The organism is Streptomyces sp. NPDC017993, assembly GCF_044328065.1.
Lineage (GTDB): Bacteria > Actinomycetota > Actinomycetes > Streptomycetales > Streptomycetaceae > Streptomyces.
On sequence record NZ_JBIRGO010000002.1, the window covers coordinates 343,544 to 400,328 of the forward strand.

Annotated in this window: 44 protein-coding genes and 1 riboswitch (1 of these 45 only partly in view); of the genes, 20 read left to right on the forward strand and 24 right to left on the reverse strand. The window is 72.3% G+C overall.

Annotated features, from left to right (window positions below; genetic code table 11):
* Window positions 1-307 carry the end of an NHL domain-containing thioredoxin family protein gene (locus tag ACH4FH_RS04580; RefSeq protein WP_398554247.1) on the forward strand. The gene continues 1,502 nt to the left of window position 1, outside the view, so the window shows 307 of its 1,809 coding nt (coding positions 1,503-1,809); its start codon lies beyond the left edge, outside the window; its stop codon occupies window positions 305-307.
* Window positions 308-341: 34 nt separating this feature from the next.
* On the opposite strand, the gene ACH4FH_RS04585 is transcribed toward ACH4FH_RS04580, so the two are convergent.
* The 5 genes from ACH4FH_RS04585 to ACH4FH_RS04605 all read right to left on the reverse strand — a co-directional run bounded on the left by ACH4FH_RS04585 (window position 342) and on the right by ACH4FH_RS04605 (window position 7,522).
* Window positions 342-980, reverse strand: a complete 639-nt coding sequence (locus tag ACH4FH_RS04585; RefSeq protein ID WP_398554248.1) for a DUF4232 domain-containing protein — start codon at window positions 978-980, stop codon at window positions 342-344.
* Window positions 981-1,113: 133 nt separating this feature from the next.
* Window positions 1,114-1,902, reverse strand: a complete 789-nt coding sequence (locus ACH4FH_RS04590; RefSeq protein WP_398554249.1) for a DUF4232 domain-containing protein — start codon at window positions 1,900-1,902, stop codon at window positions 1,114-1,116.
* Window positions 1,903-2,101: 199 nt separating this feature from the next.
* Window positions 2,102-4,051, reverse strand: a complete 1,950-nt coding sequence (locus tag ACH4FH_RS04595) for a BTAD domain-containing putative transcriptional regulator (protein ID WP_398554250.1) — start codon at window positions 4,049-4,051, stop codon at window positions 2,102-2,104.
* 1 nt (window position 4,052) lies between these two features.
* Window positions 4,053-5,345: a M18 family aminopeptidase gene (locus ACH4FH_RS04600; RefSeq protein ID WP_398554251.1), complete on the reverse strand. Its 1,293-nt coding sequence runs from the start codon at window positions 5,343-5,345 to the stop codon at window positions 4,053-4,055.
* Between the two features lie 350 nt (window positions 5,346-5,695).
* Window positions 5,696-7,522 carry an acyl-CoA dehydrogenase gene (locus ACH4FH_RS04605; protein ID WP_398554252.1) on the reverse strand — a complete coding sequence of 609 codons (1,827 nt, stop codon included), beginning with the start codon at window positions 7,520-7,522 and terminating at the stop codon, window positions 5,696-5,698.
* A gap of 234 nt (window positions 7,523-7,756) precedes the next feature.
* On the opposite strand from ACH4FH_RS04605, the gene ACH4FH_RS04610 reads away from it, so the two are divergent.
* The 3 genes from ACH4FH_RS04610 to ACH4FH_RS04620 all read left to right on the forward strand — a co-directional run bounded on the left by ACH4FH_RS04610 (window position 7,757) and on the right by ACH4FH_RS04620 (window position 10,662).
* Window positions 7,757-8,230 carry an SseB family protein gene (locus ACH4FH_RS04610; RefSeq protein ID WP_398554253.1) on the forward strand — a complete coding sequence of 158 codons (474 nt, stop codon included), beginning with the start codon at window positions 7,757-7,759 and terminating at the stop codon, window positions 8,228-8,230.
* Between the two features lie 164 nt (window positions 8,231-8,394).
* A complete protein-coding gene (locus tag ACH4FH_RS04615) occupies window positions 8,395-9,366 on the forward strand; it encodes a pirin family protein (protein WP_398554254.1) in 972 nt (323 codons plus the stop codon).
* 165 nt (window positions 9,367-9,531) lie between these two features.
* Window positions 9,532-10,662, forward strand: coding sequence for an AI-2E family transporter (locus ACH4FH_RS04620; protein ID WP_398554255.1), 1,131 nt, complete (start codon window positions 9,532-9,534; stop codon window positions 10,660-10,662).
* On the opposite strand, the gene ACH4FH_RS04625 is transcribed toward ACH4FH_RS04620, so the two are convergent.
* Window positions 10,608-12,875, reverse strand: a complete 2,268-nt coding sequence (locus ACH4FH_RS04625; protein WP_398554256.1) for a SpoIIE family protein phosphatase — start codon at window positions 12,873-12,875, stop codon at window positions 10,608-10,610. The two genes, ACH4FH_RS04620 and ACH4FH_RS04625, sit on opposite strands and share 55 nt — an antisense overlap.
* 269 nt (window positions 12,876-13,144) lie before the next feature.
* On the opposite strand from ACH4FH_RS04625, the gene aspS reads away from it, so the two are divergent.
* A complete protein-coding gene (aspS, locus tag ACH4FH_RS04630) occupies window positions 13,145-14,908 on the forward strand; it encodes an aspartate--tRNA ligase (RefSeq protein WP_398554257.1) in 1,764 nt (587 codons plus the stop codon).
* Window positions 14,909-15,100: 192 nt separating this feature from the next.
* On the opposite strand, the gene metG is transcribed toward aspS, so the two are convergent.
* From metG to ACH4FH_RS04650, 4 genes are all read right to left on the reverse strand, one after another.
* On the reverse strand, window positions 15,101-16,819 hold the full coding sequence (gene metG / locus ACH4FH_RS04635; RefSeq protein ID WP_398554258.1) for a methionine--tRNA ligase: 1,719 nt from the start codon (window positions 16,817-16,819) through the stop codon (window positions 15,101-15,103).
* Window positions 16,820-17,012: 193 nt separating this feature from the next.
* On the reverse strand, window positions 17,013-18,581 hold the full coding sequence (locus tag ACH4FH_RS04640) for an MFS transporter (RefSeq protein ID WP_398554259.1): 1,569 nt from the start codon (window positions 18,579-18,581) through the stop codon (window positions 17,013-17,015).
* Window positions 18,582-18,736: 155 nt separating this feature from the next.
* Window positions 18,737-19,612, reverse strand: a complete 876-nt coding sequence (locus ACH4FH_RS04645) for a hypothetical protein (protein ID WP_398554260.1) — start codon at window positions 19,610-19,612, stop codon at window positions 18,737-18,739.
* 374 nt (window positions 19,613-19,986) lie between these two features.
* Window positions 19,987-21,594: a VWA domain-containing protein gene (locus ACH4FH_RS04650; RefSeq protein WP_398554261.1), complete on the reverse strand. Its 1,608-nt coding sequence runs from the start codon at window positions 21,592-21,594 to the stop codon at window positions 19,987-19,989.
* A 759-nt stretch (window positions 21,595-22,353) separates the two neighbouring features.
* Between ACH4FH_RS04650 and ACH4FH_RS04655 the strand changes: the two genes are divergently transcribed.
* From ACH4FH_RS04655 to ACH4FH_RS04665, 3 genes are all read left to right on the forward strand, one after another.
* Entirely contained in the window at window positions 22,354-24,447 is a 2,094-nt protein-coding gene (locus ACH4FH_RS04655) for a PhoX family protein (RefSeq protein ID WP_398554262.1), read from the forward strand.
* A gap of 273 nt (window positions 24,448-24,720) precedes the next feature.
* Window positions 24,721-26,013, forward strand: a complete 1,293-nt coding sequence (locus ACH4FH_RS04660) for an alpha/beta hydrolase (protein WP_398554263.1) — start codon at window positions 24,721-24,723, stop codon at window positions 26,011-26,013.
* A gap of 240 nt (window positions 26,014-26,253) precedes the next feature.
* On the forward strand, window positions 26,254-26,820 hold the full coding sequence (locus ACH4FH_RS04665; RefSeq protein ID WP_398554264.1) for a VanZ family protein: 567 nt from the start codon (window positions 26,254-26,256) through the stop codon (window positions 26,818-26,820).
* A 49-nt stretch (window positions 26,821-26,869) separates the two neighbouring features.
* On the opposite strand, the gene ACH4FH_RS04670 is transcribed toward ACH4FH_RS04665, so the two are convergent.
* From ACH4FH_RS04670 to ACH4FH_RS04680, 3 genes are all read right to left on the reverse strand, one after another.
* Window positions 26,870-27,757: a polysaccharide deacetylase family protein gene (locus ACH4FH_RS04670; RefSeq protein WP_398554265.1), complete on the reverse strand. Its 888-nt coding sequence runs from the start codon at window positions 27,755-27,757 to the stop codon at window positions 26,870-26,872.
* A 267-nt stretch (window positions 27,758-28,024) separates the two neighbouring features.
* Window positions 28,025-29,299: a sensor histidine kinase gene (locus ACH4FH_RS04675; RefSeq protein WP_398554266.1), complete on the reverse strand. Its 1,275-nt coding sequence runs from the start codon at window positions 29,297-29,299 to the stop codon at window positions 28,025-28,027.
* On the reverse strand, window positions 29,296-30,036 hold the full coding sequence (locus tag ACH4FH_RS04680) for a response regulator transcription factor (protein WP_398554267.1): 741 nt from the start codon (window positions 30,034-30,036) through the stop codon (window positions 29,296-29,298). Before ACH4FH_RS04680 ends, ACH4FH_RS04675 begins: the two co-directional genes overlap by 4 nt.
* Before the next feature lie 192 nt (window positions 30,037-30,228).
* On the opposite strand from ACH4FH_RS04680, the gene ACH4FH_RS04685 reads away from it, so the two are divergent.
* The 5 genes from ACH4FH_RS04685 (at window position 30,229) to ACH4FH_RS04705 (ending at window position 35,054) form a co-directional block, all read left to right on the forward strand.
* Window positions 30,229-30,729, forward strand: a complete 501-nt coding sequence (locus ACH4FH_RS04685) for a hypothetical protein (protein WP_398554268.1) — start codon at window positions 30,229-30,231, stop codon at window positions 30,727-30,729.
* Window positions 30,719-31,822 (forward strand): peptidoglycan-binding protein, encoded by a 1,104-nt coding sequence (locus ACH4FH_RS04690; RefSeq protein WP_398554269.1) that lies wholly within the window; start codon window positions 30,719-30,721, stop codon window positions 31,820-31,822. Before ACH4FH_RS04685 ends, ACH4FH_RS04690 begins: the two co-directional genes overlap by 11 nt.
* Window positions 31,819-32,682: an ABC transporter ATP-binding protein gene (locus ACH4FH_RS04695; protein ID WP_398554270.1), complete on the forward strand. Its 864-nt coding sequence runs from the start codon at window positions 31,819-31,821 to the stop codon at window positions 32,680-32,682. The genes ACH4FH_RS04690 and ACH4FH_RS04695 overlap by 4 nt, the downstream gene beginning before the upstream one ends.
* A gap of 8 nt (window positions 32,683-32,690) precedes the next feature.
* Window positions 32,691-33,875 carry an ABC transporter permease gene (locus tag ACH4FH_RS04700; protein ID WP_398554271.1) on the forward strand — a complete coding sequence of 395 codons (1,185 nt, stop codon included), beginning with the start codon at window positions 32,691-32,693 and terminating at the stop codon, window positions 33,873-33,875.
* A 237-nt stretch (window positions 33,876-34,112) separates the two neighbouring features.
* Window positions 34,113-35,054 carry an NADP-dependent oxidoreductase gene (locus tag ACH4FH_RS04705; RefSeq protein ID WP_398554272.1) on the forward strand — a complete coding sequence of 314 codons (942 nt, stop codon included), beginning with the start codon at window positions 34,113-34,115 and terminating at the stop codon, window positions 35,052-35,054.
* Between the two features lie 25 nt (window positions 35,055-35,079).
* Here the strand turns inward: ACH4FH_RS04705 and ACH4FH_RS04710 are convergent, their stop codons facing one another.
* The 4 genes from ACH4FH_RS04710 to ACH4FH_RS04725 all read right to left on the reverse strand — a co-directional run bounded on the left by ACH4FH_RS04710 (window position 35,080) and on the right by ACH4FH_RS04725 (window position 39,524).
* Complete coding sequence (locus ACH4FH_RS04710) at window positions 35,080-36,102, reverse strand: hypothetical protein (RefSeq protein ID WP_398554273.1); 1,023 nt, start codon at window positions 36,100-36,102, stop codon at window positions 35,080-35,082.
* A gap of 130 nt (window positions 36,103-36,232) precedes the next feature.
* Window positions 36,233-36,946: a hypothetical protein gene (locus tag ACH4FH_RS04715; protein ID WP_398554274.1), complete on the reverse strand. Its 714-nt coding sequence runs from the start codon at window positions 36,944-36,946 to the stop codon at window positions 36,233-36,235.
* Between the two features lie 176 nt (window positions 36,947-37,122).
* Window positions 37,123-38,139, reverse strand: a complete 1,017-nt coding sequence (locus ACH4FH_RS04720; protein WP_398554275.1) for a cation diffusion facilitator family transporter — start codon at window positions 38,137-38,139, stop codon at window positions 37,123-37,125.
* Between the two features lie 275 nt (window positions 38,140-38,414).
* Window positions 38,415-39,524 (reverse strand): MFS transporter, encoded by a 1,110-nt coding sequence (locus ACH4FH_RS04725; RefSeq protein ID WP_398554408.1) that lies wholly within the window; start codon window positions 39,522-39,524, stop codon window positions 38,415-38,417.
* Between the two features lie 238 nt (window positions 39,525-39,762).
* Here ACH4FH_RS04725 and ACH4FH_RS04730 point away from each other — a divergent pair, with 238 nt between their 5' ends.
* From ACH4FH_RS04730 to cobM, 3 genes are all read left to right on the forward strand, one after another.
* The gene (locus ACH4FH_RS04730) at window positions 39,763-40,521 is read left to right on the forward strand and encodes a DeoR/GlpR family DNA-binding transcription regulator (RefSeq protein ID WP_398554276.1); all 759 of its coding nucleotides are present in this window, start codon (window positions 39,763-39,765) and stop codon (window positions 40,519-40,521) included.
* A 198-nt stretch (window positions 40,522-40,719) separates the two neighbouring features.
* Window positions 40,720-42,000, forward strand: coding sequence for a precorrin-6y C5,15-methyltransferase (decarboxylating) subunit CbiE (gene cbiE, locus ACH4FH_RS04735; RefSeq protein ID WP_398554277.1), 1,281 nt, complete (start codon window positions 40,720-40,722; stop codon window positions 41,998-42,000).
* Entirely contained in the window at window positions 41,997-42,776 is a 780-nt protein-coding gene (cobM, locus tag ACH4FH_RS04740; protein ID WP_398554278.1) for a precorrin-4 C(11)-methyltransferase, read from the forward strand. Before cbiE ends, cobM begins: the two co-directional genes overlap by 4 nt.
* Here cobM and ACH4FH_RS04745 read toward each other — a convergent pair.
* Entirely contained in the window at window positions 42,773-43,918 is a 1,146-nt protein-coding gene (locus ACH4FH_RS04745; RefSeq protein WP_398554279.1) for a cobalt-precorrin-5B (C(1))-methyltransferase, read from the reverse strand. The two genes, cobM and ACH4FH_RS04745, sit on opposite strands and share 4 nt — an antisense overlap.
* Window positions 43,919-43,935: 17 nt before the next feature.
* On the opposite strand from ACH4FH_RS04745, the gene ACH4FH_RS04750 reads away from it, so the two are divergent.
* The 3 genes from ACH4FH_RS04750 to ACH4FH_RS04760 all read left to right on the forward strand — a co-directional run bounded on the left by ACH4FH_RS04750 (window position 43,936) and on the right by ACH4FH_RS04760 (window position 46,220).
* Window positions 43,936-44,727: a cobalt-precorrin-6A reductase gene (locus ACH4FH_RS04750; protein WP_398554280.1), complete on the forward strand. Its 792-nt coding sequence runs from the start codon at window positions 43,936-43,938 to the stop codon at window positions 44,725-44,727.
* A 468-nt stretch (window positions 44,728-45,195) separates the two neighbouring features.
* On the forward strand, window positions 45,196-46,014 hold the full coding sequence (locus ACH4FH_RS04755; protein ID WP_398554281.1) for a helix-turn-helix domain-containing protein: 819 nt from the start codon (window positions 45,196-45,198) through the stop codon (window positions 46,012-46,014).
* Window positions 46,011-46,220, forward strand: coding sequence for a DUF397 domain-containing protein (locus tag ACH4FH_RS04760; protein ID WP_398554282.1), 210 nt, complete (start codon window positions 46,011-46,013; stop codon window positions 46,218-46,220). The genes ACH4FH_RS04755 and ACH4FH_RS04760 overlap by 4 nt, the downstream gene beginning before the upstream one ends.
* A gap of 4 nt (window positions 46,221-46,224) precedes the next feature.
* Here the strand turns inward: ACH4FH_RS04760 and ACH4FH_RS04765 are convergent, their stop codons facing one another.
* The 3 genes from ACH4FH_RS04765 to cobG form a co-directional block, all read right to left on the reverse strand.
* Entirely contained in the window at window positions 46,225-47,781 is a 1,557-nt protein-coding gene (locus tag ACH4FH_RS04765; protein ID WP_398554283.1) for a precorrin-2 C(20)-methyltransferase, read from the reverse strand.
* A complete protein-coding gene (locus tag ACH4FH_RS04770) occupies window positions 47,778-48,428 on the reverse strand; it encodes a precorrin-8X methylmutase (RefSeq protein ID WP_398554409.1) in 651 nt (216 codons plus the stop codon). The genes ACH4FH_RS04765 and ACH4FH_RS04770 overlap by 4 nt, the downstream gene beginning before the upstream one ends.
* 77 nt (window positions 48,429-48,505) lie before the next feature.
* Window positions 48,506-49,936: a precorrin-3B synthase gene (gene cobG / locus ACH4FH_RS04775; protein WP_398554284.1), complete on the reverse strand. Its 1,431-nt coding sequence runs from the start codon at window positions 49,934-49,936 to the stop codon at window positions 48,506-48,508.
* A 124-nt stretch (window positions 49,937-50,060) separates the two neighbouring features.
* Window positions 50,061-50,193: riboswitch (cobalamin riboswitch) on the forward strand.
* 124 nt (window positions 50,194-50,317) lie between these two features.
* Here cobG and cobN point away from each other — a divergent pair.
* Entirely contained in the window at window positions 50,318-53,932 is a 3,615-nt protein-coding gene (gene cobN / locus ACH4FH_RS04780; protein WP_398554285.1) for a cobaltochelatase subunit CobN, read from the forward strand.
* Window positions 53,933-54,018: 86 nt separating this feature from the next.
* Here cobN and ACH4FH_RS04785 read toward each other — a convergent pair whose 3' ends face one another.
* The 3 genes from ACH4FH_RS04785 to ACH4FH_RS04795 all read right to left on the reverse strand — a co-directional run bounded on the left by ACH4FH_RS04785 (window position 54,019) and on the right by ACH4FH_RS04795 (window position 56,614).
* Entirely contained in the window at window positions 54,019-55,347 is a 1,329-nt protein-coding gene (locus tag ACH4FH_RS04785; RefSeq protein WP_398554410.1) for an LCP family protein, read from the reverse strand.
* Window positions 55,348-55,621: 274 nt separating this feature from the next.
* Window positions 55,622-55,870 carry a hypothetical protein gene (locus ACH4FH_RS04790; RefSeq protein ID WP_398554286.1) on the reverse strand — a complete coding sequence of 83 codons (249 nt, stop codon included), beginning with the start codon at window positions 55,868-55,870 and terminating at the stop codon, window positions 55,622-55,624.
* A 297-nt stretch (window positions 55,871-56,167) separates the two neighbouring features.
* Window positions 56,168-56,614 carry a BlaI/MecI/CopY family transcriptional regulator gene (locus ACH4FH_RS04795; RefSeq protein WP_398554411.1) on the reverse strand — a complete coding sequence of 149 codons (447 nt, stop codon included), beginning with the start codon at window positions 56,612-56,614 and terminating at the stop codon, window positions 56,168-56,170.
* Window positions 56,615-56,785: the final 171 nt, after the last annotated feature.

Below are 56,785 nucleotides of genomic sequence, written 5' to 3' on the forward strand. Positions count from 1 at the left end.
GGCGGGCCAGAAGCTCGACACCCGCTACGGTCCCTCGACGCGGCTGCTGGTCAGCGCCACGCCGCCGGAGCTGCTCGCCGAGGGTTCGGGCGCAGGCAGCGACCTCGCGCGCGACCTGGTGCTCGCGGACGGTGTGACCGAGGGCGTGCTGCACGTCTCGGCGATGGCCGCGTCCTGTGACGACGATCCGGAGATCGAGTACCCGGCCTGCCATGTGCACCAACAGGACTGGGGCGTGCCGGTCCAGGTCGCCGACGGCGGGGTGGCCCGGCTGGGGCTCGTCCTCGCGGGGCTGGACGCCGAGTAGGACGGTGGACCGGCCGGACCCTGCGGCCGGCCGGTCAGTCCGAGTCGGACGCGATCTCGGCCCGGCTGATGCTGCTGTACCAGTTGGTGACCTTGGACTTGCCCACGGAGACCGGGTCGTTCTTCGGGAAGTCGATGCGGACCGGCCCGCGGCGGTGTGAGTCCAGGCTGATGCCCATGAACTCGACGTTCACCACGGTCTGCGCGGTGCCCTTGGTGGCGGCGGTGGCCGTCGGGATGCTCGCGTAGGCCTCACCGTGGGAGGGGACGGTGACCTTGTGGCCGAGCGCCGACGGGTTGCCCTCCAGGAACGGCAGCGGGGTCTTGGAGCTGCCGAAACGCAGCACCGGCGCGTTGTAGAGCTTGCACGGGCGGCTGGAATTGTTGCGGAAGCGCACCACGACGTGGGAAGGCGTGGCCTGCTCCTGGAACTCCACGCTGTAGGTGCCGGGGGTGCAGGTGAAAGCCCGCCGCGACGCCGCACCCGCGCCCGCGGCGGCGCCGCCGCCGCTACCGATGATCTTGCGCTTCTTGCTCTTGGACGTCGACGAGGAAGAGCTCTTCTTCGACTTCTTCGAGTGGCTGTTGCAGCCCGTCAGAGCGAGGGAGCCGGCCAGCCCGAGGGCCAGCGCGGCATACGCGGCGGAGCGGCGGCGGGAGCGGCGTGCGGTCATGGAGGTTCCCCCAGTGAGTCACTGCGATCAGCGAAGCGTGTCCGGCATGGCATGGCCACGATAGCGAGTGCTCTCCGATGCGCCAGGGCCGGTGCGTTCCCCCGCCGTGCGGGTGCCGGGCCGGGCCGGCGGATCACCAGGTGAGGGCGTCGGACATGTCCGTCTGCCAGTACGTCACCCACGCGCTGTCGTCGATGTACGCCGAGGCGCCGGGCAGCGCCACCCGCGCCGAGCCGCCGACGCTGCCCTTGCCGTCGCGGCCGGGGAGGCTGACGGTCAGTGAGGTCCTCTTGTGCCCGTTGGTGCCGGCGCCGTCGGCCGAGGAGGTCATGACGGCCGCGTAGCCGGTGGCGCCCGGGGTCAGGGTGACCACGGCCTGCGGCTTGCTGTCGGGGAGCTCGGCGAGCGGGGACTGCGCGTCGTCGAAGCGCAGGTACGGGGCGGCGTAGAGGTCACAGGTCGCGCCGGAGGTGTTGGTGGCCTCCAGCAGCAGATGGTTGACCGGCCGGTTCACCGGCTTCGCCACGATGCGGATCTTGGCAGCGTCGCAGGCCGCGTGCCGCGTGGTGCTCTTGCTGCCGCCGGTCGTGCCGGTGGCGGCGGTGTCCTTGCCGCCGGCGGAGGTCCCCTTCGCGCCGTCGGCCCCGGTCCGCCGCCCGCCCTTGCCGCCCGCCTCGGCGGGTGAGCCCGCGTCCTTGGCGGACGTGTCCGCCGCCTCCTGCGGCGCCGGGTCGAACGGTTTGGCGGTGCTCGTGTCGAGGCCCTCGCCCTGGCTGCCGCAGGCGGTGAGGGTGAGGGCCGCGACGGCGGTCAGTGCGGCCGCGGCGATCCGCAGCGTGCGGCTCCTGGCGGTGCGCCGGTCACGGGCGGTGTGGTCGGTGCCGTCCGTGGTGGTCGTGTGCGTGGCGTCGGTGCGCGGCATGTCCGGTCTCCCCGGTCGTTGGTGGCGTCCTGCGGATGCGTCCTGCGGCCCGTTCGGGACCCTGCCCGCCGTGCGACCGGCCCGTCCTGTGACCGGCCTGTCCTGCGGTCCGTCCACAAGATTGCCGCTCGCCGCTGCCGTGCGGCTGCCGTGCCGCTAACGCCCGCCTAACGCCTCCTCGCCCACGCCCTGTCGCAGGTCAGCCGCTCCGGTCGTCGCCGCTGCCCGGCTCCGCCTCGCCACGCTCGTCACGCGCGAACAGCTGGGTGAGCGTGCTGATCGTGTAGACGTCGGTGGCTTCTTCGTCGACCAGGTGCATTTCGGCGAGCCGGTCCAGGCCGTCCTGGGTGCGCTCGGGGTCGTAGCCGGCCAGGGCTGCCGCGACGGACGCGTTCAGATGCCCGTCGGCGCTCGTCGCCAGTGCGCTGAGCAGCCGTGCGTCGTCCGCCGACAGACGGGCGACGGACATCCGCAGCGCCGCCGCGATACCGGTGTCCTCCGCCGACAGCAGGGACAGCCGGCGCCGTTCGTCGCGCAGCGCCGCGGCCAGCCGGGCCAGCCGCCAGCGGGGCCGCGCGGTCAGCTGGGCTGCGGCGGCCCGCAGGGCGAGCGGCAGGCCGTCGCAGAGCGCGACCAGTTCCCGGGCGGCGGCGGGGTCCTCGGCGACCCGCTCCGGGCCGAGCATGGCGCCGAGCAGCGCCGCGCCTTCCTCGTGGCCGAGGACCTGAAGGCCGACCGGCCTGGCGCAGTCGGTGGCGACCAGGCCGTCCAGCCGGCTGCGGCTGGTGACGACGGTGGCGCAGTGCGGGCCGCCGGGCAGCAGCGGCCTGACCTGTGCCGAACTACGGGCGTTGTCGAGTACGACCAGCAGCCTGCGGTCGGCGACCAGGGACCTGAAGAGGGCCGAGGCGGCCTGCGCGGAGCCCGGCACCCGCTCCGGCGGCGTGCCCAGCGCGAGCAGGAAGTCCCGCAGGATCTCGGCGGGCGGCGCCTCGTCGCCCTCGCCGAACCCCCGCAGATCGGCGAAGAGCTGCCCGTCGGGGAAGTCCGCGGCGCGCAGATGCCCCCACTGCACGGCGCAGGCGGTCTTGCCGACACCGGCCGGTCCCGCGACCACCGCGAGCGGGCTCTCGCCCGTCGTGCGGTCCGTCAGGGCGTCGGTGAGCGCGGCGAGTTGGTCGTCCCGGCCCAGGAAGCGGGCGGGCGGCCTGGGCAGCAGCCGTGGCGCCGCGGCTCGCCCGGACGTCTCCCGTGCGCCGCCCTCGCCCGTCGTGGCTTTTGCGCCGTGCTTCCCGGCCGGACCGGTGCCTCCCTGTGCGGGCACCCGGCCCGCGGTGGCATCCGGGTCCGCCCCGGCGCGCCCGTGGCCGCGCGCGCCGGAACCGGCGGCGGCCCTGTGCCCGTCCGCCGCCTCCGCCCGCAGAATCTCCTCGTACGCGCCGCTCAGTCGCTCGCCGGGGTCGACGCCCAGTTCCTCGTTGAGCAGCCGGCGGGTGCGGTGGAACCACTCCAGCGCGTCGGACTGCCGCCCGGTGCGGTACAGCGCCCGCATCAGCGCGGCGATCAGACCTTCGCGCAGCGGGTGGCTGACCGCGGCGGAGTAGAGAATGGCGGCGGCCTGCTCGTGTTCGCCGAGCGCGCCGTGGGCCCGTGCCAGCGCTTCGACGGCCGTCAGCCTGCGCTCCTCCAGCGCGTGGGCGGCGGCCGCGAAGGGGGGACTGGTGACCGTCCCGGTCAGCGCGGGGCCGCGCCACAGCCCGAGCGCCTCGCGCAGCAGCGGTACGGCGTCGGCCGGCGCCGCCTCGGGCCGTGCCAGTGCGACCAGTTCACCGAACCGGTGGGCGTCGATCAGCTCCTCGGGCAGCCGCAGCAGGTAGGCCGAGCCGTGGGTGGTCAGCTCGATGCCGTAGGCGTCCGCGCCGCCCTCGGCGAGCGTGGCGCGCAGCCGCGAGACATGCCCCTGGACGACCGTCCTGGAATGCTCGGGCGGCTCGTCCTCCCACAGGGAGTCGATCAACTGCTCCAGTGGGACGGTGGTGTTGGGCTGCAACAGCAGCAGCGCCAGCACACTGCGCCGTTTGGCGGGCCCGAGCGCCAGCTCCTCGGAGCCGGTCGCGACGGCGATCGGGCCCAGCAGTGAGAATTCCAACTCAGCCCTCCAAGAAGGCCGTCAGGGCGTTCGCCAGCAGGTAGGGGTCCTCGGAGCCGCACAGCTCGCGTGCCGAGTGCATGGACAGGATCGCCACCCCGATGTCGACCGTGGCGATGCCGTGCCGGGCGGCGGTGATCGGGCCGATCGTCGTGCCGCACGGCATGGAGTTGTTGGACACGAAGGACTGCCACGGCACCCCTGCCCGCTCGCAGGCGTCGGCGAACACGGCCCGCCCGCTGCCGTCGGTGGCGTACCGCTGGTTGACGTTGACCTTCAGGATGGGGCCGCCATTGGGCATCGGGTGGTGCCCCGGCTCGTGCCGCTCGCCGTAGTTGGGGTGGACGGCGTGGCCGGTGTCGGACGACAGGCAGATGGTCCCGGCGAAGGCGCGGGCGCGGTCCTCGTAGGAGCCGCCGCGGGCGAAGACCGAGCGCTCCAGCACGGTGCCGAGCAGCGGGCCGTCGGCGCCGGTGTCGGACTGGCTGCCGTTCTCCTCGTGGTCGAAGGCGGCCAGCACCGGGATGGTGGTCAGCTCGCCCCCGGCGGCCGCGGCGGTCAGCGCGGCCGTGCCGGCGTGCACGGACAGCAGGTTGTCCATGCGCGGACCGGCGAGCAGCTCGCGGTCGCGTCCCAGATAGGCGGGCGCCTCGATGCTGTGCACCATCAGGTCCCAGCCGCGGACGTCTCCGGCCGGGACGCCGATCTCCTCCTCGACGAACGCGATCAGATCGCCCTCCGCGACCTCGCCCAGGCCCCAGATCGGCGTCATATGGCGCTGCTTGTCGAGCTTCAGCCCGTCGGCGTTGACCGACCGGTCGAGGTGGACGGCGAGTTGGGGCACGCGCATCAGCGCCCGGTCGACGTTCACCAGCCGGTTGCTGCCGTCGCGCAGCGTCACCCGGCCGCTGAGCCCGAGGTCGCGGTCGAGCCAGGTGTTGAGCAGGGTGCCGCCGTAGATCTCGACGGCGATCTGCCGCCAGCCGCGGTTACCGGTGTCCGGGATCGGCTTGACGCGCAGATTGGGCGAGTCGGTGTGCGCCCCCACGATGCGGTACGGGGTCGCGGCGGTCACGCCCTCGGGGACGTACCAGGCGATGAGGGCGCCGCCGCGCAGCACGTACTTGCCACCGCTCTCGCCGTCCCACGCGTCCGTCTCCGCCACCTGCCGGAAGCCGGCCTTCTCCAGCCGCGCCGCTGCGTTCGCCACCGCGTGGTAGGGCGATGGGCTGGCGGCGAGGAAGGACATCAGGTCGTCGGTGTGGCCGCGATCGAAGCGGGCGGAATGGCTCATGGATTCAGCATAAGGAGCCGGAGGGTGCTTTCCCCGCGCCCGAGGGGGGTGACTCCGCTCCCTTCCGGCCAGGATGGATGCATACCGCACCGGATGTGCCGACGGAGTGTGAAATTCCATTTCGCCTGGCGCGGGCGGATCCGCCGGGACGCGAGACCGGCCCCGGGGCATGACGGTGCCCGCCTCCCCGGGGGAAGGGAGGCGGGCACCGTCAGTCTTGCCACTGATTCTGAGAGACCTCTAAGAGCGTCCCGCGATCAGGAGCGTTCCGAGAGGCGCGGACCCGCTTCTCGGAACGCTCCGAACGATCGGAACTGGAACGACTGGAACGACTGGAACGACTGGAACGGCTAGAAGGCGGACTCGTCGAGGTCCATCAGGGACTGGTCGATGGACTCGGCCAGGCCGCGCTGGACGGAGACGCCCGGCAGGACGTTGTGGGCGAAGAACTTCGCCGCGGCGATCTTGCCGGTGTAGAAGGACTTGTCCTTCGTGGAGGCGCCGGCCAGCTTCTCGTGGGCCACCGCCGCGCCCTTGAGGAGGAGGTAGCCGATGACGACGTCGCCGGAGGCGAGCAGCAGGCGGGTGGTGTTCAGGCCCACCTTGTAGATGGACTTGACGTCCTTCTCGGTCGCCGCGAGGTCGGTCAGCATGGCGCCGACGATGGCCTCCAGGTCGGCGGCGGCCTTGGCCAGCTCGCCGCGGGCCTGCTCCAGCTCCGTACCGCCGACACCGTCCGCGAGGAACGTCTTGATCTCGTCGGACAGCACGGTCAGGGCCTGGCCCTGGTCCCGGACGATCTTCCGGAAGAAGAAGTCCTGGCCCTGGATCGCGGTGGTGCCCTCGTAGAGGGTGTCGATCTTGGAGTCCCGGATGTACTGCTCGATCGGGTACTCCTGGAGGTAGCCGGAGCCACCGAAGATCTGCAGCGACTGCGCCAGCTGCTCGTAGGACTTCTCCGAGCCGTAGCCCTTGACGATCGGCAGCAGCAGGTCGTTGAGGCGGTTCTCGGCCGAGGCGTCCTCGCCCGCGGACTCCTTGATGAGGATCTCGTCCTGCACCGTCGCGGTGTAGAGCACCAGGGCGCGCATGCCCTCGGTGTACGCCTTCTGCGTCATCAGCGAGCGGCGCACGTCGGGGTGGTGGGTGATGGTGACGCGCGGCGCGCTCTTGTCGGTGAAGGCAGCCAGGTCCGGGCCCTGCACGCGCTCCTTGGCGTACTCCAGGGCGTTGAGGTAGCCGGTCGACAGGGTCGCGATGGCCTTCGTGCCGACCATCATCCGGGCGAACTCGATGATCCGGAACATCTGCCGGATGCCGTCGTGCTTCTCGCCGATGAGCCAGCCCTTGGCGGGGTGGCGGTCGCCGAAGGTCATCTCGCAGGTGTTGGAGGCCTTCAGGCCCATCTTGTGCTCGACGTTGGTCGCGTAGGCGCCGTTACGGGCGCCCAGCTCGCCGGTCTCGAAGTCGAACTCGTACTTCGGGACGAGGAAGAGCGACAGGCCCTTGGTGCCGGGGCCGTGGCCCTCGGGGCGGGCGAGGACGTAGTGAAGGATGTTCTCCGACATGTCGTGCTCGCCGGAGGTGATGAAGCGCTTCACGCCCTCGATGTGCCAGGAGCCGTCCTCCTGCTTGACGGCCTTGGTGCGGCCGGCGCCGACGTCCGAGCCGGCGTCGGGCTCGGTCAGCACCATCGTGGAGCCCCAGGCCTTGTCCACGGCGACCTTGGCGATGTGCTTCTGCTGCTCGGTGCCCTCCTCGAAGAGCACGCCGGCGAAGGCCGGGCCGGAGGAGTACATCCACACGGCCGGGTTGGCGCCCAGGATCGTCTCGGCGAAGCCCCACAGTAGCGAGCGCGGCGCGGTGGTGCCGCCGATCTCCTCCGGGATGCCCAGCCGCCACCACTCGGCGTCCATGAACGCCTGGTAGCTCTTCTTGAACGTGTCCGGGACCGGTGCGGTGTTGGTCTCCGGGTCGAAGACCGGCGGGTTGCGGTCGGCGTCCGCGAAGGAGTCGGCCAGCTCGTTCTCGGACAGCCGGGCGATCTCGGAGAGCACGCTCTTGGCGGTGTCGACATCCATCTCCGCGAACGGCCCGGTGCCATAGACACTGTCGCGGCCGAGCACCTCGAAGAGGTTGAACTCGATGTCGCGGAGATTCGACTTGTAGTGGCCCATGGGTACGGCTCCGTAAAGGCTCGGGAGGGAGGGACCTCAAAACGCAATACCAGCAAGTAGCTACTCATGATGCTACCCACCAGTAATAAAGAAGCAACCCCTAACCGCCCATCTGTGACGAGCGTCCCTTGTGGGACGCGTGTGACGTCGGCCGTACGGGCCGGTCCCCGGGAGGAGTTGCCGGCTTCGGCGGGGGGTCGGTGCGGGCCGCGCCAACTCAGTACGCTGTGCGGCATGTACGGCTACGACCAGAACGCGGGTGCCGGGCAGCAGCAGTACGGTGCGCCGCCCCCGCCGCAGCAACCGCCCCCCGGGGGCTACGGCGAGCAGCCGCTGTATCCCGAGCCGTCCCCGCCCTCGCTCGCCGACGCGGTGCGCGCCTTCACCACCGGCTCGATGTCGGCCGAGGACTTCCAGGGCATCTTCTCGACGTCCAAGATCTACTGCCCGCGCGGGGAGAACCCCGGCTTCCTGGCGCTGCACAACACCCAGCAGCCGGTGATCCCGATGTTCACCTCGCTCAAGGAGCTGCGGCGGTACGCGGGCAAGGAGTCCAAGTACTTCGTGATCACCGGTGCCGAGGTGCTCGATCTGCTGCCGACCGGCTACGGCTTCGTCCTCGACATGGAGGGCGATCACCGGATGGTCTTCGACGCCAAGGCAGTGGAGCAGATGGTCGACTTCGCGATGCGGCGGATGTACGGCTGATCGCCCGTGCCCGGCGGTCGGAGGGCGGTCGGGTGCTCCTCGCTCTCCCCTGAGCGGGTTTCCTACGCCGGTTGACCTGCGTGAACGCTCGCGGGAATGCCGCACGCCTTGCTAGTTGTTCACTCTTCAACTAAATTGAATGACGAACGACCGAGGAGGCCGTCATGCCCGCTGTGACCGTTGAGAACCCGCTGACCCTGCCGCGTGTGGCGGCGCCCGCCGAGGCCCGCACCCGACCGGTGCTCGCCGTCGCCACCGCGCCGAGCGGCTTCGAGGGCGAGGGCTTCCCCGTCCGCCGGGCCTTCGCCGGCATCGACTACAAGCACCTCGACCCGTTCATCATGATGGATCAGATGGGCGAGGTGGACTATCAGCCGGGGGAGCCGAAGGGCACCCCGTGGCACCCCCACCGTGGCTTCGAGACCGTCACCTACATCATCGACGGGATCTTCGACCACCAGGACTCCAACGGTGGCGGCGGCACCATCACCAACGGCGACACCCAGTGGATGACGGCCGGCTCCGGCCTCCTCCACATCGAGGCACCGCCGGAGCACCTCGTCATGTCCGGTGGCCTCTTCCACGGCCTGCAGCTGTGGGTGAACCTGCCGGCCAAGGACAAGATGATGCCCCCGCGCTACCAGGACATCCGCGGCGGCACCGTCCAGTTGCTGACGTCCGCGGACGGCGGTGCGCTGCTGCGTGTCATCGCCGGTGAGCTGGACGGCCACAGTGGGCCGGGCATCACGCACACGCCGATCACGATGCTGCACGCGACGCTTCGGCCGGGTGCGGAGATCACGCTTCCCTGGCGTGAGGACTTCAACGCCCTCGCGTACGTCCTCGCCGGGCGCGGCTCCGTCGGCGCCGAGCACCGGCCGGTGCACCTGGGCCAGGCGGCCGTGTTCGGCCCCGGTTCGTCGCTGACGGTTCGTGCGGACGAGAAGCAGGACGCGAACGCCCCGGATCTTGAGATCGTCCTTCTCGGCGGTCAGCCGATCCGGGAGCCGATGGCGCACTACGGGCCGTTCGTCATGAACACCAGGGAAGAGCTGCAGCAGGCGTTCGAGGACTTCCAGAAGGGCCGACTCGGCACGATCCCGGCCGTGCACGGGATGACCGAGGGCGGGCTGTAGGGCTCGCAAGGACCACATGCGGACGAGTCCGGCCCCGACAGGGACCGGGCTCGTCCGCGTTGTGCCGCGTTGTGCGATGCCGCCGGGATCGTCCTCGGCGCCGTAGGTGCTGTCGCCTGCCGGTTATTTCTGCCGCCCCCGGCCCGCCCGTGGTGGACTGTCCCGGTGCGAAACGATTCGGAACACGGGCGACGCGACGACGAGCGCGGCCGGGCGCCGCAGGAAGAGCCGCTGCTCCCCCTGGCGGCCCGCCGCGCCGCGGCATGGTGCGGGGTGGGGCTGCTGGTCACCGCCGTGGTGGCGGTGGGCGTGTGGGTGTTCGTCGAGCTGAGCGCGGCGCTCACGCCGGTACTGCTGGCACTCCTGGGCAGCGCGCTGCTCGGGCCGCTGTACCGGCGGCTGGTGGCGATGAAGCTCAACCGCTCCCTCGCTGCCGGGCTGACCTGCGCCGTCCTGCTGATCGTGGTCGGCGGCGCCGGCTACATCGTCGTCAGCGCGCTGGTCGACACCGGTGACCAGATCATCGCCTCGCTCAAGGAAGCCGCCAAGGACCTCTCCCAGCACGTCGGCTCGGCCGGCACCTCACTGGAGGACCTCGCCTCCAACGCCAAGGAACTGCTGGGCAAGTTCGGCGGCACCGCGGCGTCCGGGCTGCTGACGGGGGTCAGCGTCGTCGGTCAGGCCCTCGCCGCGGCGGTGCTCGCCCTGCTGCTGACGTTCTTCTTCCTGCGCGACTCGGACAAGGCCGTGCGCTCCCTGCACGACTGGGCGCCCGGCACCTCGGCGCCCCAGCTGGAGCGGATGGCCCGCCGCGGCTTCCAGGCCATCGAGGGCTTCATGCGCGGCACCACCTTCATCGCGCTGATCGACGCCCTCTGCATCACCGTGGGCCTGCTGATCCTCCAGGTGCCGGGGGCGCTGGGCCTGGGCGCACTGGTCTTCGTCGGCGCCTACATCCCCTACCTCGGCGCGTTCATCTCCGGCGCGGTGGCGATCCTGGTGGCGCTCGCGGACCGCGGCTTCGTGATCGCGCTGTGGGTGCTCGGCGTCGTCCTGGCCGTACAGGTGCTGGAGGGGCACGTCCTGCAGCCGATGATCCAGAGCCGTACCGTCCAGATGCACCCGGCGACGGTGATGCTGGCGATCACGGCCGGCGCGAGCGTCGCCGGAATCCTCGGCATGCTGCTGTCCGTACCGCTGACCGCTGCCGTCTCCGGCGTGCTCCACGAGCTGCGACGGCACTACGCCGCGGACTCGGGAGCCGACTCGGCGGGATCGTCCGCGAACTCCTCCTGACGGGACGGCCCCGGGCCGGCGTCCGAGGAGGGGGCGGGAGGCACCGGCAGGCCCGGCGCGCGCGCAGGTGCGAGGGGGTGCTGCGGCACCGCGTCGGCCTGCACGCCCTGGTCCTCGTCACTCTCGAACCAGATCGACTTGCCGTCCCCGCGCGGGTCCACGCCCCACGAGCCGGCCAGCAGGTCCATCAGGACCAGGCCGCGCCCCGAGGACGCCAGCTCGCCGGGGCTGCGGCGGTGCGGCAGTTCGTCGCTGCCGTCGGAGACCTCGACCCGCAGGCGCCGGCCGCCCCGCTCCCCGGAGATCTCGGCGACCAGCAGCGCGTCCCCGTCGGTGTGCGTGAGGACGTTGGTGACCATTTCGGAGACCAGCAGCACCGCTGAATCGACCTGGTCCGGGTCGGCCCAGTCGTGCAGCACGTCCCGGATCTGCCGGCGGGCCGCGGCTATCCGCTCCGGCTCGGCCTGCGCGACGGAGAGCACCGTGCGCCGTACGGGCTGCTGCGCCAGCCGACCACCGGTGCCCACCCCGCAGCTGCCGCCCTCGCGGGACAGCAGCAGGACCGCTATGTCGTCCTCGCGGCGGTCCACCAGCGGCCCGGTGGTGTGGTGCGAGGGCGGCCCGTGCACGGCCTGCACCAGGGTGTCGGCGAGCTTTTCCAGCGCCACGCCGTCCTCCCCGCCCTCGTACGCCTCGATGAGGTCGCGCAGCCGGGCCCAGCCGGTCTCCAGGTCGTGGCCGCCGGTCTCGATCAGCCCGTCGGTGCACACCAGCATGGTCTCGCCGGGCTCCAGGACGAGCCGGGTGGTCGGGTAGTCGGTGTCCGGGTCGATGCCCAGCGGCAGGCCGCCCGCGGTGGGGCGCACCAGGAGGGTGCCGTCGCTCATCCGGATCGCCGGGTCGGGGTGGCCGGCCCGGGCGATGTCGAGCAGGCCGGTCGCCGGGTCCACCTCGATGTACAGGCACGTCGCGAAGCGCTGGTCCTCGCCGTCGCCGCGGGACGCGGTCTCGTTGATCCCGGCCAGAAAGCGGGAGGCCCGGGAGAGCACCGCGTCGGGGTGGTGGCCCTCGGAGGCGTAGGCGCGCAGGGCGATCCGCAGCTGTCCCATCAGGCCGGCGGCCCGTACGTCGTGCCCTTGGACGTCCCCGATGACCAGGGCGATCCGGCCGGACGGCAGCGGAATCATGTCGTACCAGTCGCCGCCGACCTCCAGGCCGCCGCCGGTGGGGATGTAGCGGGCCGCGACCTTCATCCCGGGAATGTCCGGCTGGACCGTCGGCATCATGCTGCGTTGCAGCCCCACCGACAGCTCCTGCTGCGACTCCTGCACCCCGGCCCTGGCCAGTGCCTGGGCCAGCATCCGGGCGACGGTGGTGAGGACCGAGCGCTCATCGGGCGTGAAGGACACCGGCCGGTCGAATCCCGCCATCCAGGCGCCGACCGTCCGGCCGGCGTTGACCAGTGGCAGGAACGCCCACGACGTCCGGTCGAAGCGGGACGCCAGCGGCCAGGCGGCCGGAAAGCGGCTGCGGTAGTCGTCGGGCGTGGCGAGGTAGATCGCCCGGCCGGTCCTGATCACCTCGGCGGCCGGATAGTCGGTGTCCAGCGGCATGTCGAGGAACGGCTGCTCATCGCCTGCGTGGTGGCCGTGGTGGCCGATGACCGAGATCCGGTCGGCCTCGATCCCGAAGACGGCGAGGCCGTCCGGCATGAATCCCGGCATGGAAAGGCCGGCCGCCACCCGCAGCACCTCGGCGGTGGAGCGGGCCTCGGCCAGGGCCCGTCCCGCGTCGAGCAGGAACGCCTCACGGGAGCGGCGCCAGTCGCCGGTGATGGGGGTGTGCGCGGCGGCGGTGCCCGGCTGCGGCTCGGGGACCTCCTGGAGGGTGCCGACCAGCTCGAAGTCACCGTCGACCATGCGGGGGCGGGAGCGGGAGCGGACGATCCGCAGCACCCTGCCGCGCTCGTCGACGATCCGTAGCCGGGCCTCGGCCAGCGTCTCCTCGGCGATGGCGAGATTGACCACCCCGTTGATCTCGGCGAAGTCGACGGGATGAAAACGGGAGCGCACCGCGGCCTCGGTCAGTTCGACGGGCTCCGCGGGTAGCCCGAGCAGCCGGGCGGCTTCGGCGTCGAGGGTCACCCGGCCCGTCGCGTTGTCCCAGCGCCACAGGCCGGTCGCGATGGCGGCCAGGAGATCCTTGGTGCGCATTGCATCACTTTAGGTGGGTTTGGCGGAGCCCGGCCAGTGAGCTGGATGTGACCATCGTCCCAACCGCGCTCCCCCGCTCGCCCTCGGGCGAATCCTGATGGGTATATGTCAACGAAACGGCGGGGGCCGGGGCGGTAACCTGGAGCGGTTATGCCAACACTGGGGTGGTCTTTCGGGTGATCCGCCGGGTGATCGATCGGGCGTTCGAGTCCCGTGTCTCCCCTTCTCCCACAACTCCCCACCTCGACTCGCGACGACTTGGATGAGCGATGCATCGGTACCGGTCCCATAACTGCGGCGAGCTCCGAGCCGCGGACGTCGACACCGACGTCCGCCTCAGCGGCTGGCTGCACAATCGTCGTGACCTGGGCGGCATCCTCTTCATCGATCTGCGCGACCACTACGGTCTGGTGCAGCTCGTCGCCCGTCCCGGCACCCCCGCCAACGAGGCGCTCGGCTCGCTGACCAAGGAGTCCGTCGTCCGCATCGACGGCAAGGTCAGCGCGCGCGGCGCGGACAACGTCAACCCCGACCTGCCGACCGGCGAGATCGAGATCGAGGTCGGCGCGGTCGAGGTGCTCGGCGCCGCCGAGCAGATCCCCTTCACGATCAACGCGGACGACGGTGTCAACGAGGAGAAGCGCCTCGAATACCGCTTCCTGGACCTGCGCCGCGAGCGCATGCACCGCAACATCCTGCTGCGCACCGCCGTCATCTCCGCCATGCGGCACAAGATGACCGCGATGGGCTTCAACGAGATGGCGACGCCCATCCTGTCCGCGACGTCCCCCGAGGGCGCCCGCGACTTCCTGGTCCCCTCCCGGCTGCACGCCGGCAGGTTCTACGCGCTGCCGCAGGCTCCGCAGCAGTTCAAGCAGCTGCTGATGATCGCCGGCTTCGACCGCTACTTCCAGATCGCGCCCTGCTTCCGCGACGAGGACGCCCGCGCGGACCGTTCGCCGGGCGAGTTCTACCAGCTCGACGTCGAGATGAGCTTCGTCGAGCAGGAGGACGTCTTCGGTCCGATCGAGCAGCTGATGACCGAGCTCTTCACCGAGTTCGGCAACGGCCGCAAGGTGACCTCCCCCTTCCCGCGCATCCCGTTCCGCGAGTCGATGCTCAAGTACGGCTCCGACAAGCCGGACCTGCGTGCCGAGCTGGAGCTGGTGGATGTCTCCGACGTCTTCGCGGGCTCCGGCTTCAAGGCCTTCGCCGGCAAGCACGTACGCGCGCTGGCCGTGCCGGACACCGCCGACCAGTCGCGGAAGTTCTTCGACCAGATGGGTGACTTCGCCGTCCAGCAGGGCGCGAAGGGCCTGGCCTGGGTCCGGGTCGGCGACGACAACACGCTGAGCGGCCCGATCGCCAAGTTCCTTACCGAGGACGACGTGAAGTCGCTGGTCGCGGCGCTGGACCTCAAGCCGGGTCACGCGATCTTCTTCGGCGCCGGTGAGTTCGACGAGGTCTCCAAGATCATGGGCGCGGTCCGCGTCGAGGCGGCCAAGCGCACCGGGCACTTCGTCGAGGACGAGTTCCGCTTCTGCTGGATCGTCGACTTCCCGATGTTCGAGAAGGACGAGGACACCGGAAAGATCGAGTTCTCGCACAACCCCTTCTCCATGCCGCAGGGCGGCCTGGAGGCGCTGGAGACCAAGGACCCGCTGGACATCCTGGCCTGGCAGTACGACATCGTCTGCAACGGCACCGAGCTGTCCTCCGGCGCGATCCGTAACCACGAGCCCGAGGTCATGTACAAGGCCTTCGCGATCGCCGGTTACGACAAGGACGCCGTCGAGGCGGAGTTCGGCGGCATGCTCCGCGCCTTCAAGTTCGGCGCCCCGCCGCACGGCGGCATCGCCCCCGGCGTCGACCGCATCGTCATGCTGCTGGCCGACGAGCCCAACATCCGCGAGACCATCGCCTTCCCGCTCAACGGCAACGCCCAGGACCTGCTGATGGGCGCCCCGAGCGAGGTCGAAGAGGCCCGGCTGAAGGAGCTCCACCTGTCGATCCGCAAGCCGCAGGTGAAGTAGCGGCGGCGGCACGTTCACCGGCCGAGGGCCCGGGACCCGCGAGGGTGCCGGGCCCTCGGCCGTGCCGCGTGCGGTGCGCTGCCGGGTGCGCGCTGCCTGCCAGGTGCGGTGTTCCGGGCCCGGAACACCGCATGCCCCCGGACCGGTCGGTCCGAGGGCATGCAGGAAAGGGGTGCTGGGGCGCCCGCTCGCTCAGGCGTCGTCCTCGCCGCCGAAGCGCTCGCGGTAGGACTCCAGGTCGTCCTCGGTGACCTTCGCGAAGAGCACCGGCGGCACGGTGAAGGGCGTGCCCGCGGGAACCGAGGCCAGCGCCTTCGCCTCCTCCGGGGAGACCCACACGGCCGTGTCGTTCTCCAGAGTGAAGGCGTCCCGCATGGCCTTCGCCGATGCCGGGATGAACGGCTCGGAGACGATGGCGTACAGGTGGATGAGGTTCATGGCCGTCCGCAGCGTCAGCGCCGCCGCGTCCTTGTCAGTCTTGATCTCCAGCCACGGGGCCTTCTCCTCCAGGTAGACGTTGCCCGCGCTCCACAGGGCGCGCAGCGAGGCAGCCGCCTTGCGGAACTGGAGGGCCTCCATGTGGCCCTCGTACTCGGCCAGCAGCCCGGCGATCTCCTCGCCCAGCTTCTGCTCCGCGGCGCCCGCCTCCGCGCCCGCCGGCACGTCGTCGCCGAACCGCTTGCGCGAGAAGGACAGCACCCGGTTGACGAAGTTGCCGAGGGTGTCCGCGAGGTCCTTGTTGACCGACGCGGAGAACAGCTCCCAGGTGAAGGACGTGTCGTCCGACTCGGGGGCGTTGGCGATGAGGAAGTAGCGCCAGTAGTCGGCGGGCAGCAGCTCCAGGGCGGCGTCCGTGAAGATGCCGCGCTGCTGCGACGTCGAGAACTTCCCGCCGTAGTAGTTCAGCCAGTTGAAGGCCTTGAGGAAGTCGACCTTCTTCCACGGCTCGCGGGTGCCGAGCTGGGTGGCGGGGAACATCACCGAGTGGAACGGGACGTTGTCCTTGGCCATGAACTCGGTGTAGCGGACGTCGTCGGCCTCGTACCACCAGGACTTCCAGTCGCGCTCCTCCGGCGCCTGGTCCGCCCACTCCTTCGTCGACCCGATGTACTCGATCGGGGCGTCGAACCAGACGTAGAAGACCTTGCCCTCGGCCGCCAGCTCGGGCCACACATCGGCCGGCACCGGGACGCCCCAGTCCAGGTCGCGGGTGATCGCGCGGTCCTGGAGACCTTCCGTCAGCCACTTGTGCGCGATGGAGGAGGCGAGGGTCGGCCAGTCCTTGCTGCCGTTGCCCTCCAGCCAGCCCTCGACCTCGTGCTGGAGCTTCGACTGGAGCAGGAAGAGGTGCTTGGTCTCCCGCACCTCCAGCTCACCGCTGCCGCTGATCGCCGAGCGCGCGTCGATCAGGTCGGTCGGGTCCAGGACGCGGGTGCAGTTCTCGCACTGGTCGCCGCGCGCCTTGTCGTAGCCGCAGTGCGGGCAGGTGCCGACGATGTAGCGGTCGGGCAGGAAGCGGTCGTCGGCGATCGAGAAGACCTGGCGGATCGCCCGCTCCTCGATGAATCCGTTCTCCTGCAGCTTGCGCGCGAAGTGCTGCGTCAGCTCGACGTTCTCCGGCGAGGAGCTGCGGCCGAAGTAGTCGAACTGCAGGCTGAAGCCTTCGTAGATCGCCTTCTGCTTGTCGTGCTGCTCGGCGCAGAACGCGTCGACCGACTGCCCGGCGGCCTTGGCGGCCAGCTCCGCGGGCGTGCCGTGCTCGTCCGTCGCGCAGATGTAGAGCACGTCGTGCCCGCGCTGACGCATATACCGGGCATAGACATCGGCCGGGAGCATGGACCCCACCATGTTGCCCAGGTGCTTGATCCCGTTGATATACGGAAGGGCGCTGGTGATGAGGTGTCGAGCCATTGCCGGCTGCTCCCAAGTCGCTACGGTGAGTGAGGATTTGCTTTACGGAACGTCAATATCGTACTGGACGGGGTGGGGGCGTCCGCGCGGGCTTTTACGGGTCCGCCGGCGCCCTCACGCACCAGGGTGCACGGGGGCAGGGGAACGCGGACGGCGTGCCGGAGTCGCCGCCGTCAGGTGCTCGGAGGCGGGCTCACACGGGTGCGTCGGCGGATGCCGCGCGGTCCGCCGGGGCCTCGCCGTGCTGCGGCGCGCGTGCGGTGACCATCAGCCCGGCGATGAGCGCGGCCAGCAGCATGACCCCGGCCGCCACTCCGATCGCCACGTTGAACCCGTGCACCACGCCCTCCTTGATCACGGAGTCCCGCAGGGCCGGGGTGAGACGGCCGCCGTTGTCCTGTGTGGCCTGGATGAGATGGCTCCCGATGTACGTCGCGCTGGTCGACGTCGCGATCGTGTTCAGCAGGGCCGTCCCGATCGAACCGCCCACCTGCTGCGCGGTGTTGACGGTCGCCGAGGTGACGCCGGAATCCCGCGGCGCCACTCCGGCCGTCGCGGTCGCCATCACCGGCATGAAGATCAGGCCCATGCCGAGGCCGACGAGGAGTTCGGCGGGCAGGACGTGCGAGACGAACGCGGGCTCCGCCGTCAGGTACGTCAGCAGATACAGCCCCACGGCGACGAGCACCGCACCCGGCACCAGCAGGATGCGCGGGGCGAGGCGGTGCAGCAGGCGGGCCGAGATCTGGGTCGAGCCGATGATGATCATCGCCGTCATCGGCAGGAACGCCAGGCCCGTGCGGAGCGGCGAGTATCCGAGCACGACCTGGAGGTAGTAGGTCATGAACAGGAACATGCCGAACAGCGCGATGAGGGCAAGACCCATGGTCAGGAACGCGCCGGCGCGGTTGCGGTCCCGCACGATGTGCAGCGGCAGCAGCGGGTGGCGGGCCCGGCCCTGCCACCAGGTGAAGGCCACCAGCAGGAGCGCGCCACCCAGCAGCGCCGTGAGCACCAGGGCGTCGCCCCAGCCCCGCGGCTGGGCCTCACTGCACCCGTAGACGATGGCGACCAGTCCGCCGCAGCCCAGCACCGCACCCGGTACGTCCAGGTGGGCGCGGCCGCGAACGGGCTTCGCGTGCAGGAAGACCATCGCGCCGACCAGGGCGAGGGCCGCGACGGGGATGTTGACGTACAGGCACCAGCGCCAGTTCAGGTACTCCGTCAGCAGGCCGCCTGCGATCAGTCCTATCGCCGCGCCGCCGCCCGCGATGGCACCGTAGATCCCGAAGGCCTTGCTGCGTTCCTTGCCGATGGTGAACGTCGTGGTCAGCAAGGACAGGGCGGCCGGCGCCAGCAGTGCCCCGAAGGCGCCCTGGAGGGCGCGGGCCCCGAACAGCAGCCCGGAACTGGATGCCGCGCCGCCCAGCCCGGAGGCGATCGCGAAGCCGACGAGGCCGAGCATGAAGGTCTTCTTCCGCCCCACCAGGTCGGCGATCCGGCCACCGAGCAGCAGCAGCCCGCCGAAGGCGAGCGTGTAGGCGGTGATCACCCACTGCCGGTTGGCGTCCGACATCCCGAGGTCGCGCTGTGCCGAGGGCAGGGCGATGTTCACGATCGTCGCGTCCAGCACCACCATCAGCTGGGCGAGCGCGATCACCACGAGCCCCCACCAGCGGTGCGGATCCGGTTTCTGCTCCACTGCCCAACTGGGAGTGGTGCCGGGAGTCGGAGCGCTTCCCGTTCGGCCCGCTTCGCTCATCAAGACCCGCCTCCGCCGGTCGTCGGCCCGGCGGAGGCGTACGGCCGCTCGCCGGTACGGCCACTCCCCGCTGCCCGTACATAAACGAGCAACAGGGATATTTCACCCACTCAGCCTAGGCAGCTCGGCGCTACCTCGCACGGGGGCGGGGCCGGTCAGCCCAGCGGGGCCGTGACCTCGGTGCGGATCTTGCCCGCCTTGTCGGCGAGTGCCTGCAGATCGACCGACGCCGGATCCTTCGACAATTCCGTGGCATCGGTTTCGGCGACATTGCCGCTGGTGCTGGAATCGGCCCATACGCAGAATCCCAGAGTGATCTTCTGGCCCATCTGCTGACGCACATCCACACCGCAGGTCAGCGGCTTTCCGCCGCCGCTCGGCGTGAACTCCTTGTCATCAACGGCGACTTCGGTCTTTCCGTCCTTGGTCATGCCCTGGATGGTGTGGTCGATCGCCAGCTCGGGGTCGTCGATGGTGCCGTAGATGCCGAGCATCACCATCGATTTCGTGCCGCTGGTGTACTGCCCTCCGACGGTCTTCATGCCGTGCGAATTGCTCCCGTCGGTCGGCACCGAACTCTGGGCCTCCTGGGAGATGTCCTTGGACAGCTTGTACTCCCCGCCGACGAGCGTCCGCGGCACCGTGATCTTGTATTTCGGCCCGGTGTCTGCGGAGCTCCCGCCGCTCGCGCCGCCCCGGAAGATGCCGGTGGACACCAGGGTGCCGATCACGAGGACGCCGGCTATCGCGCCGAGGATGCCCCAGACCTTGGCGGTGCCGCTCTTCGGCGGAATCGGTGGCATGCCGGGGCCGCCGTAGCCGTACGGCGTTTGCTGGGGCGCGCCGAACTGAGGGGGCGGCGGCCCGCCGTAGGCCGGTTGTCCGTACGCCCCGGGGGCCTGGGGGCCCGGCTGAGGCGGCTGCTGCGGATAGCCGCCCGGCGGGCCGGGCTGTGGCACGCCGGGCTGGGCGCCGTATCCCGGATTGGCCCCGTATCCGTATCCGGATTGCGGCTGCTGCGGCGTGCTCATTCTTTCTCCCCCAGGTGATGTGCGCCCCGGTAAATGCGGCCGGAGTCGGACGCCCACCATAGCTGCGGGGGTCTCTTCGGGCCGCGCGAGAGGGAGGTGTTCGGCAATGGAGGGTCCGGTTCTGCGGGTATTTATCCGCGCAATTCCGGGCCGGCACACACCGCTTGAATGCGGGGATGTATCCGTTGTGCGTATCCGGGTGCGCTTTCTCCGGGCCGGCGTGGTGGGCGGAAAGCAATGAAGCGAAAGGGAGTTGGCGGATCCGGATCCGGATGCGGATGCGGCGGGCGGTGCCGGGCGGAAACGCGTCGGCCGCGGCGGGCCCGGTGGGGCCCGGCCGCGGCCGGTGGTGGTGAATGCGTGGGCGGGTGGGGTCAGTTGTCCTTGAGGACCCCGGCGGCGCGGGCCTCGGTGAGCCACTCGGGGAACTCGACCATCAGCTGCTGGTACAGCTCGTCGGGCGAGAGGCCGCGGGGGTCACGGCCGGCGTGGAAGAAGCCGGCGTTGTCGACGACACGCTTGTCCGGTACGGCCAGGTCGTCGAGCTTGCGAAGGAAGTCGAAGCCCTTCGCGTCCGGGTCACCGAAGCCGATGAACTGCCAGAAGATCGGGAGCCCGGCCGCCTCGCACAGCGCCTTCTCGGCCGCCGGCTTGGAGGTCGGCGCGCCGTCGGTCTGGAAGATGACGAAGGCGGGGGCGGTGCTGCCGGACTTCTTGTAGTGCTCGACCACGGCGTTGATCGCCCAGTGGTAGTTGGTACGGCCCATGTGGCCGAGGCCCGCGTGCAACTCCTCGATCCGGCCCTCGTAGTGGGCGAGGTCCAGCTCCGCGGAGCCGTCGATGTCGGTGGAGAAGAAGACGACCGGGACGGTGCCGTCGTCATCGAGATTGGCGGAGAGGCCGAGGGCCTGCTCGGCGAGGTTCTGGACCGTGCCGTCCTTGTAGTAGTTCCGCATCGAGCCGGAACGGTCGAGGACCAGGTAGACGGCGGCGCGCTGGGTGGCGAGGCCGTGCTTCTCCAGGGTGGTGGACGCGGCCTTGTAGAGGCTGACCAGGCCGGGTGCGGTGGCTTCGACCTTGCTGAGGGAGAGCGCCGGGGAGGCAACTGCATCCTTCGGAGCGTCCAGGTCGTCCGCTGCCGGGGTGGTGGCAGGGGTGGCAGCGGTGGCCTTGGAGGTCGCGGCGGCGGGCTCGGGCTTGGCCTCGGGCTTCGGCTCCACCTTTGCGGCGGGCGCCGGCTCGGCCTTCGGCTCGGCCTTCGGCTTCGGCTCGGCCTTCGCGGGCTTGTCCGCTGCCGGCTTCACGGCCTTCGCGGGCTTTACGGCCTTCGCCGGCTTCACGGCCTCCGTCGGCTCGGCGGCCGGGGCCGGGCTCGCGGCCGGCTTGTCGAACGCCTGGCTCACCAGGTCGGAGATGGTGTCGGAGGTGTCGGGGGTACCGGTCGCGGGGGTGGCCGCGGACGTTGACGACTCCTCAGCGACCTCAGCGACCTCAGCGGTCTCGGTGGCCTTGGGGGCCTTCCCCTCCTTCGACTTCGCCTCCTTCGACTTCGACGCCGCCGCCTTCGCGTCGCTCTCCGTCTCCGGCTCGTCAGCGACGCTGGAGGCGGTGGCCGCGGCCGGCTTGTCGGCCTCCTTGGCCTCCTTGGCCGAGGGCCGGGCCGACTCGGGCTCGGACTCGGTCCGTACGGCCGACTCCTCGCGTGCCGGAGCCTCCGTACGGTCGTCAAGCGGGCTGCCCTGGGCCGGCAGCGATGCCGTCGTCGGGGTGGGCTCCGGTGCGGCGGCCTCGGTGGGGGCCGTGCGGGCGGCCGGGACCTCCGCTTCGGGGGCGGCGGTGGCGGATACCGGGGTGGACTCCTCGCGGGCCTCCGGAATCGTCGCCGATTCCGGCGTATCGGCGCCGCTCGGTGCCGCGCCGGTTTCTTCACGGGTCGCCTTGGAGCGACCGAAAGCGTTGCGCAGCAGACTCCGAATGCCCATCGGCGGACCTCTCTTGCGTGTGGTGGGTGCGGCGAATGTCCGTGAAGCACAGACATGTCCCTGACCAGGACGGATACGTAAGGGTAGCGGCCTGCACCTGCCTCATCGTGGGACCCCGCGCCTTGTGTGGTGGGCCATCCGGGGGTGGCTGGGCACGATCTGGTTTCGGCCAGGGGGCGTGCGTCGCGGAGGCGCGGGGAGCCGATGGCCTGTGGCGCGGCGCGATGCGCGGCCGGTGTGCCTCCGCGCCGGGCTTCTGACCAGGGACGGGCCGGGACAACGGACGACGGGGCGGGGTGCGGTGGGCACTCTTTGGCCTCCCGGTGAGGGGCGCACGCGGAGCTCGCAAGTGGGGCGCACGCATGGAGCGAGGTGACGCCAACTCGTCGCCAATTCGTCACCCGGGAAGCGGCACGCGCCCCTCACGAGGTCACTGACCCGCCGTAAGGCGACCGGCCCTGCCGGCCTCGGTGAGCCGGCGAACCCCTATCGAATCGGTACACCCGTTCCCCGCCCGCCGTTTGACCGTCCGTAGGGAGGCGCGGGGTCTCCTGGCGCCCCGGATGACTCCTGGTGGTCCCGGATTCACCGCACGTTCATGTTTGCGATGCCGTCCGGCGGGGCGGTGCCCTTAGCGTCACGGCGAATCGTTCGACGCCGTTCGATGCCCTTTCGATGCCTCGGGCCCTGACGGGCGCGGGCCGCGGCCGGCGGAGGGTGCGGGCGGTTCGTCCACGGATTCATACCAAGGGGGAGAGCGTGCGCAAGTTCCTGCCGCTGATCGGCTCGCATCCCGGCGGGCGTTCGGCCATGACCTGCCGGTACCGCTGTGGCGACGCCTGTTTTCACGAGACGCCGAATGTGAGCGACAACGACTATGTCGGTGATGTCATCACCGGTGCGCTGTCGCGGCGTTCGGTCGTGCGAGCGGCTGCCGTGGTGACCGTCGCGGGGGCGGCCGGCGGTGCGCTGCCGCTCGGCGCCGGAGCGCAGGAGGCCGCCGCCGCGCAGGCCGACGGCCCCGCGCCCGCGGGCCAGGGCGCCACGGGCGGCAAGACCGGCAAGGCCGCGCGGGGGCTGCGGTTCGCGACCGTGGCCCCGAACACCGCCGATGCGGTGGTGGTGTCCGAGGGCCATGAGCAGAATGTCGTCATTCGCTGGGGTGACCCGATTCTGCGGGGTGCGCCGGCCTTCCACCCCGACCGGCAGTCGGCCGCGGCGCAGTCCGGGCAGTTCGGCTACAACAACGACTACATGGCCGTACTGGACCTGCCGGGCGAGCGGGACCGGCAGCTGCTGGTCATCAACCACGAGTACACCGACGAGCAGTTGATGTTCGCCGGATACGACCCGGATGCGCCGACCCGTGAGCAGGCCGAGATCGGCTGGGCGGCCCATGGGCTGTCCGTGCTCGTCGCGCAGGAGGAGCGGCGCACCGGCAAGCTGACGGCGGTGACCCGCCACCACCTCAACCGGCGGATCACCGGCACCACGCCGTTCGAGGTCACCGGACCGGCCGCGGGCAGCGATCTGCTGAAGACGTCCGCGGACCCCGAGGGCACCCGCATCCTCGGCACGCTCAACAACTGCGGTGGCGGCATCACGCCCTGGGGCACGGTGCTGTCCGGCGAGGAGAACTTCAACCAGTACTTCGCCAACGCGGGCTCCGTCACCGACCCGGTGGCCGCCGCCCGGCTCAAGCGGTACGGGCTCACCGGAGCCGCCAGCGAGCGGAAGTGGGAGCGCTTCGACAAGCGGTTCGACGTCGCCCGCGAGCCGAACGAAGTGCATCGCTTCGGATGGGTGGTGGAGATCGACCCGTTCGACCCGGACGCGACCCCGCGCAAGCTGACGGCGCTCGGACGGTTCAAGCACGAGGCCGCCGAGCCGCGGCTGACGGCGGACGGCCGGCCCGTCCTCTACATGGGCGACGACGAGAAGTTCGACTACTTCTACAAGTTCGTCGCCAACAAGCGCATGAAGCGGGGCGGCGGGCGGGCCGCGCGGGAGCACAACCGCACGCTGCTGGACGAGGGGACCCTGTACGCGGCCAAGTTCACCGGGGACAGCGCCCCGCAGGAGATCGACGGCTCCGGGAAGCTCCCCAAGGACGGCGAGTTCGACGGGTCGGGCGAGTGGATCGCACTGGCGAGCGGGGACACGTCGTACGTGCCGGGCATGACCGCCGAGGAGGTCTACGTCTTCACCCGGCTCGCCGCCGACAAGGTGGGCGCCACGAAGATGGACCGCCCCGAGGACGTCGAGCCCAGCCCGCGCACCGGGCGGGTCTATGTCGCGCTGACGAACAACAGCGACCGGGGGAAGGCCGGCAAGGCCGCCGCGGACGAGGTGAACCCGCGCAACGGCAACAAGCACGGGCAGATCCTGGAGCTGACCGAGCACCGGGACGACCCGTCGGCGCACCGCTTCCACTGGCGGCTCTTCCTGGTGTGCGGTGACCCGGAGGACCCGGCCACGTACTACGGCGGATTCCCCAAGGACCAGGTCAGCCCGATCTCCTGCCCGGACAACCTCACCTTCGACGCGTACGGGAACCTGTGGATCTCGACGGACGGCAACGCGCTGGGCAGCCATGACGGGCTGTTCGGTGTGGCGACCGCGGGGGAACGGCGGGGCCAGGTCCGGCAGTTCCTGACCGTGCCGAACGGGGCCGAGACCTGCGGCCCGATCGTGCAGGACCGCCGGGTGCTGGTCGCGGTGCAGCACCCGGGCGAGCTGGACGGCGCGAGTGTGGAGAAGCCGGCGTCGCAGTGGCCCGACGGGCCGGACACGCTGGTGCGCCCGTCCGTGGTGAGCGTCTGGCGCATGGACGGGCGGAACATCGGGGTCTGACCCCCGCCGTCCACCCCGCGCGAGCCGGGCGCCCCTGTATCCGGGGGGAGGGGCGCCCGGCCGCCGGGGAACTGCCCCAGGTGCGGCCCGGCCCGCCACATCACGCCGCGGAAACGAGGAGGCAAGAGCTGGGTAAGAAGTAGGTCGTTCAGGTATCCGATGCGCAGGTGCGCCCATCTTCTCCGGTGACCATTGTCCTGAGCCGCCCGTTGTGCCTCTAGGCGGCCGGTAAAAGGCAAGAACCCTTTCGAGGGTGACGGGAGATGTAGGCGCATGGGGCTGACCAGTCAGTCGCTCGAATACACGGTGGTCGTGCTGGCCCTGGCCTGTGTGGCCGCCACGGTCCGGTTCTGGCCCCGGCTGTCGCGGCGCGGGGTGCGGCCCGTCCTGGGCAGGCTCGGTGCCATCGTGGTCACGCAGCTGTCGATCGTGTCCGCCCTCGCGCTGGCGGTGAATTCCAGCTTCCAGTTCTACGGCAGCTGGGACGAGCTGCTGGGCAACAACGAGAAGGCCCCGGTGTCGGTGAACGCCGGTGACGGGCAGTACGCCTCCGTCGGGAGTCTCAAGGGCGGTCTGGTCCAACCGGCCGGTCCGCAGGGCCTCGATCAGGTGAGCGGGCTGCCCAAGGGCCCGGCGGACAAGGTCGGCAAGGTCGAGTCCGTACGCATCATGGGGCGGCGCTCGCGCGCCATCAACCCCGGGTTCGTCTATCTCCCGCCGCAGTACTTCCAGCAGCAGTTCCGCCGGCAGCGCTTCCCCGTCATGGTCGTCATCAGCGGATACCCCGGCGGCATCATGAACCTCGCGCAGCATCTCCAGGTGCCGCAGAACGCGGGGCGGCTGATCGCGCAGGGCAGGATGCAGCCGACGGTGATCGTGATGGTGCGCCCCACGATCGCGCCGCCGCGTGACACCGAGTGCGTCGATGTGCCGGGCGGGCCGCAGGCCGAGACGTTCTTCACGCAGGATCTGCCGGAGGCGATGAAGTCGGCCTACCGCGTCGGCCGGGACCCCAGTGCCTGGGGCGCGTTCGGGTACTCGTCCGGTGGCACCTGCTCGCTCCAGCTGGCGATGCGCAACCCGAAGGTCTACACCTCGGCCGTCTCGCTCTCCGGTGACTACGCCATCAAGGACGACCTCACCACGGGCAGCCTGTTCGGTACCGGCGCGGCCGGCGCGCAGCGGGAGCGCGAGCACGATCTGCTGTGGCGGCTCGCGCATCTGCCCGCGCCGCAGGTCTCCGCGCTGGTGGCCAGCAGCCGCCAGGGCGAGCCGGGGTACCCGGACACCATGAAGTTCCTGCGTGCGGCGAAGTCGCCGATGACGGTCGACTCGATCATCCTGCCGCGGGGCAGCCACCAGTTCGCGACGTGGCGGCGTGAGGTCGTCCCGGCCCTGGAGTGGCAGAGCCGGCAGCTGACGTTCCCGCAGGACACCGAGCCGGCCGGGACCCAGCGTTCGCCGGGGCCGGCTCCGGCGAACGGGGCGGCGGGGCCCGAGGCGCCGGCCGCGTCGCCGTCGCCCTCCGACCGCAAGCGGGTGGAGGCGGAACCGTCGCGGGGATGAGGGGCCGCGCGGTGCGGCGGGAGTGAGGTGGGAGGGGGTGCCGGCGGTCCGGCGCCCCCTCTTCGTCCGTCCCGCCGCATGGTTCGGCCTACCGGGGGTAATCGAACTTTCCGGCCGGTACGGAGGGGTCAGTAACCGAGCAGGGCGGCAGGGACGCGGACGTACGCCGTGGGTGGCGTGTCCGATGCGGACCTGTCCGGCCGGACGCCCGGCACGTGACGCACCCCTGGGAGAGGTCTCATGACGCGTACCCAGCAGGACGGCGATACCTGGCAGCTCCGCGACGTTCGGGCCCCGATGGCCGTCCGGGTTCTGCTGCTGGTGGCGGCCTTCGCCGCGATGGTGGCGTTCGCGGCGGTACTGGCCCGGCTCACCCTGACGCCGTCGGCGTCCTCGGTGCCGCTGACCCACCCCAACCTCCATCCGGGGGACTCGATCCGCGACTATCTCGGCCAGCCGCACCTGGCCGACACGGTGAAGCAGCTCGGCGGCAACATCGTGCTCGGTGTGCCGTTCGGGGTGCTGCTGCCGGTGCTCGCGCCCGGGGCCCGTGGGACGCTCCGGGTCGGGGCCGCCACGGCGGTGGTGATGCTGCTGGTGGAGCTGGTGCAGGGGGCGCTCATCACCGGGCGGGCCTTCGACATCGACGACGTGATTCTCAACTGCACCGGCGCGCTGATCGGCTATCTGCTGCTGGGGCGCAGGCTGGGCCGTGCGGTGCACCTGCGGCGCCGCCACTGGTGGCAGCGGTTCGGCGGTGCCCGACGGGTGGGGCGGGTCGAGGCCGTTGCGGAAAAGCGCAGTTGAGGCGTTGCCGGTGCTCGGTGCTCGGTGCTCGGTGCTCGGTGCCCGGTGCTCAGGGGCGGTAGACCATGCCGGGCTCGGGCTCGGCCGGTGAGAGCAGCTGGGAGACGGTCACGATCGTGTAGCCGCGCTGCTTGAGTTTCTTGATGATGCCCGGGACGGCGGGCACGGTGCCCCGGTAGATGTCGTGCAGCAGGATGATGCCGTCGCGCTCGGTCTGGTCAAGCACCCGCTCGGTGATCAGGGCCGAGTCGTTGGTTCGGTAGTCCTTGGCGGTCACGCTCCACAGGACCTGCGCGAGGCCGAGGTCGCGGCTGATCCTGGAGACCTCTTCGTCGGTCTTCCCCTGCGGCGGGCGCATCAGCCGCGGCTTCTTGCCGGTGATCTTCTCGACCGCGTCCTGGGTGCGGGACAGCTCCTTACGGGCCTCTTCCGGCGGGATGTCGGTGAGGATCCGGTGCGACCAGGTGTGGTTGGCCAGTTCATGGCCCTCGGCGTCGATCCGCCGCACGTCGGCGGGGCGCTCGGCGACATGGTTCTCGCCCAGCATGAAGAAGGTCGCGTGCACCTTCTCCTTCTTGAGGATGTCCAGCAGTCGCGGGGTGTGCTCGCTGGGGCCGGCGTCGAAGGTGAGCGCGACGCACTTGGCCTTGCGGCAGTCGATGTCGGCGCCGGCCCCATCCGGCCGGTTCTCCCTCTTCCCGTTCCCCGGAGCGCCGTTCTTCCCGTCCTCGCTCCGCCCGCCCTCGCCCGCCGTGCTCCCGACCGCGGCGAGTTCCGTGTCCTTCGCCTTCCCTCGGCCGGCCGACGCGTCGGCGCGGGCGTCGGCCGGCGAGGTGACGTCATACGTGGCGCAGCCGCTGAGGGCCAGGACCAGGGCGGTGGCCGTCAGCAGCCCGGATATGGACGTGCGGCGGATCGCGGACATCTTTTTCGGCATACGGGTCTCCTCGGACGTGGCTGGGCACGCGGACGTCGACGCGGATGCGGACGTGGGCGTGGTGCGCGTGCGTTCGGCGCGGTGACCGGCGCCGAGGGCAGGGCGCATGCCCGCGGCGACGAGCCGTGACCTGGTGCGCCGCGCACCGAACGGCCGGACCCAGGGGACTATACACACGCAGTACACATGCGATGTATAGATGGGGTGTCTACCGCTACGAGGAGGAAGTACGAGGAGGAAGGGCGCGGGCTCAGGGAGCCCGGACCCTCAGTCGGGCAGTCGGGCGGGGAAGGCGACCCGGACCGTCAGACCGCCGCCGGGGTTGGGGTGCGCGGTGGCGGTGGCGGCATGCGCGCGGGCGAGGGACGCGACGATCGAAAGGCCAAGACCCGCGCCTTCTCCCGGGGCGTGCCGGCGTTCCTCCAGGCGGCGGAACGGCTCGAAGAGAAACGGGACGGACGCTTCGGGGATCTGCGGCCCGGTGTTGCTGACCTCCAGCGTCCGGTCGTCGACGCGCAGGGTGATCCGGCCGTCGGGGCGGTTGTGGCGTACGGCGTTGCCGACCAGATTCCGCACGAGGTGCGCGAGCAGCACGGGGTCGCCGTCGACGGTCAGTGGGTGGATGTCGGTGGCGATGGTCAGTCCGCGCCGCCAGGCGTCGTCGGCGTACTCGGCGGCGACGCTTTCGGCGACGGCACCGAACGCGACCGCCTCCCGTCGCTGGAGGCCCTGGTCGGAGACGGACAGCAGCAGCAGACCCTCGATCAGGTGCTCACTGTTCTCGGCGACTTCGATCAGCTTGCCGCGGATGCGCCGGACGTTGTCCGGGTCCGGGTCGGCCAGCCCGATCTCGGCCGCGGCACGCTGCACGGCCAGCGGAGTGCGCAGCTCGTGCGCGGCGTTGGCGGCGAACCGCTGCTGCGCGGAGACCAGCTGCTCGATGCGGTCGAGCATGCCGTCGAAGGTGTCGGCGAGGTGCTTGAGTTCGCCCGGGGGCGCGTCCAGCGCGATGCGCTCGTGCAGGTTGGCGGCGGAGAGCCGACGGGCGGTGCGGGTGATCACGGAGACCGGGCGCAGCACCCGCCCGGCCATCCACCAGGCCAGCGCCACCGAGACGACGGCGAAGACCAGCAGGGCGATCAGCGAGGTGGTCAGCAGGCGGCTGAGCGCGGCCTGTTCGGCGGCGTCGGTGATGTTCCTGGTGACGCTGTAGAGCCCGCCGTCACGCAACGCCGGGGTGTACCCGGGAAGCGGTGAGGCGGGCGCCACGGTCGGGCCGGGGACGGGTGTGCCGGTGGCGGCGCTGCTCGGGGCGAGGGGCCCGGGGTTGCGGGGAGTGGCGGTGGTGACCGCCATGCTCAGCGACGAGTACAGGCCGCGCCGTACCAGGAGGTAGACCAGGCCGATGAGCATGGCCCCGGCCAGCACCAGCAGCCCGCCGTAGAGGGTGGTGAGACGGACGCGTTCGCTGCCGGGGAGCCAGCGGCGGCCGAGCGACGATCGCGGCCGCGGTATCGGGCGGTCCGTGGCGGACGTGCTCATGCGCCGTCGCCCGCAGGCCCGACCGCGTCGGTCCGCCGCCGACCCTCGCCCACCGGTGGGACCGCGTCCGCCGGCCCGCCCTCGGCCATCCGGTAGCCGGCGCCCGGCACGGTCTCGATCACCGGTGGTTCGCCGAGCTTGGCGCGGAGTTTGCTGAGGGTCACGCGCACCGCGTTGGTGCGGTAGCTGGTGTGCTCCTCCCAGACCTCCTCGATCAGGTCGTCCCCGCTGACCACCGCGCCCTCGGCGCGCAGCAGCACCTCCAGCACCCCGAACTCCTTGCGGGACAGGGCGAGCGGGCGCCCGTCGCGGACCGCGAGGCGGCGGGCGGTGTCGACGGTGACACCCGCCCGCTCCAGGACCGGCGGCAGGGCCGGGCGGGCGCGCCGGCCCAGCGCCAGGACCCGGGCCAGCAGCTCCTCGTACGCGAACGGCTTGGTCAGATAGTCGTCGGCGCCCAGCCCCAGACCGTCCACGCGGTCGCGCACCGTGCCGGACGCGGTGAGCATCAGTACCCGGGTCAGCAGCCGCTGTCGTACGACCTCGCGGCACACGTCGTCGCCGTGCATTCCCGGCAGATCGCGGTCCAGGACGAGGACGTCGTACGCGCCGAGCCGCAGTTTGGCCAACGCCTCCCGGCCGTCGTGGGCGACATCGGCCGCGATCGCGTCGCGGCGCAGCCCCTCGGCAATCATTTCCGCGAGGAATTCCTCGTCCTCCACCACCAGAACGCGCATGCGTCATGTCTACCCGAGGGCCACCTTTCGGCGGTGTAAACGTCTTTCGCCGCACCGGCCCGGACCTGCGGAATTCACCGCTGTGGCGCCGTTGGCGACGGGCGGTTGGAGAGCGGTTAGAGAAACGAAAGGCGGCCCGGTGCCAGCCTCTGCCGCGTCAGGTCACATCCGCATTCGGCACGGAGGAAAACCATGAGGCAGCGCAGGGCGTCAGTGGCGACGGCATCGTTGATGGCGGGGTTGGCGATATTCGCCACCGCGTGCTCCGGCGGCGGCTCGGACGAGGGCGCGGGCGGCGGCTCGGACGCGAACGGCAAGGGCAAGGAAGCGGACGCGGCATACCGGCACCGCCAGTGCCTGCGCGACCACGGGGTGAAGGTCGAGGAGCCCAAGCCGGGGCAGGACCCGCGCAGCATGGTCGTCGGCGGCTCGAAGACCGACCCGGAGAAGATGAAGAAGGCATTCAAGGAGTGCAAGGACAGCGGTCCAGGCGCCGGTGCGGACGGGCCGAGCCAGGCGGACAAGGACAAGGCGCTGGAGTTCGCCCGGTGCATGCGGGAGAACGGCTTCAACATGCCCGACCCGAAGTTCGGCGGCGACGAGATGCAAAAGGCCATGCCGATACCGAAGGGCGCCGAGAAGAAGAAGTTCGAGAAGGCCAACTCGGCGTGCGGCGGCCGGAATGCCGGCTGAGGAGCGGCGGCCCGCCGCCCGGCGCGGCCGCACGAAGTATCTCGTCTCCGCGCTGGTGGTCGCGGCCGTGCTGGCGGGCGGCGGCGCGGCGATCGGCTCGGTCACCGGGCGGCAGGACACCGGGCAGCAGAGGCCGAAGGACGCCCTTCCGCCGGACACCGACACCGTCGAGCGCCAGGACCTCAGCAGCAGCACCCAGGTCGACGGGTCGCTCGGCTACGCCAGGGAACGCAAGGTCAACGGCGGTGCGGCGGGCACCCTGACCTGGCTGCCCGCGACCGGATCCACGGTGGAACGCGACGGCGCGCTGTACGAGACCGACGGCCGCACCGTCCGGCTGATGTACGGCGGGAAGCCGATGTACCGGTCCTTGAAGCAGGGCGACGAGGGCGCTGATGTGCGGCAGTTGAAGGAGAATCTGCGGGCCCTGGGATACGGCGACGCGCTGGCCGTGGACGAGGAGTTCACCCCCGGCACCACGGAGGCCGTCAAGCGCTGGCAGAAGGCACACGGGCTGAAGCAGACCGGCACCACCGGGCCGGACCAGATCTCCTTCCAGCCGGGCGCGGTGCGGATCAAGAAGAAGGAGGCGGCGGTCGGCGACCAGGTCTCGCCCGGCCGTCCGTTGCTGACCACCACCGGCTCCGCGCGGGAGGTCCAGATCAAGCTCGATGTCGCGCAGGCCGACCTGGCGAAGCCCGGCACCAAGGTGACGGTGCAGCTGCCCGGTGGCGGCTCCGCCCCGGGCAAGGTCGCCTCCGTCGACCGCGACATCACCGAGGAGGGCGGCGACCCGTCGGGCAAGACCCCGAAGATCACCGCCCGGATCACCTTCACGGATCCGGGCAAGGTCACCGCCTTCGACCAGGCGCCGGTGACGGTCGACATCGTCGGCGAGGTCCGCGAGGACGTGCTGACCGTGCCGGTCAACGCCCTGCTCGCGCTGCCCGGCGGCGGCTTCGGCGTACAGGTCGTCGAGGGCGGCAGGGTGCGCGACGTCCGCGTGAAGCTGGGCATGTTCGGGCAGGGCCGGGTGGAGATATCCGGTGGGGGACTGAAGCCGGGCACGAAGGTCGGGGTGCCGAAGGCATGAGCGCCCGCACGGACCTCAGCGAATTCGGCGGTGGCGGTGATCCGGGCGGCGTCGGTGACATCAGCGGCGCCACCGGCCCGGCCGACCCCGCGGGCCGTCCTCCCGGACACGTCATCGAGCTGACCGGGGTCACCAAGGAGTACCCGGGCGGGGTCGCCGCGCTGCGCGGCGTGGACCTGCGGGTCGTGCGCGCGGAACTGCTGGCCATCGTCGGCCCGTCCGGCTCCGGCAAGTCCACCCTGCTGCACATCATCGGCACCCTGGACCGCCCGACGGCCGGATCGGTCACCATCGCGGGCCACGACATCGCCTCGCTCACCGACCGCAGGCTCTCCGCACTGCGCGCCCGGCACATCGGCTTCGTCTTCCAGTCCTTCCACCTGGTGCCCGGCATCAGCGCGCGGGACAACGTCGCCGAAGGGCTGCTCTACTCCGGGCTGCCGCGCGCCGAGCGCCGCCGCAGGGCCGCCGACGCGCTGGACCGGGTCGGCCTCGCGGACCGTATGACCCACCGGCCGCACGAGCTGTCGGGCGGTCAGAAACAGCGGGTGGCCATCGCCCGCGCGGTGGTCGGCGAACCGGACCTGCTGCTGGCCGACGAACCGACCGGAGCGCTGGACTCGGCCTCCGGCGCGGCGGTCATGGCACTGCTGCACGACCTCAACAAGGAGGGCGCCACCATCGCCGTCATCACTCACGACAGCGACATCGCCGCGCAGCTGCCCCGGCAGGTGCGGATCCGCGACGGCCAAGTGGTCACCGACGAAGGGCCGATGGCCGACGGCACCCGGACGTACGCCGGCCGGGCCGCCCCCGGGCCGGACGGCGGGCCCGTGGCCCCCGGGAGCGCGGAGCGGTGAGGCGCGGCATGCTCTCCCCGGCGTCCCTCGGCCCGCGCGAGGTGCTGCACGTCGGCTCGGCCGGGCTGCGCGCCCGCCCCATGCGGGTGGTGCTCTCCGCCCTCGGCATCGCCATCGGTATCGCGACGATGATCGCGGTGGTCGGCATCTCCGCGTCCGGCAAGGCCCAACTCCTGCAGAAGCTCGACGCGTTGGGAACCAACATGCTGGTCGCGTCGCCGGGCCAGGGAATGTTCGGAGAGGAGGTGAAACTGCCGAAGGAGGCGCCCGGGATGGTGGGGCGGCTCGACGGGGTCCGTCAGGTCGGTGCCACCGCCGATCTGGAGGTGTCGGTACGGCGCAGCGAGAAGATCCCGGTGGAGGAGACCGGCGGCATCACCGTCAAGGCCGCCGGGGTGGGGCTGCTGGGGACCCTGCGCGGTGCGATGGCGTCCGGCACCTGGCTCAACGACGCCAACGGCCGCTATCCGTCCGTGGTGCTCGGCCATGTCGCCGCCGAGCGGCTCGGCATCAGCCGCCCCGGCCGGCAGGTGGCCGTCGGCGGCCGGTACTTCACCGTCGTCGGCATCCTGCGTCCGCTGCCGCTCGCCCCGGAGATCGAGCGCTCCGCCCTGGTCGGCTGGACGGCGGCGGGCGAACTGCTCGGCTTCGACGGCCACCCCACGGCGATCTACGAACGGTCCACCGACGCCTCCGTGCAGCGGGTGCGGGACCTCATTCCGCACTCCGTCGACCCGCAGAACCCGCGCAATGTGCAGGTGAGCGACCCGTCGTCGGCCCTCCAGGCGAAGGCGGCGACGGAGGGGACGTTCACCGGTCTGCTGCTCGGACTCGGCGGGGTGGCGCTGCTCGTCGGAGGTGTCGGGGTCGCCAACACAATGATCATTTCGGTGCTGGAACGCCGTCACGAGATCGGGCTGCGCCGTTCGATGGGTGCCACCCGCGGCCAGATCCGGCTGCAGTTCGTGACCGAGTCGCTGCTGCTGTCGGGCCTGGGCGGCATCGCAGGGATCGCCCTGGGCGCCGCCGCGACCTATGCCTTCGCGGCCGCGGGCGGCATGCCGTGGGTGGTGCCGCTGTGGGCGGTGGGCGGCGGCTTCGGCGCGACGCTGGTGATCGGCAGCGTCGCCGGTCTCTATCCGGCCGTACGGGCCGCCCGCCTCCCGCCCACCCTCGCCCTGCAAGCCGTGTAGGGCGCCGGACGCGGGCACCCGGGCCCGCGTCCGGCTCTCGGGGCCTGGCTCCGACGGCGCATCGGCCCGCCCGCCGTCCGCCGTGGGACATACGTTCGGCGGCGGCCGGACCGGTCCGGACGGGGGGCCGTACGAGTTGCTTCCGGGGCACCGCCTCTCGTCCTGCGGCATCCGGCCGCACCGGCGTGCTTACGATCCACTCCGGCCTCCGGTCGGAAGGGTGGAAGGGAACGCCAGATGAGAGCCGTAGCAGTCAGCGCATTCGGTGAACAGCCGCAGCTCATGGATCTGCCACAGCCCGAGCCAGGGCCGGGGGAGGTCCTGGTCCGGCTGTCCGCCGCCGGAGTCAACCCCATCGACTGGAAGATCGCGGAGGGCAGGTTCGGCGATGTCATGCCCACCGCGTTCCCGCTGGTCATGGGGGCCGACGGGGCGGGCGAGGTGCTCGCGATCGGGACCGGCGTGCGGCGGTTCACGGTCGGTGACGCGGTGTTCGGCCAGTTCCAGCGGCCGGATCGGGGCGGCGGCTCGTACGCCGAACTCGCCCTCGCCGACGAGGCGGCGATCGCGCCGGCCGCCCGCAGCGTCACCTACGCCACCTCCGCGGCCGTGCCGACGGCCGGCACGACCGCCTACAACCTGGTCGAGGAGACCCGCGTCAGCGAGGGCAGGCGGGTCCTGATCGTCGGCGCGACCGGCGGGGTGGGCACCTTCGCCATCCAGCTGGCGGCCGGCCGCGGCGCCGAGGTCATCGCCACCGCCCGCGCCGCCCAGTCGGAGCTGATGCGGAATCTGGGGGCCGCGGAAACCGTCGACCACACCGTGGGCCAGGTCGCCGACCAGATCCTCGCGGCCCACCCGGACGGCGTGGACGTGCTGATCGATCTGGCCAGCGGGCCGGAGGAGTTCAGCGCGATGACCCGGACCGTACGGGACGGCGGAACGGCCGTGTCCACCATCGGCTCGGCCGACGCGGATGCGCTGACCGAGCACAATCTGCGCGGCTTCAACTTCGTCAACCGGCCCTCGCCGCAGCTCCTGGAGATCCTCGCCGGGCAGGTCGACGCCGGCCGTCTGACGGTGCTGGTGGGCCGCGAGGTCCTGCTGGAGGAGGCGCCCGAGGCGATCGCCGCGCAGCGCAAGGGGCGGACCCAGGGCAAGACGGTACTGACGATCTGAGCCCCGGTCACACACGGCCCGAGCGTCACGGCCGCCCGCCTTCCCGGCGGGCGGCCGTCGCCATGAGCGCCCGCGGAAGGGCCGCCGCACGCAGCGCACGGACAGCGGGCGGCCCGGCCGCGGCGAGCATGACGGTCAGCAGGGCGGCACCGAGGAGCAGCCAGACGGCGGTGCGCAGCGAACCGGTGAGCGCGTCCGCGAAGGCTTCGGCGGCCGGCCGGGAGACCACCGCGGGGAGCGCATCCACGGCGCGGGCGCGGACCAGCGCGAGCGCGGCGGCCAGCAGCGCGGTCGCCGCCGCGCACCCCGCCCCGGTGCAGATGAGGGCGCGCCGTCGGCGCCGCGCCAGCAGCAGCCCGGCCAGCAGGCAGAGGGCCGAGGCCGGCGGCAGCAGCAGGGCGGCGACGCGTACGGCTTGGTAGGCGGTGCGCGCCCGGGGCACGTCCGGCGAGTTCAGCAGCACGATCTCGGTGCCCATGCGGGGGACGCGGCGGGCGACGTCGATGCCCAGGCCGTTGGCGGCCACCTGGTGTTTGACGCGTTCGATGATCGGCGTCAGATCGAGGGTCACCGGAGCGTTGCCGGAGGCGGTCAGGGTGCCGTCCAGGGCCTGGTGGGCGGTGCGGTGCACGCCGGTCCACACCGTGGGGAAGGCCCGGCCGGTGACGACCTGGCGTACCTGCTTGTCGACGAACTCGCGGATGCCTCGAGTGAAGCGCTGGCGCAGCGCGGGCCGCTCCGCCCGTGGAATGGCCTTCAGCAGCCCGTCGAGCCGGATGTGCGCCATCACCCCGTCGGTGACGTCGTCGACGATGGCGTCCTGGACCGCGCCGTTCGCCGCGAGCGGCGCGACGGCGGACACATAGCGGTCGGTGTCGGTGAGTTCGGTGCGGGCCCACACGGCGGTCAGGCTCAGCGGCACCATCAGCGTCGCGATCAGCAGGAGGACGCCACCGCCGAACGCGCGACCGGGCCGCCGGGGAGGGTGCGGTACGTGCTCCGCCTCCGCCACCCGGCCGCCTGCGCGTGCGGGGGCGCTCGCTGACATGGCTCCCGGTCCTTCCTGAACGGCGAACGTGTCGCCCTCTCAGGCAAGTCCGAACGGGCACCGGCCGCGAGCGGGGCCGGTGCCAATGGGTGACCGTCCGGGGCGGCCGGGTGGCTTGTCGCCTGTCGGCTCAGGAGCGCTCCGCTCGGCCGCCGCTACCTGTCCCGCCCGGCCCGCGCCCGCTGTTCCCGCCCGGCCCGCGCTGCCTGCCCCCGCCCGCCCCGCGCTGCCTGCCCCCGCCCGCCCCGCCCCGGCGTTGGCGCACCGCACGGAGCACACCCGAAGCCAGCAGGCCGCCGACCACCAAGACCACCGTCCACCAGATCCAGCCGTCGTCCCCGTCCCCGTCCTCCTCCCGTGTCGCCGGCAGGTCGTCGGTGTCGCCCGAGCAGGCGCTCGGAGCGCCGGAGCCGCCCAGATAGACACAGACGGTGGTGGCGGCGCGGAGGGTGCCGGGGGCGGCCGTGGCGCTGGGCGTGGGGTGCTCGCCGAGGACGGCCGTGGCGGTGAACTCCCGGACGGCGTGCGCGGGCAGGTCGGACCGCCAGACGGCCCGCCGTTCCCCGGTGCCGCGCCGTACGACCCTGCCACCGTCGGCCGTGACCGAGGAGGCGGTGGCCGGCATCCGCTGTTCGGTACGCGTCGCGGGCAGGTCGGTGTCGCCCAGGTTGCGCACGGTGATCCGGTAGCCGAGCCGGTCGCCGGGCTCGGCACGGTCGGTGCCGTCGGTCACCGTCACCGAGACGGGGCCGCCGGGCGGTGCCTGGCGGGCCGGTGCGGCGGCGACGGACGGTCCGGGGAGCGTGGCGGCGCACAGCAGCGCGCAGACGGCGGCGGTTCTCATGCCGTCATCCGAGCACCGCCGTCCGCCCCACCGTCGGCTCCCGCCCTGCCCGCGGCCCGGGTTCACCCGAGCGAGCGGACGGAGACGGCGCGGGACGGGCGGTACGGGACCGGCGGCGCGGGACGGTGTGCGGGCGGGCGGCGCCGCGGCGGGCCGTACGGACCCGGGGGCGCGTCCTACTCGCGGTATCCGCCCGGTCGGTGGACCGGGCCGTGGGTGTCCTCGCAATGGTCGGCCGGCGGCTCGGGCCGGGGCCCGGTGCTCAGGGTCAGGACGTCGTCGGCGGACGCTTGCTCACCGACGTGGTCGACCTGGAGGGTGGCGTGCGTGATGCCGTACTCCAGGTCGAGGACTTCCTGCAGGGTGCGGCGGACCTTGTGGCAGTCGCCGCCCGGCGCCACCAGCACGTGCGCGGACAGTGCGGGCTGGCCGGAGGTGATCTGCCAGATGTGCAGGTCGTGCACCTCGACGACCTGGTCGGTGGAGGCGAGGTGGTTTCCCAGCGCCTCCGGGTCGACGCCGGCCGGCGCGGCCTCCATGAAGATCCGACCGGACTCGCGGACCAGGCCCGTACCGGCCTTCAGCATCAGGGCGACGACCACGAGCGTGGCGATCGCGTCGGCCTGCGCGAAGCCGGTGGTCAGCACGATGAGGCCGGCGATCGCGGTGGCGACGAAGCCGAACAGGTCGGTGAGGATGTGCTGGTAGGCGCCCTCGATGTTCAGGCTGGAGCGGTTCGCCCTGGAGAGGAACCAGGTGCAGACGAGGTTCACCACGACGCCGGAGAGCGCGGTGACCAGGACCAGTCCGCCGGTGACCGCGGGCGGCGAGATCAGCCGCTCGACCGCCTCGTACGCCAGCCAGACCGACAGCAGCAGCAAGGTGATGCCGTTGGCCTGTGCGGAGAGGATCTCGGCGCGCTTGAGGCCGTAGGTGTAGCCGCCGCGCGCGGGCCGGGCGGCCAGCCGCATCGCGACCAGGGCCAGCGCGATGGAGACGGCGTCGGTGAGCATGTGTGCGGCGTCCGAGATCAGCGCCAGCGACTGGGCCACGAAACCGATGACGACCTCGACCGCCATGTAGGCGGTGATCAGGAGGAGGGCGGCGCGCAGCCAGCGCCGGTCGGCGTGCGGGGAGACGGCGTGCGCGTGGCTGTGCCCGTGGGCCGTGGCCCCGTGGGCGTGTCCGGTCATGGCGCGCTCCTTCCTGGGTCGTCCTGCGAAGCAAACCGCACTTCGGCGGGAGATCCAAAGGCTGCACCGGTGACCGTTGTCATTACCGTCAAACGGCCTATCGTCCCTGGTCAGAGCGGTAGGGGCCGGGGAGCGCGGACGGGCGGAAGCGGAGGGCTGTGGTCCGGGGACCGGCGTGCCGACCGGTGCATCCCGGTGCGGGCGGGGCGCGGCGGCGAAGCGTCGGCCGCGCCCCGGGGGAGCCCGTAAGAGCCCGCCGGTGGCGTGTCGGAGGTTCACCGGGTCCGCAGGACGCCCGCGGCTCCGGCGGCCAGCACACAGAGGGCCACCGGCAGGAGGAACGTGATGTTGAGCGGGACGGCATGGGTCAGCGGCCCGATGACGGCGGGCCCGGCGAGCATGCCGAGATAGCCCAGGCCGGCCACCCGGGACACGTGCGCACCGGAGGCGTCCGGGTCGACATGGCCCGCGGCGCTGAAGAACTGCGGGACGCAGCCGGACAGGCCGATCCCGAAGAGCGTCCAGCCCGCGAGGGCGAGGGGCACCCAGGGGGTCAGGGCGGCGGCCGTGAGACCGACGGCGGCCAGCGCCGTGCCGTAGCGGACCAGGCGCACCGGACCGAACCGGAGGACCACGCGGTCGGTGGCGAACCTGCCGATGGTCATCGCGGTGGCGAAGGCGCCGTAGGCGAGGGCGGCCGTCGGGGCGGAGGCGCCCAGGACGTCCCGCAGGTGCAGCACGCTCCAGTCGTTGGCGACGCCTTCACAGAGCATCAGGGCCAGTGCCAGCACGGCGAGTACCCAGACCCGGGAGGGCGTGCCGCGGGTGCGGGCGGGCGCGCCGTCCGTGGCCGGGGCGGTGGTCTTCCCGGCGGCGTCCCGGCCGGCCTCGGTGTCCGGCCGCAGCAGTCCGGCGGTGGTGAGCAGGGTGACGGCCACGCCGAGGGCCGCGACGCAGCCCAGGGTCAGGGGCGTGCTCCAGCCCCAGCTGAGGGAGCGGGCGCCGGCCAGCGCCGCGAGCACGCCGCCGACGGAGAAGACCGCGTGGAACGCGGACATGACGGGCCGTCCGTACCCGCGCTCCACCTGGACGGCGTGGGTGTTCATGCCGACGTCCAGGCAGCCGTTGCCGAAGCCCAGCACCAGCAGTGCCGCCGCCAGGGTCCAGGGCCCCTCCGCCAGCCCCGGCAGCACGAGCGCGGCGCTGCACAGCACGCCGCCCGCCGGGACGATGCGATGGCTGCCGTAGCGGTCCGTCAGCGGTCCGCAGAGCTGCATCCCCGCGAAGGCGCCGGCGCCGAGGAAGAGCAGCAGCCAGCCCAGCACCGCGTGGCTGACGCCCGCGCGCTGCTCGACGGCCGGGATGTGCACGATCCACATGCCCATGACGAAGCCGTTGAGGGCGAAGAACCCGAAGGTGGCGAGCCGGGCCGTCCGCAGCCGCCGGCCGGGTGGGCCGGGTGGGCCGGGTGGGCCGGGTGGGGAGGGCGTCGCGGCGGCGAGGGTCGGACGGGTCGTCGGATCGCTGGTCGGATCACTGGGAGCAGTCACCGAAGGGAGGCTAGCGAACAGAATCCTTGTTCGCTAGCTTGACTTACGAACACGATCAGTGTGCGATGTGGTGATGTCGAGTACAGACCGGCTCACCCGGATCACCCAGGCCCTGCGCGAGTCCGAGCGGCTGAGCGTCGCGGAACTGGCCGCGCTCACCGGCGCCTCGGAGATGACCGTCCGGCGCGATCTGGAGCAACTGGCGGAACAGGGCGTGCTGGAGCGCTTCCGGGGTGGCGCCAGGAGCCTGGTGCTGCGCGGCGAGGAGCCCCCTTTCGGCCTGCGCGCACGGGAAGGCACGGCGGTCAAGGAACGGATCGCCGCCGAGGTGGCGGCCCTGATCGCGGACCGCGAGTCCGTCGTCCTCGACAGCGGTACGACCTGCCTGGCGGCCGCCAAGGCGCTGCGGGAGCGGCCCCTCACGGTCATGCCGCTCTCCCTGCACGCCGCCAACGCCCTCGTCGGCGCGCCCGCGCTCAAGCTGCTGCTGCCGGGCGGCGAGCCCCGGCCCGGTGAACTGGCGGTGACCGGCCCGCTGGCCGAGGCGTCGCTCGCCGCGCTGCGCTTCGACACCGCCGTCATCGGCTGCTGCGGTCTGACGCCCGGCGACGGCGTGACCGCGTACGACCTGGCGGACGCGGCGATCAAGCGCGCGGCGATCGCCTCCGCCCGCCGGGTCATCGCGGTCGCCGACGCCGCCAAGCTGTCGCGTACGGCGCTGGCCTTCGTCGCCTCCGCGAGCGCCCTCGACGTCCTGGTCACCGACACGGACGCGCCGGACGACGCCGTCGACGCCCTGGTCGCGGCGGGTGTGGCGGTGCGACGCGTATGACCCGGCGCCGGTCGCGTCACCGCGGGTGCGCAGGCCGGTGACCTGCGCCGGAGGTGACGCCGCGCGCCCGCCCGGATGGGCCGCGCGCCGGGCTCCCCCGCCGCCCCGTGTCCTCCCCCCGCAACGGCTCGCACCGACCGGTCAGTAGAGTTCGGCGACCGGTCCCCCGTCCCCTCCCGACCTCTGAGGTACTCGGCAGTGAGCCCCGCACCACCCCTCTGTGTCGTCGGCATCGGGGCCGACGGCTGGGACGGCCTGCCCGCCGCGTCCCAGCAGGCCCTGCTCCGCGCCGAGGTACTCATCGGCGGCCCGCGCCAGCTCGCCCTGCTGCCCGGCGACTGCGCGGGCGAGCGGGTGCCCTGGCCCTCGCCGCTGCGCCCCGCCGTCCCCGGGCTCCTCGCCGCGCACACCGGCCGCCGGATCTGCGTCCTGGCCAGCGGCGACCCGATGTTCTACGGCATCGGCCGGACACTCACCGAGACCCTGGGCGCCGAGGCGGCACGGCTGCGGGTGCTGCCGCATCCGTCCTCCGTCTCCCACGCCTGCGCCCGGCTCGGCTGGCCGGTGGAGGACACCGAGGTCGTCACGCTCGTCGGCCGCCCCGCCGAGAACCTGATCGCCCCCCTGCACGACGGCCGCCGCCTGCTGGTGCTGTCCGCGGGCGCCGGCACCCCCGGCGAGGTCGCGGCCCTGCTGCGCGCCCACGGCTTCGGCCCCACCCGGATGCGGGTGCTCGAACAGCTCGGTGGCGATCGCGAGGCGCTGACCGAGGGCACCGCCGCCGACTGGGCGCACCCGCCCGCCGACCCGCTGAACGTCATCGCCCTGGACTGCGCCCGGGAGCCCGGTGCGCCGCGGCTGTCGGCGGTGCCGGGCCTGCCGGACACCGCCTACGAGCACGACGGCCAGCTCACCAAGCGCCATGTCCGCGCCGCCACCCTCGCCGCGCTGGCGCCCGCCCCCGGCGAACTGCTGTGGGACATCGGCGGCGGCTCCGGCTCCATCGCGATCGAATGGCTGCGCGCCCATCGTGCGTGCCGCGCGGTCACCGTCGAGCGCGACCCGGTACGGGCCGAACGGATCGCGCGCAACGCCCGCGCCCTCGGCGTACCGGCGCTGCGCGTCGTGCACGGCCCCGCGCCCGCGGCGCTGGACGGCCTGCCCACGCCGGACGCGGTGTTCATCGGCGGCGGCCTGACCGCGCCCGGCCTGCTGGCCGCGTGCTGGGAGGCGCTGCCGCCCGGCGGCCGGCTCGTCGCCAACACGGTGACGCTGGAATCCGAGGCGCTGCTCGCCGACTGGTACCGCCGGCACGGCGGCGACCTGGTCCGGCTGGCGGTCGCGCACGCCGTGCCGGTCGGCGGCTTCACCGGCTGGCGGCAGGCGATGCCGGTCACCCAGTGGGCGGCGGTCAAACCGGCCGGCCCGGTGCCGCAGCCCGAGTCCCCCTCCCTCCCTCAGGAGAACCAAGAGCGATGACCGTCCACTTCATCGGCGCGGGCCCCGGCGCCGCCGACCTGATCACCGTGCGCGGCGCCCGGACCCTCGCCTCCTGCGGCGTCTGCCTGTACGCCGGCAGCCTCGTGCCGCGCGAGCTGCTCGCCGAGTGCCCGCCGGACGCCCGGCTGATCGACACCGCCCAGCTGGACCTCGACACCATCACCGCCGAGATGGTCCGCGCGCACGAAGAGGGCCACGACATCGCCCGGCTGCACTCGGGCGACCCGTCCGTCTTCAGCGCGGTGGCCGAGCAGATGCGCCGCCTGGACGCGGCCGGGGTGCCCTACGAGGTGGTGCCCGGTGTCCCCGCGTTCGCCGCCGCGGCCGCCGCCCTCAAGCGCGAGCTGACGGTGCCCACGGTCGGCCAGACGGTGATCCTCACCCGCGTCGCGCAGCGCGCGACCCCCATGCCCGAGGGCGAGGACCTCGCCACCCTCGGCCGCAGCGGCGCCCTGCTCGTCCTGCACCTCGCCGCCATGTACGTCGACCGGGTCGTCGACGAACTCCTCCCGCACTACGGCGCCGACTGCCCGGCCGCCGTCGTCGCGATGGCCTCCCGCCCGGACGAACTGGTCCTGCGCGGCACCCTGTCCGACATCGCCGGCCAGGTGAAGGCGGCCGGCGTCGTCCGCACGGCCGTCATCATGGTCGGCCGCACCCTCGGCGCCGAACAGTTCCGCGACAGCCACCTCTACTCCACGGACCGCGAACGCCCGCACGGGCCGTGCGACGCGCCGTCCGGGGACGCCTCCTAGGGCCGCGGGCCCCGCGGCTCCGCCCGGCCCACCACCATCCCGGCCCGGTCGATGCAGATGACGTCGACGGCGACCGGGGCGCCGCGCAGCACCGCCAGGGACTCGTCGCGGGCCGTGGCCGCCACCAGATCGCCGAGCGGGACGCCGGCCGCCGCGCACAGCTGGAGCGCGGCGAGGCCGGTGTTCGCCTCGGCCACGGCGGTGGCCAGGGCCTCGTCCGCGCCGCCGCGGCGGGCGAGTTCGGCGAGGAAACCCTTGTCCACCTGGGACCGCGCGGAGTGCAGATCGAGGTGCCCGGCCGCCAGCTTCGAGAGCTTGGCGAAGCCGCCGCAGATCGTCAGGCGCTCGACGGGATGACGGCGGATGTACTTGAGCACCGCGCCGGCGAAGTCCCCCATGTCCAGCAGCGCGTCCTCGGGGAGCTTGTGCACGGCGACGGCGACCTTCTCCGACGTCGAGCCGGTGCAGCCGGCGACGTGACGCCGCCCCGCCGCCCGTGCGACGTCCACCCCGCGCCGGATGGAGTCGATCCAGGCGGAGCAGGAGTACGGGACGACGATGCCGGTGGTCCCCAGGATCGACAGGCCGCCGAGAATGCCCAGCCGCGGATTCCAGGTACTGCGGGCGATCTCCTCGCCGTGATCGACGGAGACCTCCACCTCGACATCCGCCGAGGTCCCGTTGCGGGCGGCCACCGCCGCCAGATGCTCGCGCATCATCTGCCGCGGCACGGGGTTGATCGCGGGCTCCCCCACGTCCAGCGGCAGTCCGGGCCGGGTGACGGTCCCGACCCCGGGCCCGGCCTTGAAGATGACGCCCGAACCGGCCGGCAGCGTACGCACCGTCGCCCGGATCAACGCCCCGTGCGTCACGTCCGGATCATCGCCCGCGTCCTTCACCACCCCCGCCATCGCGCCGGCCCGGCCGGGCGCCCACTCCTCCACCGCGAGCGCGAACGCCGGGGTCTGCCCCTTCGGCAGGGTGATCGTCACCGGGTCGGGGAAGGCGCCGGTCAGCAGCGCGGTGTACGCCGCCGTGCTCGCCGCCGTCGCACAGGCACCGGTCGTCCAGCCGTGCCGCAGCCCGGTGTGCGCGAGCTGGGCGCTACGGCCTCCCGTACCCTGCGGTTGCGCTTCAGCCATGAAAGGACCCGCCCCCGGTGAACGACGCCGCCACCCGCCCGCCGGGCCGCCGCCATGTGCTGATCCTCGGTGGCACGACCGAGGCCCGCCGCCTGGCCGCCGACCTGACCGCGCCACCGGCCGCGCCGCGGGTCACCACATCCCTCGCGGGCCGGGTCGCCGCGCCCAGGCTGCCGGCAGGGGAGGTGCGCATCGGAGGGTTCGGAGGCCCACAGGGCCTCGCCCGCTGGCTGCGCGAGCACGCGGTGGACGCGCTCATCGACGCCACCCATCCTTTCGCCGGCACGATCAGTCACAACGCGGCGCAGGCCGCCGCCACCGCCCATGTTCCCCTGCTGGCCCTCCGCCGGCCCGGCTGGGTCCCGGCCCGGGGTGACACCTGGCACCGGGTCGGCTCCCTGGACGAGGCCGCCGCCGCCCTCCCCGCCCTGGGCCGCCGCGTCTTCCTCACCACCGGCCGCATGGGCCTCGCCCACTTCGCCCACCTGACGGACCTCTGGTTCCTCATGCGCTCCGTGGACGCCCCCGAACCGCCGTACCCGCCCCTCATGGAAACCCTCCTCGCCCGCGGCCCCTTCACCCTGGAGGACGAACGCGAGCTGCTGCGCCGGCACCGCATCGACGTGGTGGTGACCAAGGACAGCGGCGGCGCCGCCACCGCCCCCAAGCTCACGGCTGCCCGCGAGGCGGGCCTCCCGGTCGTCATCGTGGAACGACCGCCGGTGCCGGACGGGGTGCCGGTGGTGGCGACGCCGGAGGCGGCGGGTGAATGGGTGCGGGATCTTTTCAGCGAGGCCACTTTCCGCTGAGCCGATTGGCCTCGCGGACCTTTTCCGCTAACTCTGCACGGCGCTTTACGCTTTCGGATTCCCGCGCCTCGTCTAGCGTGTCAGGAGCAGAGTCGGAGCCGGTGGATTCCTCGTTCACGTCCGGCACCGCCGGAGCGCTGCGGCGAGCTGGCGGGCCACATCCGGCGCACAGCGCCCCAGGTCCACGAGGGGGCGCGGGAAATCCCCGGCCAGGGAGACCGCGTCGAGTGCCAAGCTGGGCAGCGTGACTCCCGCGTCCGTCAAGGCGGCGCGGAGCTCCTCCCGGGCTTCCTTTGCGTCCCTGATTTTCCCAGCCGCCGAATTGTGTTCTGCCATTCCCGTACCTCTGTTCCGTTCGGATCGTGACCGGTCGGCCAAATCCCTTGCGCAGTCCTAGAGTTGCCGGAAATTGCCGAAGCCGGTAGACGGCAGCCGTTGTCACGATGCAGGGCAACAAGGGGAGTAGGAATGGTCGAACTGAATTCTGATGGCGAGGGTTCCGCCCGTGCGGTGCTCGCCTGCGAACTCCGACGGTTACGGGAAGGCTCAGGAAAGTCCCTTGCTCAACTGGCCGAGGAAACGAACTACGACCGCACCTACCTGAACCGTCTGGAGAGCGGCGAACGGCTCTCGAAACTGCCGGTCATGGTGGCGCTTGACGAGGCGTACGGCACGGGCGGGTTGCTGGTGCGCCTGTGGAAACTGGCGCGCCTGGACTCCTTCAAGGACAAGTACCGGCTGTTCATGCAGTACGAGGCCAAGGCCACGATCCTGCATTCGTATGCGATCGCCGTTCCCGGGCTCTTACAGACCGAGGACTTCGCCCGGGTGGTGCTGTCCTCGACGCCGACTCCGATCAGCCCTGACGAACTGGAAGAGGCCGTCGTCGCCCGCCTGGGCAGGCAGGAGCTGTTGCAGCGCGGCCGGCCGCACATGCGGTTGATCCTCGACGAGTCGGCTCTGCGGCGTCCGGCACCCGACCCCGTGATCTGGCATCACCAGCTGGCACGCATCGCGCAGGCTGCCGACGACCCGCACATGACCATTCAGGTACTGCCGCTCACCGCCGGGGTGCACGGCCTGATGGGTGGTTCGCTGTGGCTGTTGTGGATGGCGGACGGCAGTGCTGTTGCCTACTTGGAAGGCAACAAGTCAGGGGAACTGCTCGAAGACGCAGCGGAGATCGCTGGATACCGCCTGTTCTACGATCGGCTGCGGGACGTGGCGCTCTCGCCGCCCGATTCGGCAGCATTCATCCGGCAGTTGATGGAGGACAGCAGGCCATGAAGACACGCCTCGACCCGGCCGGTATCGCCTGGCGCAAGAGCAGCTACAGCGATGGGGGAGCCGACAACTGCGTCGAGGTCGCCGACGGGTTTCCCGGCGGCACGCCTGTGCGTGACAGCAAGCGCCCCGACGGGCCCGCGCTGCTCTTCCCCGCCGCTGCGTGGTCGGCCTTCATAGAGAACATGAAGACCGACCACCGCCGCTGAAGCTTCAGCCCTCCGGATACCGCCGCGGTGTCCAGACGACCTCCGTGCCGTCGTCGCGGCGTACCGCCTGGGTCTGGGACGAGCCGATCAGCAGGATCGTGCGCATGTCGACCTGGGTGGGGTCGAGGTCGCAGAGGCGGACGGTGCGGACGGACTCCTCCGGGCCGCCGACATCGCGGCCAAGGACGACCGGGGTGTCGGGTGCGCGGTGTTCCAGGAGGAGTTCGCGCATCTTGCCGACCTGCCAGGTCCGGCTGCGGGAGCCGGGGTTGTAGAGGGCCAGCACCAGGTCGGCGGCGACCGCCGCGCGCAGGCGCTCGGCGATGACCTCCCAGGGCTTGAGGCGGTCGGAGAGGGAGAGGACCGCGTAGTCGTGGCCGAGGGGGGCGCCCGCGCGGGCCGCGGCGGCGTTGGCGGCGGTGACGCCGGGCAGGACGCGTACGGGGACGGACCGGTAGGGGTCCTGCGAGGCCACTTCGAGGACGGCGGTGGCCATCGCGAAGATGCCGGGGTCGCCGCCGGAGACCACGGCCACCCGCCGGCCGCGCCGGGCCAGGTCCAGGGCGAGTTCGGCGCGCTCGGACTCGACCTTGTTGTCGGAGCCGTGCCGGCGCTGGCCGGGACGGACCGGCACCCGGTCGAGGTAGGTGGTGTAGCCGACGAGGTCCTCGGCCGCGGCCAGGGCGCCGCGCGACTCCGGGGTCAGCCACAGCGGCCCCGCCGGTCCGGTGCCGACGACCACGACCTCGCCCCGGGCGGTGACCTCCGCCGCGTCCGCCGCGTCCGGCGCCGGGTTGGCGATCCGGCTCGGGACGACGGCGACGGAGAAGTACGGGACCGAGTCGGCGTCGATGGCCGCGAGGCGGTCGGTGCGCTCGCCGGGCATCGTGGCCCGCTCGACGTACTGCGCTTCCGGCATCCGGCCCGAGCGCTCCATGGCCCGGCGGACGGTCGGGAAGGTGCGGCCCAGTTTCATCACGACCGCGGCGTCGGTGGAGGCCAGACGGGCGGTCAGCTCCTCCTCCGGCAGGGTGCCGGGCAGGATCGTCAGCACCTCGTCGGCCTCGGCCAGCGGCTTGCCCAGGCGGGCCGCCGCGGCGCTGATGGAGGTGACGCCGGGGATGACCTCGGTGGGGTAGCGGTGCGCGAGCCGCTTGTGCATGTGCTGGTAGGAGCCGTAGAAGAGCGGGTCGCCCTCGGAGATGACCGCGACCGTGCGCCCCGCGTCGAGGTGTACCGCGAGCCGGGCCGCCGCCTCCTCGTAGAACTCGTCCAGCGCGCCGCGATAACCGCCGGGGTGGTCGGTCGACTCGGTGGTGACCGGGTAGACCAGCGCTTCCTCGATGTGGTCGGCACGCAGGTGCTCGGCGGCGATGGAGCGCGCGATGGAGCGTCCGTGCCGGGCGCTGTGGTAGGCGATGACGTCGGCCCCGGCGATCACCTGCACGGCCCGTACGGTCATCAGCGACGGATCGCCGGGGCCGAGCCCGACGCCGTACAGACGGCCCGGGGTCTGCGGCTCGCTCGGGCCGCCGTTGGCCTGCTGCTCGCTCACGCTCATTCTTCCTCGCTCGCCATGGCGTTGATCGCGGCGGCGGCCATGGCGCTGCCGCCACGCCGCCCGCGCACCACGATGTGATCCAGCTTCGACGGGTGGGCGATCAGCGCGTCCTTGGACTCGGCCGCGCCGATGAAGCCGACGGGTATGCCGATGACGGCGGCCGGGCGCGGCGCGCCCTCCTCGATCATCTCCAGCAGCCGGAACAGCGCGGTGGGCGCGTTGCCGACGGCCACCACCGCACCGTCCATCCGCTCCCGCCACAGCTCCATCGCGGCGGCGCTGCGGGTGGTGCCCATGCGGGCGGCGAGTTCGGGCACCGACGGGTCGGCGAGCGTGCAGAGCACGTCGTTGTCGGCCGGCAGCCGCTTGCGGGTGACGCCGCTGGCGACCATGTTGGCGTCGCACAGGATCGGCGCGCCGGCGCGTAGCGCGGCGCGGCCGTTCGCCACCACCTCGGGGGTGAAGGCCAGGTCGCGTACGAGGTCGACCATGCCGCAGGCGTGGATCATCCGGACCGCGACCTGGCTGACGTCGGCGGGCAGGGCCGCGAGGTCCGCCTCGGCGCGAATGGTGGCAAAGGACTGGCGGTAGATCGCCGCCCCGTCCTTCTCGTAGTCGAACACTGTGCCCTCGGGGTGGTGGGTCATCTGATGGGTCGTGCGGTCGGCGGTGCGGTGAGCTGTGCGGGGAGCTGCGGGGTCGGGTGCTGCGGTGGGTCGTGCGGTCATGGAGCTGCCGGAGGGGGCGCGGTGGCGCGGGAGACGGCCGCGGCGACGTCCTGGAGCCGGGCGCTGGTGGCGGCCGGCGGCGCGTCGTCGGCGGCGGCCAGCGGAATGGGCCGCCTGCCCTCCGGTCCCACGACGGACACCTCGTAGCCGTCCTCGGTCGCGAGGACGTCGACCCAGGTGCCGTGCGGATGGCCGCAGCGGCGTGCGCAGCCGGACCAGTGGACGGGGAGTCCCGGCGGGCCCGCGGGGGAGTCGGTGAGGACGGCGACGGCGTCGGCGCGGACATCGGAGAGCGACTTGGCGCAGCCGGGGCGGCCGGTGCAGGCGCCGGTCCGGTGCCAGGGGGAGGCGGGGTCGGTGAGGAGCCCGGCGTCCGCCAGCTCGCGCAGCCGGGTCGTGGCCGTGGCGGCCGACAGCCCGGGGACGATCACGCCGCGCCATGGGGTGACCCGCAGCGCGCCCGCCCCGTCGTCGGCCGCCACCGCGGTCAGCAGCCGCCACCGGTCGACGGTCAGCCGGCCCAGCGGCGCGAGGACCGACAGGGCGCAGGGGCCGGGGGAGCCGTCCGGCCCCGCGGGTCCTTCGACGATGCCGGGGACGGGGGCGTTCGTGTGGTCGGGAGCGGGGCGGGGCTCCGGCTCCGGGACGTACGCGGCCCGGATGCCCGCGGCCCGCAGCGCCTCCGCCGTACCGCGCGCGGTCAGGGTGTGCGTGGCGGGGAGTTCGCGGACCCGCCAGGCGCCGCTGCCGCTCGCCGCGGCGGCGGTGAGGAAGGCTTCGGCGGCGACGAGCGCGGCGCGCGGAACGTCCGGTCCGCCGATCCGCACGGCCGCCGGGTCGTCGCCGACATACAGCAGCGCACCGCCCTCGGCGGTGGCTTCCGCCACACTCTCCCGCGCTCCCCCGCACGGTTCTGCGACCAACCTCACATCACCACCGAGCGCCGTCACATCGCCCCTGCCGTCGTCCAGGACGAAGAGGAAACGGCCGGAGAGCGCCGTCGCGGACGCGCTCGCGCAGAGCAGGGCGTCCAGCCGGCGGGCCCACAACCGCACGTCAGCCGGGGTGCGCCGGTCCAGACCCGCGAGCGGCGAGGCCAGGATGTTGCGGACGCGCTCATGGCGTTCCGAGGGCAGCAGGCCCGCGTCGCGCAGCAGCTCCGCCAGCTCCTGGCCGCAGTCGTCCGCGAGGCCGCGCAGTTCCACGTTGCCGCGGGAGGTGAGGGAGAGGTGGCCGTCGCCGAGGCGCTCCGCGGCGTCGGCCAGCGCGGATGCCTGGCGGGCGGTCAAGTCGCCTGCGGGCAGGCGGACTCGCGCCAGGCTGCCGTCGTCGGCGGAGTGCAGCCGCAGCGTTCCCGGGCAGGCGTCACCGCGTTCCCGGAGGGGCGGTGCGGCCGCAGCGGGCCGGAGCGAGGGGGAGGGCGGCATGGCGGCGAGCATACCGACGTCGGGCAAGGGCGGACCGGGGGAGGCGGACCGGGGGCGGGGCCCGCGCGGGCGGGCCCGGAGGCGCTCTCCCCCGCCCGCCACGCAGCCCTTACTATGCAGGTCGGTGGGTCTGCTGATCCGCCGGACGCCAGCGACGGCGCCAAGGGAGGAAGCCCGGTGAGAATCCGGCGCGGTCCCGCCACTGTGAACCCGGTCCACGGGTGAGCCAGGAACTCCCGCCGTCCTCCTACCGCCCGGGGCGCGGACCCCGAGGAAGGCCTGACGCCGCATGCTGCAATCTTCCGGGGGGCGGCCCCCGCGCCTCCGCGCAACCACCGGGCCGCAGGGCGTGACCCGTGAGATCTCGCGAGGTGTATCCCTGTGATCCTGCTGCTGTCGACGTCCGACACCGACCTGCTGAGCGCCCGCGCCGCCGCCGGCCCCGTGCCGTACCGCCTCGCCAACCCCGCCCGCCTCGACCTCGACGAGCTGCCCGCGCTGCTGGAGGGCACCGACCTGGTCGTCGTCCGTCTGCTCGGCGGCATCCGCGCCTGGCAGGAGGGCCTGGACCTGCTGCTCGCGCAGGAGCGCCCGGTCGTCGTCCTCACCGGTGAACAGGCCCCCGACGCCCAGCTGATGGAGGCGTCCACGGTCCCGGTCGGTATCGCGGCCGAGTCGCACGCCTACCTCGCGCACGGCGGCCCCGCCAACCTCGACCAGCTCGCCCGTTTCCTGTCCGACACGGTGCTGCTGACCGGCCACGGCTTCGAGCCGCCGGAGCCCGCCCCCAGCTGGGGACAGCTGGAGCGGCCGGACGCCCGTACGGACATCGAAGGACCGCTGGTGGCGGTGCTCTACTACCGCGCCCACCACATGAGCGGCAACACCGGCTTCGTCGACGCGCTCTGCGGTCAGATCGAGCAGGCAGGCGGCCGCCCGCTGCCGCTGTTCGTCGCCTCGCTGCGCGCGCCCGAGCCGGAACTGATCGACGCCCTGCGGCCGGTCGACGCGATCGTCACCACCGTCCTGGCCGCCGGTGGCACCAAGCCCGCCGAGGCATCGGCCGGTGGCGACGACGAGTCCTGGGACGCCGGCGCGCTCGCCGCCCTGGACGTACCGATCCTCCAGGCCCTGTGCCTGACCGGGTCGCGGGCCGCCTGGGAGGAGAACGACGAGGGGCTGTCCCCGCTGGACGCCGCCTCCCAGATCGCCGTCCCCGAGTTCGACGGCCGGCTGATCACCGTCCCGTTCTCCTTCAAGGAGGTCGACGAGGACGGGCTGCCCGTCTACGTCGCCGACCTCGAGCGGGCCGCCCGGGTCGCCGGCATCGCCGTGCGCCACGCCCGCCTGCGCCACATCCCCGCCGCCGACAAGCGCCTCGCGCTGGTGCTGTCCGCGTACCCCACCAAGCACTCCCGCATCGGCAACGCCGTCGGCCTGGACACCCCGGCCAGCGCCGTCGCCCTGCTGCGCCGACTGCAGGCGGACGGCTACGACTTCGGCGGCGAAGAGGTCCCCGGCCTGGTCTCCGGCGACGGAGACGAGCTGATCTACGCCCTGATCGAGGCCGGCGGCCACGACCAGGAGTGGCTCACCGAGGAGCAGCTCGCCCGCAACCCCGTCCGCATCCCCGCCGCCGACTACAAGCGCTGGTACGCCACGCTGCCGCAGGAACTGCGCGAGTCGGTGGAGGAGCACTGGGGCCCGCCGCCCGGTGAGATGTTCCTCGACCGCTCCCGCAACCCCGAGGGCGACATCGTCCTCGCCGCCCTGCGCCGCGGCAATCTGCTGATCCTCATCCAGCCGCCGCGCGGCTTCGGTGAGAACCCGATCGCGATCTACCACGACCCCGACCTGCCGCCCTCGCACCACTACTTGGCGGCCTACCGCTGGATCGCCGCCTCCCAGGAGGACGGCGGCTTCGGCGCGGACGCGATGGTCCACCTCGGCAAGCACGGCAACCTGGAGTGGCTGCCCGGCAAGAACGCCGGCCTGTCCGCCGCCTGCGGCCCGGACGCGGCGCTCGGCGACCTCCCGCTCGTCTATCCCTTCCTGGTCAACGACCCGGGTGAGGGCACCCAGGCCAAGCGGCGGGTGCACGCCACCCTCGTCGACCACCTCGTGCCGCCGATGGCCCGCGCGGAGTCCTACGGCGACATCGCGCGCCTGGAGCAGCTCCTCGACGAGTACGCCGCCATCTCCGCCATGGACCCGGCCAAGCTGCCCGCCATCCGCGCGCAGATCTGGACGCTGATCCAGGCCGCCAAGCTCGACCACGACCTCGGCCTCGATGACCGCCCCGACGACGACGGCTTCGACGACTTCCTGCTGCACGTCGACGGCTGGCTGTGCGAGGTCAAGGACGCCCAGATCCGCGACGGTCTGCACATCCTCGGCGGTGCGCCGGAAGGCCCCGCCCGAGTCAACCTCGTGCTGGCCATCCTGCGCGCCCGGCAGATCTGGGGCGGTACCTCCGCCCTGCCCGGTCTGCGGGAGGCGCTCGGCCTGGACGAGTCCGCCGCCACCCGGACCGCCGCCGACGACACCGAGGAGCGCGCCCGCGCCCTCGTCCAGGCGATGGAGGACGTGTCCTGGGACCCGGCCGCCGCGCAGCGGGTCGCCGCCGAACTCCCCGTCGCCCAGCGGGAGCCGGTCACCGCCATCCTCACCTTCGCGGCCCATGAAGTGGTCCCCCGGCTCGCCGGCACCACCGACGAGATCGACCACGCCGTGCACGCCCTCAACGGCGGCTTCGTCCCGGCGGGCCCCTCCGGCTCGCCGCTGCGCGGTCTGGTCAACGTCCTGCCGACCGGGCGTAATTTCTACTCCGTCGACCCCAAGGCCGTCCCGTCGCGGCTCGCCTGGGAGACCGGTCAGGCCCTGGCCGACTCCCTCCTGGAGCGCTACCGCAACGACAACGGCGACTGGCCCACCTCGGTCGGCCTCTCGCTGTGGGGCACCAGCGCCATGCGCACCTCCGGCGACGATGTGGCCGAAGCGCTCGCGCTGCTGGGTGTCCGCCCGGTCTGGGACGACGCCTCGCGCCGGGTCACCGGCCTGGAAGCCATCGCCGCCGAGGAGCTGGGCCGTCCCCGCATCGACGTCACCCTGCGCATCAGCGGGTTCTTCCGCGACGCCTTCCCGCACGTCATCGGCCTGCTCGACGACGCCGTACGGCTCGCCGCGGACCTCGACGAGCCGGCCGACGTCAACTTCATCCGGGCGCACGCCCAGGCCGACCTCGCCGCCCACGGCGACGAGCGCCGCGCCACCACCCGGATCTTCGGCTCCCGGCCGGGGACGTACGGCGCCGGCCTGCTCCAGCTGATCGACAGCCGCGACTGGCGCACCGACGCCGACCTCGCCGAGGTCTACACCGTCTGGGGCGGTTACGCCTACGGCCGGGGTCTCGAAGGGCGCCCGGCCCGCGACGAGATGGAGACGGCCTACAAGCGGATCGCGGTGGCCGCCAAGAACACCGACACCCGCGAGCACGACATCGCGGACTCCGACGACTACTTCCAGTACCACGGAGGCATGGTCGCGACGGTCCGCGCGCTCAAGGGCACCGCGCCCGAGGCGTACATCGGTGACTCCACCCGCCCCGAGACGGTCCGCACCCGCACCCTCGTCGAGGAGACGTCCCGCGTCTTCCGTGCCCGTGTGGTCAACCCCCGCTGGATCGAGGCGATGCGCCGCCACGGCTACAAGGGCGCCTTCGAACTCGCCGCCACCGTCGACTACTTGTTCGGCTACGACGCCACCACCGGCGTCGTGGCGGACTGGATGTACGACAAGCTCGCCCAGACCTACGTCCTGGACCCGGAGAACCGCGCCTTCCTCCAGGACGCCAACCCCTGGGCCCTGCACGGCATCGCGGAGCGCCTCCTGGAGGCGGAGTCCCGGGGTATGTGGGAGAAGCCGGACGCCGAGACGCTGGCCGCCCTGCGCCAGGCGTTCCTGGAGACCGAGGGTGACCTGGAGGGCGAGGACTGACGCGCCCGGCCTTCGGTGATCCGCCCGCGCGGGCGGATCACCGAAGGCCGCGCGTCTTGCCTGCCGTCAGCCCGCTCAGCCCCTGGTCAGCCTCCTGTGACGGAGAAGTCCTGACCGATGGTGAGCGTCACCTCGCCCGGCGCCGCCTCGGATGACGGGCCGAGCTTGGCGTGGGGGAGGCGCGAGGCGAGGACGCGCGCCGCGGTTTTGAGGTCCGCCGGGTAGCTGACGGCGGTCTTGTCGGTGGCGGGGGCGTTGCCGGTGGTGGTGACCGTGAAACCGAGCTTGCGCAGCTGCTCGGCAGCGGCGGCGGCCCGGCCGGGGGCGCCGGTCCCGTTGAGCACGCGGACCCGCACGGAGTGCGCGGTCACCGGGCTCTTGGCGGCCTGCGCGAGTTTCTTCTTGCCGGCGGCGCCGATCTCCCGGTCGTGGGCGAGATCGCTGAACAGGTCGCCGGCCTGCGGGTACTGCCAGACGACGTTGGCCCGGTCGGTGGGCACGTCGGCCTCGCGGGGGTAGTTGGGGACGGTCAGGAAGGTCAGCCGGTCGCTGGGGATGTCCTTGACCGTCGCGGCCAGGTCGTAGAGGGGCTTGAGACCCGCCAGGGCCTTGTCGGTGGTGATCGACTTGGTGGCCGAGTCCAGGAAGTCGTAGAGCTCGCCGGGACTGGTGAGCTTCGACTGGGCGCGGGCGGCCAGTGCCTTCATGAACTCCTGCTGCCGGCCGATCCGTCCGAGGTCGGAGCCGTCGCCGACGCTGTAGCGGGTACGGACGTAGCCGAGCGCCTTCTCGTCCTTGACGGTCTGGCAGCCGGCCTCCATGTCCAGGTGGGCCTTCTCGTCGTGGATGGCGTGCTCGGGGCAGACCTTTATGCCGCCCAGGGCGTTGACCATCCCCTTGAAGCCCTGGAAGTCGACCGAGGTGAAGTGGTCGATGCGCAGGCCGGTGTTCTTCTCCACCGTCTTGATGGTGCAGGTCGCGGCCTTGCCGATGTCGCCGCCCTCCCCACCGATCGAGAACGCCTCATTGATCTTGAAGTGGTGCGGGGCGGAGCTGCTGCCGTTGCCGCGCCGGCAGGCCGGGATCTGCACCCAGGAGTCACGCGGGAAGGACACCGCGGTGGCCCACTCGCGGTTGGCGGCGATGTGCAGCACCATCAGCGTGTCCGACTGCATGGTCGTCAGGCCCTTGCCGTACTTGGCGTTGGCGCCCGCGCGGCTGTCGGAGCCGACGACCAGGATGTTCTTCGAGCCGGGGCTGAGGTTGACGGGCCGGTCGCCGCCGAGCCCGATGTCCGCGCCGCGGATGTTGGCGTCCAGGTGCTGATAGATCCAGGCGCCGCCGCCGGTCACCGTGAGCAGCAGCACGCCGAGCACCCCGGCGGACCAGGCCACTACCCGGCCGCGGCGGGTCATCCGCACCTTGCCGGCCTTGCGGGAGCCGCGACCGGCCCGGCGTGCGGAGCGAGCGGGCGGATGCGAGCCGCCGGATCTGCGGCGGGCGCCGCCGTCCGCCCCGGACGGGCGGGAGGCATCGCCGGCCCCTCGGTCGTCCTGCTGGTACGTCTGGCTGTCATGCACGGCCGGTGGCCCTTCTGGTCCTTCTGGTGCTTCGTGGGGGAAAGAACGGCACTGGCGGCCGGGGGTGGCGGCAGAGGGGAGGGCGAGGGCGCGTGCGGGCGGTGCGCGGTCAGATACCGGTGCTGGTCAGCAGCCGTACCGACTCGGGGTCGTAACGCAGCCACCGCGGGTGGCTGCCGCCGGGCAGGGTGCGCAGCCGGCACCACAGATCGCCCGCGCCGTCCGTCCACCAGGCGCTGATCCGGCCCAACTGCCATGTCCCGTCCGGGGAGTGGACCTCCACGGGTTGATAGACCCATCGCACCTCCGCCTCCGGTGGCGGGCAGTCCCAGGTCAGGAGTCCGCACCTCGTCGCCATCTCCCCCTCCGGCAGCGCCTGTTGCCTCCGCCGGAAACTCTACCGGCAGTATCTACAAGACTGTAGAAGTTGTCCGAAATGCATCGGAACGGCCCGAGAAATCGGGAGAGTCAGGGATCAGTGTGCCCGCACAAGGGCGTGACCGCCCCGAGAACGACGAACGGGGCTACCGCCGTGTTGAGCGAAAGCGCCAAGGTGCGTGGGGTGTGAGGGGTCTTCGGGGAGCAGGGGGGTGGCGTGCGGTCCGCCGGCAGCCGCCGCGCAGGCAAGGGTCAGGCGGGACGTTGCGGACACGCCCTAGGAGGTGCGGTGTCCCTGTGCGGGGCGGTGGGCGGGCCCCAGGCGGTCGGGGGCGGCGGAGGTGCCAGGTGCGGGCGCGCCCTCCTCGTCCGGACCGCGGTCGAGGAGGTCGCGCAGCAGCCGCACGTCCCCCGGGGGGAGCGCGGCGAAGAAGCGGGTGAGGACGGTGTCCCGGTCCGGTTCGCCGTCCAGCACGCGGTGCATCCGCAGCGCCGCCAGCCCGGCCTCGTCGGCGGTCGGCGTCCAGACGTAGGCGCGGCCCACCCGCTCGCGGGTGACGGCCTTCTTGGCGTGCAGCCTGGACAGGATCGTCATCACGGTGGTGTACGCGAGGTCGCCGCCGAGCTGCTCCTGGACGCGGGCGGCGGTCGCCGGGCCGGACGCGCGGTGCAGCGCGGTGAGCACCTGGACCTCCAGCTGCCCCTGCGCGCGCCGGCGGCGCAGCTGGTCGGTGGGGGCGGTGGGGCCGGCGTAGGGGCTGTCCGGGGCGTCGGTGCTGCCTGGCTCGTCGGAGCCGGCAGAGCCGTCGCGTGGCGTTTCGGGGGCCTCTTCGCCCGGCTTCTCGTGTCGCCCTTCGCGTGGCTCCTCGAAGGAATCGCCGAGGGCTTCCCCGGC

Coding starts and splice junctions, on each gene's coding strand:
- ACH4FH_RS04610 (WP_398554253.1), top strand. CDS start 7,757: ATGTACGGCTACGACCAGAACGCGGGTGCCGGGCAGCAGCAGTACGGT.
- ACH4FH_RS04720 (WP_398554275.1), bottom strand. CDS start 38,139: ATGACCGGACACGCCCACGGGGCCACGGCCCACGGGCACAGCCACGCG.
- ACH4FH_RS04785 (WP_398554410.1), bottom strand. CDS start 55,347: ATGACCCGCCGCGGCCGGGTAGTGGCCTGGTCCGCCGGGGTGCTCGGC.
- ACH4FH_RS04585 (WP_398554248.1), bottom strand. CDS start 980: ATGACCGCACGCCGCTCCCGCCGCCGCTCCGCCGCGTATGCCGCGCTG.
- ACH4FH_RS04650 (WP_398554261.1), bottom strand. CDS start 21,594: ATGGGCATTCGGAGTCTGCTGCGCAACGCTTTCGGTCGCTCCAAGGCG.
- ACH4FH_RS04715 (WP_398554274.1), bottom strand. CDS start 36,946: ATGAGAACCGCCGCCGTCTGCGCGCTGCTGTGCGCCGCCACGCTCCCC.
- ACH4FH_RS04755 (WP_398554281.1), top strand. CDS start 45,196: ATGGTCGAACTGAATTCTGATGGCGAGGGTTCCGCCCGTGCGGTGCTC.
- ACH4FH_RS04760 (WP_398554282.1), top strand. CDS start 46,011: ATGAAGACACGCCTCGACCCGGCCGGTATCGCCTGGCGCAAGAGCAGC.
- ACH4FH_RS04765 (WP_398554283.1), bottom strand. CDS start 47,781: ATGAGCGTGAGCGAGCAGCAGGCCAACGGCGGCCCGAGCGAGCCGCAG.
- ACH4FH_RS04690 (WP_398554269.1), top strand. CDS start 30,719: ATGCCGGCTGAGGAGCGGCGGCCCGCCGCCCGGCGCGGCCGCACGAAG.
- ACH4FH_RS04705 (WP_398554272.1), top strand. CDS start 34,113: ATGAGAGCCGTAGCAGTCAGCGCATTCGGTGAACAGCCGCAGCTCATG.
- ACH4FH_RS04665 (WP_398554264.1), top strand. CDS start 26,254: ATGACGCGTACCCAGCAGGACGGCGATACCTGGCAGCTCCGCGACGTT.
- cobG (WP_398554284.1), bottom strand. CDS start 49,936: ATGCCGCCCTCCCCCTCGCTCCGGCCCGCTGCGGCCGCACCGCCCCTC.
- ACH4FH_RS04670 (WP_398554265.1), bottom strand. CDS start 27,757: ATGCCGAAAAAGATGTCCGCGATCCGCCGCACGTCCATATCCGGGCTG.
- ACH4FH_RS04710 (WP_398554273.1), bottom strand. CDS start 36,102: ATGTCAGCGAGCGCCCCCGCACGCGCAGGCGGCCGGGTGGCGGAGGCG.
- ACH4FH_RS04685 (WP_398554268.1), top strand. CDS start 30,229: ATGAGGCAGCGCAGGGCGTCAGTGGCGACGGCATCGTTGATGGCGGGG.
- ACH4FH_RS04700 (WP_398554271.1), top strand. CDS start 32,691: ATGCTCTCCCCGGCGTCCCTCGGCCCGCGCGAGGTGCTGCACGTCGGC.
- ACH4FH_RS04675 (WP_398554266.1), bottom strand. CDS start 29,299: ATGAGCACGTCCGCCACGGACCGCCCGATACCGCGGCCGCGATCGTCG.
- ACH4FH_RS04680 (WP_398554267.1), bottom strand. CDS start 30,036: ATGCGCGTTCTGGTGGTGGAGGACGAGGAATTCCTCGCGGAAATGATT.
- ACH4FH_RS04645 (WP_398554260.1), bottom strand. CDS start 19,612: ATGAGCACGCCGCAGCAGCCGCAATCCGGATACGGATACGGGGCCAAT.
- ACH4FH_RS04640 (WP_398554259.1), bottom strand. CDS start 18,581: ATGAGCGAAGCGGGCCGAACGGGAAGCGCTCCGACTCCCGGCACCACT.
- ACH4FH_RS04600 (WP_398554251.1), bottom strand. CDS start 5,345: ATGAGCCATTCCGCCCGCTTCGATCGCGGCCACACCGACGACCTGATG.
- ACH4FH_RS04625 (WP_398554256.1), bottom strand. CDS start 12,875: ATGCGCACCAAGGATCTCCTGGCCGCCATCGCGACCGGCCTGTGGCGC.
- ACH4FH_RS04745 (WP_398554279.1), bottom strand. CDS start 43,918: ATGGCTGAAGCGCAACCGCAGGGTACGGGAGGCCGTAGCGCCCAGCTC.
- ACH4FH_RS04730 (WP_398554276.1), top strand. CDS start 39,763: ATGTCGAGTACAGACCGGCTCACCCGGATCACCCAGGCCCTGCGCGAG.
- ACH4FH_RS04695 (WP_398554270.1), top strand. CDS start 31,819: ATGAGCGCCCGCACGGACCTCAGCGAATTCGGCGGTGGCGGTGATCCG.
- ACH4FH_RS04590 (WP_398554249.1), bottom strand. CDS start 1,902: ATGCCGCGCACCGACGCCACGCACACGACCACCACGGACGGCACCGAC.
- ACH4FH_RS04725 (WP_398554408.1), bottom strand. CDS start 39,524: ATGGGCATGTGGATCGTGCACATCCCGGCCGTCGAGCAGCGCGCGGGC.
- ACH4FH_RS04615 (WP_398554254.1), top strand. CDS start 8,395: ATGCCCGCTGTGACCGTTGAGAACCCGCTGACCCTGCCGCGTGTGGCG.
- ACH4FH_RS04605 (WP_398554252.1), bottom strand. CDS start 7,522: ATGGGCCACTACAAGTCGAATCTCCGCGACATCGAGTTCAACCTCTTC.
- cobM (WP_398554278.1), top strand. CDS start 41,997: ATGACCGTCCACTTCATCGGCGCGGGCCCCGGCGCCGCCGACCTGATC.
- aspS (WP_398554257.1), top strand. CDS start 13,145: ATGCATCGGTACCGGTCCCATAACTGCGGCGAGCTCCGAGCCGCGGAC.
- ACH4FH_RS04660 (WP_398554263.1), top strand. CDS start 24,721: ATGGGGCTGACCAGTCAGTCGCTCGAATACACGGTGGTCGTGCTGGCC.
- ACH4FH_RS04770 (WP_398554409.1), bottom strand. CDS start 48,428: ATGACCCACCACCCCGAGGGCACAGTGTTCGACTACGAGAAGGACGGG.
- ACH4FH_RS04790 (WP_398554286.1), bottom strand. CDS start 55,870: ATGGCGACGAGGTGCGGACTCCTGACCTGGGACTGCCCGCCACCGGAG.
- metG (WP_398554258.1), bottom strand. CDS start 16,819: ATGGCTCGACACCTCATCACCAGCGCCCTTCCGTATATCAACGGGATC.